Genomic DNA, 57,671 nt, shown 5'->3' on the forward strand with positions numbered 1-57,671 from the left:
ATCATCTAAAAAGGAGGACATATCATCGAAGTGTTGAATTAGAGACATAAAAAAATCCGATACTATTTCTAATATCGGATTGTGAAGCTATGAAAAGATCAGTCAAGTGATCATAAAAATATGCTTAACTGATCTGCATTAGGCAACTTTGCCGGTTTTTTTGTGTCAAATTCAAGGCATGGCTGATTCTCGCCTTACATAAATAATCTGGTATGATTAACAAAGTAGTGTGTTTTTAGTTTTTCATGAGGTAATAATGACCGACAGTGTTGGTTTTCCACTGGCTGATGAAGCTGCAACGGTAAACATGGGTAAGCAACTTGCGGCGTTAATGGAGCAAGGCGCGGTAATTTATTTGCACGGCGACTTAGGAGCCGGCAAAACGACTTTAACGCGTGGTATTGTTCAAGGTTTTGGTCATCAAGGTAAGGTTAAGAGTCCGACGTATACATTAGTAGAGCCTTATCAATTAACGAAAGCAGATGTCTATCACTTTGATTTATATCGTTTAGGTGACCCTGAAGAACTTGAGTATATGGGAATTCGTGACTATTTTTCACCACAGGCAATTTGTGTGGTTGAATGGCCCGAGAAAGGGGGCGAGTTTATCCCTACGCCCGATTTAGATGTCACGTTACGCTATGAAGGTGAGGCACGTGCTATTGAAATAAAGAGTTTAACTGAGCGTGGTCAGTCTATAGTTAGACAATTAAAGAGCGCGCAATAATAAAATAAATAACAATAAAAGGTGTGTTATCAAAAATGGGTCGTTGTACATTTAAACTATTAATTTTTTGGATGCTTTTGATTGTTAGTGACGTTGCGCTGGCACAAAATTCCATTAATAGCGTGCGTGTGTGGCCCTCTCCAGACAGTACTCGGGTTGTGTTTGATTTAAACGACAAACCCGATTACAGCTACTTTATGCTGAAAAATCCATCGCGTTTAGTGATTGATCTCAAAGACACCGATAAGTTAGATACACTGCCAAGTATTCCAAATAAACACCAAATAGTTTCTAAGCTGCGTTATTCGAAACCAAAAGACAGCAAAAGTGTGCGCTTTGTCTTTGAATTAACCCGAGCGACGAAGCCCGTGGTATTTGCATTATTACCTACTGACCCTTATAAGCATCGTTTAGTTGTTGACCTTGTTGATAAAACACCAAAAGCGGAGCCGATAGCGAGTACGAATAGCAGTGTCAAAAAGCGCGAGCTTAATCAAGAACGTGATATTGTGATTGCGATTGATGCAGGGCACGGTGGTGAAGACCCCGGTTCAATAGGGCCATCAGGCACCTATGAAAAAGACATCACGTTGCAAATCGCTAAACGCTTGGAGCGAATGATTGATGCTGAGCGCGGGATGATTTCACGTATGATCCGCCGCAGTGATTATTTTGTAAACCTGAATACGCGTACCAATATTGCACGCGAGAAAAAAGCAGACTTTTTTGTGTCTATTCATGCTGACGCCTTCACCAGTCCGCAACCGAATGGAGCCTCTGTGTGGGTGTTGTCGCTGCGCCGTGCAAACTCAGAAATTGGTAAATGGATTGAGGATAAAGAAAAGCATTCGGAGCTTTTAGGCGGTGCAGCTGGGGTGTTAAAAGACACCGCTAGTGAAAAGTATTTAGCGCAAGCATTGCTTGATATGTCGATGGACCACTCAATGAAAACGGGTTTTAACGTCGCTGAAGAGGTGGTTAGAGAGCTGAAAAAAGTGGCTAAATTACATAAAAAAGAACCACAAGCAGCGAGCCTTGCAGTGCTTAAATCGCCAGATATTCCTTCTATTTTGGTCGAAACAGGGTTTATCTCGAATCCGCGTGAAGAACGTTTACTAAAAACAGCCAATCACCAAGAGCGATTAGCTAAAGCAATCTTTAAATCAATTAAAAGCTATTATTTACAAAATCCACCTGATGACTCTTTATTTGCTAAATTAAAAGCGCAATACCCAACCAAGCATAAGGTACGCCCGGGTGAATCGCTAAGCATGTTGGCGAGTCGTTATGGCACATCTGTGAGCAAGCTTAAAACGGTAAATAACCTAAAATCGAACACTTTGTTTATCGGGCAAGAGCTTGATATTCCCCAAAGCTAGTCAATTAGCGTGTTAGGAACACTATGAGTATAGAAATATTACCCGCGCGACTGGCTAACCAAATTGCAGCGGGTGAAGTGGTTGAGCGTCCCGCGTCAGTCGTTAAAGAGCTGGTTGAAAATAGTTTGGATGCCGGTGCGACGCGAATCCAAATAGATATTGAACGTGGCGGTCATAAGCTTATTCGAATTCGAGATAATGGCTCGGGTATTAATAAAGACGAGCTCACGTTGGCATTATCTCGCCACGCAACCAGTAAGTTAAAGTCACTCGATGATCTGGAGAATATTTGTTCGCTAGGTTTTCGTGGTGAAGCGTTGGCCTCGATCAGCTCAGTATCACGTTTGACATTGAGCTCGAAGCCAAAAGAGCAAGAGGCTGCATGGCAAGCGTTTGCTGAAGGCCGTGATATGGCGGTGCAAGTCAAGCCAACAGCCCACCCCGATGGCACTACCATTGAGGTGAAAGACTTATTTTTTAACACCCCAGCACGACGTAAATTTTTACGCACCGAAAAAACCGAGTTTTCACATATTGATGAGCTCATTAAGCGAATCGCTTTAAGTCGCTTCGATGTGTCGATTACGTTAACGCATAATGCCAAGGTCGTGCGTCAGTACCGTGCTAAACCAAACCCTGAGGATGCGATTACCCGTGTTGCGCAAGTCGCTGGTAAAGCATTTAGCGAACACGCTTTACATATTCAATCTGGTGAAGCGGGGCTGATGCTGCGAGGTTGGGTTTTACCTGTAGGGTCAAGCAACAGTACGCAGTACACCTATGTAAATAATCGCATGATGCGCGATAAGTTGATTCTGCACGCAATTCGTCAGGCCTTTGAAGAGGTCGCAGGGTCTGAGGAGCTGCCAGGCTTCGTTATTTATATTGATATTGACCCGCGCCAAGTTGACGTTAACGTGCACCCGGCCAAACACGAAGTGCGTTTTCACCAAGGGCGCTTGGTTCATGATTTTATTCTACAAGCGATTAAACAAGTGGTCGTGCCGCTTCAGCATGACGTCGATTTTGAGTCAGGTGCTAATAACACGCACTCTGTTGCAGACACGCCGCTTAATTTCACTCAATCAAGTACGTTGCCAGTGAGTCGCCCTGCTACAAGCTATTCTGAGCAGTATGATTACCCTAAGTCGGCATTACAGCCAGCGCGTCACCCTTCGTATTCATCGTCGGGTGGGGCATCGCGTGCAGGGGGCAGTGCGCCAAGTGAGCCCCGAACTAAAACGACTCATCACGATGTTAATGCGTTTTATCAAGGAATTAGCGAGCAACACGCGGCACATTTTGACCGTGTTAGCCCTGAGCCCAGTGTTGCAGCGGTAACCGACACACAACCCGCATTGACCCAGCTTATCCATGTGCAAGAGGGGCAGTGTGTATTTTGTGAAGATAACCAGTTATTTGCAGCTCACTTTAAGCACGCACTGAGCCTCGACTGGCACACTCAGGTTGAACAAGCAGGAAACCTTGAAGGCAAAGCATTGCTGTTGCCTGTGCGTGTTAATGTGAGTGATGATGACGTCAATGCGCTTAATGCGCAGCAATCTTGGTTTACGTTATTAGGGTTTGACCTCGTTATTGAAAAACATTTTGTGATGGTGAAAAAACTGCCGCCCTGTTTGTATTTATTAGATGTGAGTGATGCAATAGCACGACTTATTAGTGCCTGTCAGAGTGTTGATAGCACATTAGACGGTTGGCTTATTTGGCTTGATAGCCAAATACCGACCCGGTATTTTGCAAGCCAAGTCTTTTTGGAACAAATATCGCGACTAGAAAATAATCCACAAACAATGCAACGTTTGCGTGAAAAAGCAGTTAAAATAGAACTATCTCAGTTTTTAAACGAAGCAAGGTAATCAGGCTTGAATAACTTACCCGTCATTTTTTTAATGGGACCAACAGCTGCAGGGAAAACCGAACTGGCAATTGCATTGTGCGAGCACCTTAACACTGAAATTATCAGTGTTGACTCCGCACTTGTGTATAAAGATATGAATATTGGCACGGCTAAGCCCGATGCTGATGAATTAGCGCGAGCGCCACATCATTTGATTGATATTATTGATCCAGCAGAGAGTTATTCAGTCGCAGATTTTCGTCGCGATGCAATTGAAAAGATTGATCTATTTCATGAGCAAGGTAAAGTACCTGTACTGGTTGGCGGTACAATGATGTATTTTAAATCATTACTTGATGGCTTATCACCGCTACCAGAGGCATCACCCGAAGTACGTGCTGAGCTTGAAAAAGAAGCAAAGCAGTTTGGTTGGCCGCATTTGCACAAAGAGCTTATTAAAATTGATCCTGATGCTGCGAGCAAAATGAGTGAAAATGATTCACAACGCATTAATCGTGCGCTCGAAGTGTATCGTATAACAGGTAAAACAATGACAGAGCTGCAAAAACAAAAGCAGCCTGAGTTACCATATACTTTCCATCAATTTGCGATTGCACCTGATGATCGCAGTGAATTGCATCAGCGAATTGAGAAAAGGTTTAAAATAATGCTCGACCAGGGGTTTGAAAATGAAGTTTCATCCCTATATAAACGTAAGGATTTACACCCCGATCTGCCATCAATTCGTTGCGTAGGTTATAGACAAATGTGGGATTACATTGCAGGCGAAACTGACTATGATGAAATGGTCTTTCGTGGTATTGCAGCCACACGGCAGTTAGCCAAGCGACAGCTAACTTGGTTAAGAGGTTGGCCAAATGTTACTTGGTTAACCACGGGTGATGAAGAAAACTTGCAACGTGTAGTAAGTTCGCTAAGCTAGTAGTAGTTGAAAAAAATTTAGCTTTGTTAAATGAGTTCAGCTACTTAATTATAATAACACCTAGAACGAAGGAAAATAACATGGCAAAAGGCCAGTCGTTACAAGACCCATTTTTGAATGCGTTACGTCGTGAGCGCATTCCAGTATCAATCTTTTTGGTTAATGGCATTAAACTTCAGGGTAAAATCCAGTCATTTGACCAATTTGTTATTTTACTAGAAAACACCGTAAATCAAATGGTGTATAAACACGCTATTTCTACCGTTGTTCCAGCGCGATCTGTTAACTTCCAAGGTGTACAAGGAAGTGATGATGCAGAAGAGCAAGAAGCTGGAAACTTTTAAATTTAGGAGCGTAATGCTTGTTTGACCGTTATGAAGCCGGCGAACAGGCAGTTTTAGTTCATATCGACTTACCTAAAGAGGGGGATCGCGAAGATCTTCACGAATTAGAGTTGTTGGTATCTTCTGCTGGTGTTAGTAGTTTGGCGATTGTGCAAGGCAGTCGTCAAGCACCACATCCGAAACTATTCGTCGGGACCGGAAAAGCAGAAGAAATCGCTGAAACTGTCAAAATCCACAATGCAGATGTCATCATTTTCAATCATCAACTTAGCCCGTCACAGGAGCGCAATTTAGAGCGCGTTTGCCAGTGTCGTGTACTTGATCGTACGAGTTTGATCTTGGATATTTTTGCGCAGCGAGCGCGTACCCACGAAGGTAAACTTCAAGTGGAGTTGGCTCAGCTTCGCCATATTTCTACTCGCTTGATTCGTGGTTGGACCCACCTTGAAAGACAAAAAGGCGGGATTGGTTTACGAGGACCGGGTGAAACTCAACTCGAGACAGATAGACGCTTACTGCGTGCAAGAATTAAGAATATTCGTGCCCGTTTAGATAAAGTCGCTGTTCAGCGTGAGCAGGGGCGACGTGCGCGTACTCGAAATGAAATCCCCACGGTGTCATTAGTTGGGTATACCAATGCGGGTAAGTCGACACTCTTTAACCGTATAACAAATTCTGATGTGTATGCAGCGGATCAGCTGTTTGCAACACTTGATCCAACGTTACGTAAGTTGGACATTGGAGACATTGGCCCCGTTATTTTGGCCGATACGGTGGGCTTTATTCGCCACTTACCACATGATTTAGTGGCTGCCTTTAAAGCAACATTAACAGAAACGCGTGAAGCCGATTTACAGCTTCATGTGATTGATGTGGCAGACCCTCGCCGTAAAGAAAATATAGAGCAGGTGCAATCGGTACTCAAAGAAATTGAGGCAGACGATGTACCACAATTATTGGTTTATAACAAAATTGATGCGCTAGATGACGTTGCGCCACGTATAGATAGAAACGACGAAGGGCAACCTATTCGCGTTTGGCTTTCGGCACGTACGGGGGTCGGTTGTGAGTTGTTGTCTGAGGCAATTAATGAGTTACTTGCCAAAAAAATGTTTGCCGATGAGCTTAAATTACCGCCACAACACGGGCGTATTCGTGCCGCATTATTTAATTTAAATGCTGTGCATGAAGAGCAATTTGATGAGCAAGGCAATTGGCTTTTGTCAGTACGTTTGCCTATGGCGGAATGGAATCGTTTGAAAAAAGAAATGGGGCATGACCTCGATTCTTTTGTAGCGGCGAACTAAAAATCAGCAGCATTTGTCATTTTTAGTATGAGAAATGCTGTATATTTGATAGATTTAACCTAATTCATTTAGATAACAATGGAGTATAGCTATGGCCTGGAATGAACCGGGTAATAATGGCAATGATAAAGATCCGTGGAATAATAAAGGCGGTAAAGATCAAGGCCCACCTGATTTAGACGAGGTACTGCGTAAGTTCTCCGGCAAGTTTGGCGGTTTATTTGGTGGTAACAAACCAGGTAACAACGGCGGCGGACTTGGTGGCGCAGGCATTTCTTTCATTTTAATCATTGCCGTCATCGTATGGGCATTGAGTGGTATTTACACCGTAAAAGAAGCCGAGCGTGGTGTGGTTCTACAGTTTGGTCAATTTGACCGTATTGCTGAACCTGGCTTACGTTGGAAGATGACGTTCATCGAACGTGTTATTCCTGTTGATATTGAAGCTGTTCGTTCATTATCAGCAAAAGGGTTTATGCTCACCGAAGATGAAAACGTAGTTAATGTTGAGTTTGAAGTTCAGTACCGTGTAATTGACCCACATCTTTACAAGTTTAGTGTAACGGATGCTGATCACAGCTTACAACAGGCACTTGATAGTGCACTGCGTTATGTCATTGGTCATGTGAAAATGGACCAAGTACTCACAACAGGTCGTGAGGTAGTTCGTCAACAAACATGGGATGAACTAAACAAAATTATCGAGCCTTATAACCTCGGTATTATCGTCAGCGATGTGAACTTTAAAGACTCTCGTCCGCCGGGCGAAGTGAAAGATGCCTTTGATGATGCGATTGCAGCGCAAGAAGATGAAGAACGTTTTATTCGTGAAGCCGAAGCATATGCCCGTGAAATTGAACCGCGTGCACGTGGTCAAGTCACACGTATGACACAAGAAGCAGAAGCGTATCGCGAACGTATTACCCTTGAAGCACAGGGTGAAGTGGCACGTTTTGAAAAGTTATTACCTGAGTACCAAGCAGCAAAAGAAGTCACGCGTCAGCGTTTATATATTGATGCAATGGAACAAGTGTTAGGTAACAGCTCTAAAGTGTTAGTCGATGTGAAAGGTGGCAATAACATGCTGTATTTACCACTTGATAAAATCATGGAAAAGCAAGGCACAGCAACGCGAGTTGCACTTCCAAGCTCAAGTGATATCAAGGACCTTCGCAATAAGATAAACACATCACGAAACAGCACTGTTAATCCAAGCGGTGATCGTTTCGCTACTGACCGTTTTAATGAGGGGAGATAAACAAGATGAAAAACTTTAGTTTAGTCATACTCGCCCTTGCTCTTGTATTGTCGTTCTCAGCAGTATTTGTTGTGCAAGAAGGCGAAAAGGCAATTGTGCTGTTATTCAGCAAAGTGCAAAAAGACGACAGTGATAACGCGGTGGTGTATGGGCCTGGTTTACACCTTAAAGTCCCATTTTTTAGCCAAGTACGTCGCTTAGACGCACGTATTCAAACGCTAGATGGTGCACCAGACCGCTTTGTAACCAGCGAGAAGAAAGACTTAATTGTTGATTCGTACGTAAAATGGCGTATTAACGATTTTAGCGCTTTCTACTTGCGTGCTCGTGGTGATAAGCAATACGCTGAAACACTCCTAAAGCAAAAAGTTAATAACGGACTGCGTACTAACTTCGGTTCGCGCACTATCAGAGAAATTGTCTCTGGTGAGCGAAGTGAGCTGATGGAAGAAGCATTAGTACAAGCATCAGAAAGTGCGCAAGAGTTAGGTATCGAAGTACTTGATGTGCGTGTTAAGCAAATTAACTTACCACAAGAAGTGAGTAGCTCTATTTTCCAACGTATGCGTGCTGAACGTACTGCAGTGGCAAAAGAGCACCGTTCTGAAGGTCAGGAAAAAGCGGAAACAATTCGTGCAGAAGTCGATCGCCGAGTCACCGTTATGCTTGCTGATGCAGAGCGAAATGCACGTACTGTGCGCGGTGAAGGTGATGCTAATGCCGCAGCTATCTACGCGAACGCATACAGTAAAGATGCTGAATTCTTTAGCTTTGTTCGTAGCTTAGAAGCATACAAAAATACCTTTAAAGATAAGCAAGACGTGATGGTTCTATCACCGGATAGCGATTTCTTTAATTACATGAAAGGTTCTAAAGCACAGTAATTTACTGTCGCTGTTAAAAGCCCCGCCTATTTTGCGGGGCTTTTTTGTTTCTGAGATTGCTTAAAACATAGACTGTCTGTTTTTATAAACCTCTGTTCTGCCTGTAATTGTGCTATTAAATAAGATGATAAAAATTCAGCCGCAGAAAAAATAAGCTAAACGGGGTGATCTTTCACCTCGTTTTCTGGTAAAATCTCGTCCTAATTTTTTCTAAGTGAATTTGCAATGGGTAAAAACGTTGTTGTACTAGGCACCCAATGGGGTGACGAAGGTAAGGGTAAGGTAGTTGACCTCCTTACAGACAAAGCATCTTTAGTAGTTCGTTATCAAGGTGGTCATAACGCAGGCCATACTTTGGTGATCAACGGTGAAAAGACGGTTTTACACCTTATTCCATCGGGTGTATTACGTGACAATGTTAAGTGTGTGATCGGTAATGGTGTTGTTTTATCACCAGAAGCATTAATGAAAGAAATCGGCATGCTAGAAGAGCGTGGCGTACCAGTACGTGAACGCTTATTAATCAGCGAAGCATGTCCGCTAATTTTACCTTTCCACATTGCATTAGATTTAGCCCGTGAAAAAGCACGTGGCGATAAGCCAATCGGTACGACAGGTCGTGGTATCGGTCCAGCTTATGAAGACAAAGTAGCACGTCGTGGTATACGTGTTGGTGACTTATTCAACCCTGAACAGTTTGCTAGTAAGCTTAAAGAAGTATTGGAATACCATAACTTCACGTTAGAGCATTACTACAAAGTAGAGCCAGTGGACTTCCAAAAGACATTTGACGATGCAATGGCAATCGCTGATATCTTAAAAGCAATGGTTGTTGATGTTACTGAGCTTCTTGATCAAACACGTTTAGCGGGCGACAACATCTTATTTGAAGGTGCGCAAGGTACGTTACTTGATATCGACCACGGTACATACCCATACGTAACATCGTCTAACACTACTGCAGGTGGTGTAGCTACCGGTGCGGGCTTTGGTCCATTACACCTTGATTACGTATTAGGTATCATCAAAGCTTACACAACACGTGTAGGTTCAGGTCCATTCCCTACCGAGCTTTACGACGGTCTAGATAAACAAGACCCAGTAGGTAAGCACTTAGGTGAGAAAGGCCATGAGTTTGGTGCAACAACGGGACGTTTACGTCGTACAGGTTGGTTAGATGCAGTGGCTATGCGCCGTGCAGTACAAATCAACAGCATCTCAGGTTTCTGTTTAACTAAACTAGACGTACTAGACGGTTTAGAAACACTGAAAATCTGTACTGGTTACCAGTTAGAAGATGGCACAGTAACGAACGTTACACCATTAGCTGCTGAAGGTTACGAGAAAGTAACACCAGTATACGAAGAGATGCCTGGTTGGTCTGAAAACACAGTTGGTGTTACTTCAGTTGAAGAGTTGCCAAAAGCAGCGATTGACTACATCAAACGTATCGAAGAAATCACTGGCGTGCCAGTTGATATCATCTCAACAGGTCCAGACCGTGTTGAAACAATGGTATTACGCAACCCGTTTGCATAATTCACGATATGTTTAAAAAAGCTGCTTCGGCAGCTTTTTTTGTGCCTAAAATTTATTCTGGAATGAAAATTGTATATTATTTACTAAGACAGATTTTCATTAAGTGATTTTGATGCGTGTTTTATTGCCTTTAACATTCCTCTTTTCAAGCCTAGCCATGGCTGAAGAGCCTATTACAGCAGTCCCTTTGTATACTGAGAGCGAGTTAATTGGCTTAATTAATAAAAATGCACATTTGGCGCGGGTAAAGGCTGATGATTGCCAGCTAGTACAAGATATTGAAGCGCGAGCCAATAAAATGGCGTTGCCATCGTATCAATTCCTGTATGGTGATATGTTAGCGTATGCGGTGTGTGTAGACCGCAATGTTGAGCTGGGTGTTTATTACATGCGCCAAGCCGCACAGCAAGGTTTCGCAGCGGCACTCGAGCAGCTTGGTCGTTACTATGATGTCGGCCAATTAGTACAGAAAGATAAAGCCATGGCGGTCACCTACCTCAGAGAAGCGTCGGCACAGGGAAACCTTAAAGCACAAATTCGCTTGGTTAACCTATTCAATCAAGGCTATGGCAGCCCTCGTGACTATGAAGACGCCTACCGTTGGTTATTTCACTCAATGGTGGCTGACAAAGCACAGCATAAAAAAGTAGAACAGTTACTGGCTAAATTGGCAGAAAAAATGCCCGACAGCGTTGTCGCCCGCGCCCGTCTACCTGAATAAACAAAGGCCAGCAAATGCTGGCCTTATCGTTATTATTAGTCTTCTTTTTTCTCTTTATTTTTACCGTTATTCGGATCTTTTAAAACAGAAAGTTTAGGAGGCTGTAGTGCCACGACTCGTTCACCAACTTGAGGTGTTTTTTCCATGTGGGTGGTGAAAGGGCGAAGACGTATAGGTGAATCATCGTCATCATCTTTTTCACCATTTAGAATAAACAATGGAATTGCTTCACTGTTGACTTCTTGGTACTGCTCCCAGCTAAACTCGTCAGAAATACGCGTTGCACTCACTTTACCCCCTTTCGCGATTAAGCTACTTAAACGAGCATAGGCCCCGTTATCACCAAATAAAATTTGTCGTGATAAGAACGTCGCACTGTCTTTATTCGCTTTAGCGTGGTTGGTTGATGAGCGCAGTGAAAATACATTTTTTTCATCTAATAGATGAGAAAAATACTGTACGCCCAAGGCATTATGATGACGGTTTGGCGACAGTGCCAACACGTTTCTAATTGTGGTTAGGGGTAAGTAACGCTCAGCATGTTCTGATTGCGGGTTACCGTAATAACAGGGTAAACCATCCATGCGTGCCATGCGACAGTTTTCCCACGCGGGGTCAGATAAATGAACAGGAATGTTTTGTTCTTTTAAACCACAGGCGATAGCACGTGCAACATGGTTTGCACCTATGATAAGAATCGTATTAGGTGACGGCTGACGTACTTTTAATAATTTAGCTAAAGGCGTTGCCGTTAAACTCTGTAAAACCACAGTGACGATAATGACTGTGAAGATAAGTGGCACTATTTTTTCTGCATCCGCGATACCGGCTTCGACCATGCTTAGGGCAAACACAGAGCCTACTGCCGCCGCGACAATACCGCGTGGGGCTATCCACGATAAGACGAGACGAGATTTTAAGGGTAAATCACTTTTAAACGTCGAAATTGCGATACACGCAGGGCGCGCCACAAATAAAACAATGGCTAAAAAGATAAACACGTCGCTGTGCAGCATCATTAAGTCGGAAAGCTGTAAACGTGCAGCCAGTAAGATGAACAGGGATGAAATGAGAATCATCGACAGGTCTTCTTTAAATTCAAGCACAGAGTCTATTTCTAAGTCGTCCTGATTAGCAAGCCATATACCAAAGACGGTAACAGCAAGTAGTCCTGATTCATGGCTTAAGTGGTTAGAAACCGTGAAACTAATGAGCACTAAGGCTAGTATGCCAAACTTATGTAATTCGAACGGTAACCACTCTCGGCGAATAAGTAGGGTTGTTAACCAGCCAGCGACGACACCGATTGTTAAACCAACGCCTAAGGTCTTGAATAAAGCAATGATCGTGTGGCTGAGTACTTCGCCCTGACCAACAAGCATGACGGCTTCAAATACAAGCACTGCAAACAAGGCACCAATGGGGTCAATAACAATACCTTCCCAGCGTAATATACGGTCGATATCTTGCGTAGGCCGCATTGAGTTTAATAAAGGGGCAATAACCGTAGGGCCGGTAACCACTAATACTGCCCCCAGAACTGCTGCAACACGCCAGTTTAGTTCTAAAATCCAATAGGCACTGAGGCTTATAATTAAACAGGTGGTGATCATACCGATGGAGCATAGGTTTCGAACAACTTTGCCTATGCCTTTTAACTCTCGAAAATGAAGCGTTAAGGAGCCTTCAAAAAGGATCACTGCAACACTCAATGACACGACAGGGAAAAGCAAGTCGCCGAGTAAGGCATCGGGGTTTAAAATGCCGCTAAATGGGCCAAGTAATAAACCCGTTAGTAGTAAAAATAAAATAGCGGGTACACGAAACGCCCAGGCTATCCATTGTGCTAACACAGAGCACAAGGCGATCCCTGCTATATAAATTGCTGACATAGAATAAAGTATCCTTTAGTTACTACTATTTAAAAACACCAACGAGATAGATAATCGCGTTTGAAAACGATAAACAGTCGTTAACTTTTAAATAAAATTGCTTACCTATTAAAGCCTACTCACCGTCATAGACACAAGCAAACTTGTTGCTTCACATACGATTTTAGTCGTTATTACTACTTTTTGGGCTGCTTTCGACAACAAAATCCTTAAAAGTTGATAAAAAATCATTAAGTGATAAATGCTAGGTCTTAACTGTTTGTTATTTGAGCTCTATTTTTCAAGGTTATGGTAAGTATAAAAGGTATGATTGCTTTTCAGACTTGATCTTACCCCCATGTTTACCGTATTATATTTCGTGTTCAAACAATTTGATATCTAAATGATTGGTAACGAAAACCCTCTCTACTTAGAGCTTAAGCTCTATTTAATCAATTGTTTGGCGAGCTAAGTGTGTATTTTACACTTTGTTTTCTAATTAAATAGAAATGAGCTTGGCCCTATTCAGTGTGTATTTATTACGTGTTGAATAGAATATAAGTTCATTGTCTGGTCAATGTTTAGTTCCCATCGTGGCAGCTAAATCTCGGTCATACAGTCTACACCCTATCTGTTGGTGTACCAGACTGTATAGGCTCTATGTATGTTGTTATTAATAAAAGCCGCACACAGCTTTTTACAGCGATACATAAACAACACTTATCTTTTTATAACAACTTATGGTTTATAACCGTTTGGTCTACTGACTGAATAAAAGTTGTGCTATATCTAATCGCATTACTTGCGTGGCTTAGCTGTGTGCTCAGATAAGTGGTTTGACAGATTAATTATGATCAGTGCGTTTAGCTCGGCTAAACGTGAGTCTTTTAATCAGTGGCATTTTGACACTGAACAGATAGTAAAATGGAAAGTTGAACAGTTATGCAAAAGTTTAAATGGCAACGTATAGTACTAAAAGTTGGTAGCGCCTTAATCGCACCTGATCAAGATGGGTGTCGTTCTCGTTATTTACTGACCATTGCACAGTTCATCGTTCGTTGTCGAGCGCAAGGTATCGAAGTTATTTTAGTATCGTCAGGCTCGGTGGCTGCTGGTTCGCATTTATTCCCAGAGCAAGAGCAACGCTCTGTGACGATGAAAAAAGCAATGGCAGCGGCTGGCCAAACAGAAATGATGGCCATGTGGGATCGCTTTTTTGATTTCCCATCGGCGCAAATTTTATTAACGCATGGTGATTTGCGAGACCGTGAACGCTATACAAGTATTAGAGAAACAGTATTTACTTTACTTGAGCACGGTGTATTGCCCATCATTAATGAAAATGACACGGTAACAACCGACGATTTAAAAGTAGGTGATAACGATAACTTATCAGCCATGGTTGCGGCTGCGGCAGATGCAGATGCCTTGATGATTTTCTCAGATGTCGATGGTTTATATGACAAGAACCCTAATTTACATGAGGACGCTGTCTTATTACCTGAAATCGAAAGCATCGATGAATCAATTTATGCTATGGCTGGGTGTGCAACCAGTGCTGTAGGTACAGGCGGTATGAAAACGAAAATAGAAGCGGCAGAAAAAGCGACTTCACATGGTATTACCACCTATATTCTAAACGGGTTTAAAGAAGAAACATTTAACCGTTTATTAGCAGGTGATAATCCAGGCACTATTTTCACCCCATACGAAAAACCGATGCAAGAAGCGGTGCATTGGATGACTCACACTGCCAATGAGCAAGGTGAAGTTGTGGTTGAAGGTTCAATTAATGAATCATCAAACCGAGAAAATGGGTGTATTCGCAGTGATGAAATTCTTGCGGTACACGGAGAATTTGGCGTAGGCGATACTATTTTAGTACGCAGTGACGATGGTACGCGTCTAGCAAAAGCAACAGCGAATTACAGTAGCTGTTTATTAAGTTTTATAGCTGACAACGAGCAAAGTGAATTTAGCGAGAAAATGCAGGATTCAATTGGCCCCGTTGTTTCAGAGAAAGATATCGCATTATTGGAGAAGTCATGAGTTTAATTACGGATATTTCGAGCCAAGCAGCACACGCTGCTACCCAGCTAGCCTTACTGGATACAGCCACTAAAAATCAGGTTTTAACTGAGATGGCACAGGCACTTCGTGAAAGTAAAGCGTTCATTATCAAAGAAAATGAAAGCGATTTAGCTGCGGCGCGTGATAATAATCTCCCAGGGGCAATGATTGATCGCTTAACGTTAAATGATGAGCGTATCGAAGCCATGGCTGAAGGGATTGAGGTAATTGTTAGCCTTGACGAACCTGTGGGTCAACTACGTGAAATTACTGAGCGCCCGAATGGCATTAAGATCAGTAAAATGCGTGTGCCTTTAGGTGTGGTGTGTATGATTTACGAAGCGCGTCCTAATGTAACAGCGGATGCGGGTGCATTGTGTTTCAAATCAGGTAACGGTGTCATATTACGCGGTGGTAAAGAAGCGCTTAAAAGCTCGCAAGCGATTGCCAGTGTGATGCACGAAGTATTAGAAAAGCATGGCCTGCCAACAGCGTTAATTTCGGTGATTCCAGACCCAGACCGCGGTTTACTCATGGAGCTGATGCAGCAACGTGACACCATTGACTTAATCATTCCACGCGGTGGTGAAGGCCTAATTAACTTTGTAACAGAAAACAGTACGATTCCTGTTATTCAGCATTTTAAAGGCGTATGTCATCTTTATGTAGATAAAGACGCCGACTTAAATGTGGCTATTAATCTATTACTTAACGGTAAAACGCAGCGTACAGGTGTGTGTAATGCACTTGAAGGTTTAGTCGTTCACCAAGATATCGCTGATGAGTTTTTAAACTTATGTGCAGTGGTACTGCGTCAAGAAGGCGTAAAAGTGAATGCAGACGCAAAAGCCGCAGCGTATTTTGACAACGCGACTGTACTGGCCGACGATGAGTTTGGTGAAGAGTACCTCGATTTAGAAATCGCGATTAAAGTTGTTCCTGATTTCGCGGGTGCGATTGACCACATTGCTAAATTCGGTTCTAACCACACAGAAGTGATCTGTACAAAAGACCAAGCTGCTGCGCAGTTATTCCAACGTAGTGTAGATGCTTCAGTGGTTATGGTTAATGCATCGTCTCGTTTTTCTGACGGCTCGCAATTAGGTTTAGGTGCAGAGATTGGTATTGCAACAACCAAGCTGCATGCTTATGGCCCAATGGGCTTAGAGTCACTCACGACAGAAAAATACCTAGTGAACGGCGAAGGTCAAATTCGCGAGTAATTATTTACACAAAATAAAACATGAAAATGCCGGGCTCTGCTCGGCTTTTTTTTATGTGAATAAAATTAAGACGGCAAAAAATAACGGATAAACTAGATAATTTTTTTAGATAAGTTTGATATTAAATTTGGCAGAGTGCCTAAGAAAAGTAGGAAGGTGGTGGAGCTAAGCAGGATCGAACTGCTGACCTCCTGCGTGCAAGGCAGGCGCTCTCCCAGCTGAGCTATAGCCCCACATTCCTAAATACAGGATGCTTAAGTCTTACGTCCTAAGCGGGGTGAACTTTAATTATTTTTACATTCGCGGTCAAGTGTTTTTTAAAAAATGATCGAATTTTTACCCTCCGCTTTTATTTTTGATAGACTAGGTCGCATCTACTGTTCAAGGCTTATCCAATAATGAAAAAAATAGCATCGCTTTTGGTTGTTTTATTAGCTGGTTGCGCAAGCCAAGGGGACGCCCCTCCTTTTGAAATTAATAACAAACAGTTTTATGGAAAAAATGATGAGCAGGGAAATAAAATTTTTGCTTATGTTGTGTCAGTAAAAGCGCAAGGCCGAAAGCCTATTAATTTAGATAAGCCGATGACGCGTCGACAATTTAAAGACTTTGCCGAGCAAGAGTACTTTGAAGAGTCGAGCAACTTAAAATTACTGTTAGAAGATCAAGCTGTTGAATTATTAAATGAAGAACTCAAAGAGCGTTCGTATTGCGACGACAAACATGTAATTGACGAAGTATTATGGCGTGATTTGAGTGTGCAATTACGAGGACGTTGTTTGTAAATGTATGCCGATAAAACCAAGCTGGCAGCGGCACTTGCTCAGCTCGCTATTGAATACGAAGAAATAGAACACCCACCATTACATGGCAGCCTCGATGCTGATACGTTTATGGTTGATAGGCCTGGTACGCGACTGAAAAACTTATTTCTGCGTGATAACGAAGGTAAACGTCATTTTTTGGTGATAACAGCCCACGACAAACAGCTTGATTTAAAAGCGATTGCAAAGCAGCAAGGACTTTCGCGGATAGGTTTTGCCTCAGATGAGCGGCTTGCACGTTATTTAAAAGTGCCGCCTGGCTGTGTGTCTATGCTGGCACTTTTAAACGACAAACAAAATAATGTCACGTTGTGGCTTGATCAAGAAATCTGGTTTAATGCGCTTTTTCATTGCCATCCGTTTGAGAACACCGCGACTTGGTTAATGAAAAAAGACGACTTAGAACGCTTCTTTGCCAGTACAGGGCATCAGCCTCGAGTCGTATTCCTTCCTGCTAAATAAACCAACGCGAGCCCTATTAAACATACCAGCAGCAGTACTGCCATAAAGGCAACTTGACCATGTTGCTGGTATATCAGCCCCGGTAACAGTGAACCAAGTGCACCACCACTGTAATAAAACGATACATAGCCCCCATTCGTCACACTGGCAGGGGCGGTACTAATTTTATTAACCAATGGTGCAGCACTTGAATGAATCACAAACATAGCGCCACAAAAACCTGTAAATGCGATGACAAATAACAGCAGCTGTTGACTCATCAACAGCAACATTGTGAGGCTATAAAATAAAAATACCCCAGTGAGCAAGCGCCAAGGAGATGAAGACTTTCTCAGTAGCCAAGGGGTGGCTATTGACGCAAGCGCACCGACTAAGTAGCCAGTATAAACAAGTCCGATTTCGCGCGTGTTAGTAATGGCAAAGCTATCTTGCAGAATAAAGGGCAAATAATTTAACAGCGCTGCAAAGCAAAAGAACATACAAAAAACCGCCCCATAGAGCTTCAAAACTAATGGGCTTTTTAATTGCTTTAAATATAAAAGGGGCGATTGCGGGGTATGAATTGCGGTTGTCTTTTGGGGTTTAGGGATAGCGAAGGCAAGACAGACTAAGCCAATCGCTATCACATAGTAAAAGCTTTGCCAGCTTAAAAAATCAGTAAATAAGGCTGCTAACATACGACCAAAATAACCACCAACAATCGTACTACCAATATATAAGGTCATATTACGCTGTAGTAGGTCGGCTTGGTAAGTGACACCAATATAACTGGTCATCGCGGTGAGTGCGGCTGGCAGCGTAATACCTTGAATAAAACGTATCAAAAGTAACACGTTAAAGCTCGGCGCAAAGGTAAAAATAACGCAGCTAATAGCCAGTATAACCATAGCGATTTTTAAAATAACCAGCGGGTTACGCTTTGCTAAAAATAACCCATACACTAATGGAGCGATTGCTAGCGGGAGCATTGTGGCTGTCATTAAACTGCCGGCGGCGGCTGGCGACACAGAAAAATGGCGAGCAAATAATCCAAGTAGGGGCTGGGGTGCGTATAAAACAAAGAAAATAAATACAGAGCAAAGTAACAAATGTCGCAGCTGCATTTTTAGCTCCGTGAAGAAAAAGTATTAGCTTATAGAGTGCGAGTAATTTTACAAGTATCATAATGATTAAAGTAAGAAATATTGCGTCAAATCAAAGTGTCATGATTTCATCGCGTGTTAATCTGCGTGTAATAATATAAATAGCAAAGATTCAAATGGGTTCAGTACTGTTATTTGTTTGCATAGCTGATTAAAATAGCCCTTATACGCATTTTAATTATTGGAATTTAGTGATGGGTTCATTACAAGATCAGCTACTTAAAGCTGGGCTCACTACCTCGCACCAAGCGAAAGTAGCTAAAACTGAAAAACGTAAGCAGCAAAAGAAAAAAAAGAAAGGGGCTACCAGTAACCCAAGTGATTTGCAAAAGCACATTGAGCAAACCAAGCTCGAGCAGCAGAAAAAAGCAGATGAACTAAATAAAGCGCGTTTGGAAGAGCAAAAACAACGTGAGCAAGTTGCTCGCGTTAAGCAAATTTTAGAGCATAATAATCAGGATGAGATCCGTGGTGATCGCACCTTTAACTTCACTTATGAAAATAAAGTGAAAGAGCTCGACGTAAATGAAAAAACACAAAAAGCGTTAGCGGGTGGTCGCTTAGCGATTTGTGTTTTAGAAGGCCAATTTTTTGTTCTGGAAGATGAACCAGCTCGAAAAGTCGCTGAAGTTAGCGAAGAATATATAGTGTTCCATGTCGAACCTGAAGATAAGCAAAAGGATGAAGATGATCCCTATGCTGATTTTGAAGTGCCTGATGATTTAATATGGTAACCCGCATAACTGCATAGCATTTAGGTTGCTGTAACAATTTTTCGGGGGCAATTTGGGTGCAATATTGTTAAATCATGGTCTACACTAAAGAAAATGTTTTCTAACCCGTTAAAAAGAGAAGATACAAATGAGCAAGATAACTAAAATTCTATGTGGGGCTGGCCTTGCAATGGCTGCAAGCCTATCTTTCAATACAATGGCTGCTGATGGCGCAACGCTATACACAGCAAAACTTTGCCAAACGTGCCACGGTGCAGAAGGTAAAGCACCCATTATGCCGCTATACCCTAAGCTAAATGGCCAAAATAAAGAATACTTACTTGCACAAATGAAAGACATTAAGTCTGGTGCACGTAATAACGGTATGGCTTCTGCGATGAAAGCAATGGTTGCGAACGTATCTGAAGAAGAAATGGCAGCAATTGCAGATTATTTATCACAAGTTAAATAATCCGCTACATTTAATAAAAAAGGCCACATCAATTGATGTGGCCTTTTTGTATCAGCTATTGATCATCGGTTAATAGTAATTTAGACTTCTATACATCTATTTATGCTTGTCGCATATACAAGGTTTTCCATGTTTGACTTACCAAAACTCGATTTAAAAAATAAAGTATCTGAACAAGAATGGCAGCTTCGCGTAGATTTGGCTGCATGCTATCGTTTGGTCGAGCATTTTCGTTGGGGTGATTTAATTTATACCCATTTATCTGCACGCTTACCGGGCACAAATCAGTATTTGGTCAATGCATTTGGTTTAAGCTTTGATGAAGTAACCGCGTCAAACTTAGTGAAGGTTGATTTAGAAGGGAATATTCTCGACGATACACCGTTTAAAATTAACCCTGCAGGTTTCACTATTCACAGTGCTATTCACGAAGTGCGCGATGATGCGCATTGTGTTATCCACCTTCATACCAAAGAGACTATTGCGGTAGCAACGCAAGAAAAAGGTTTACAACCGTTAAGCCAATACTCGATGTTTTCATTGCCGTCACTGTCATACCATGGCTATGAAGGCTTAGCCGTGAACAAGGATGAAAAAAAACGCTTACAAGATGATTTAGGCACTACAAATCATATGCTTTTAGTAAATCATGGCGGTTTAACGGTGGGCCCAACGGTGGGGGATGCATTTATGCGCTTCTATGATTTACAGCGCGCCTGTGAAATTCAATTGGCGATTCAAGCCAGTGGTCAAACAGCTATTCCGGTGCCTCAACCTATTATCGATAATATTTATAATCAAGCGAATGTCGTGCATAGCGGCAGTACTGGAGGCCAATTAGCGTGGCCTGCGATGCTGCGTAAGGCTTATCGCCTTGATCCTAGTTTTGCTCAGTAAGGAGTAACCATGAAAGTTAATCGCGTCGAAGTGTTCGATATTCATTGTCCAGACAGACCTGCTTGGACACCTGTGTTTGTGCGTATTCATACAGATGAAGGTATTAGTGGCGTTGGTGAAGCCGGGCTTGCTTATGACTTAGGTCACAGTGCAGCCGCTGCGATGATCAAAGAAATGGCTGACGCTTTTTTAATAGGCCATGATCCGTTTCAAACTGAAAAGCTATGGTCACGAATGCTACGCGAGAGCTTTTGGGGGTTAGGCGGAGGACCTGTTGTCTACGCTGCGATGAGTGCGATTGATACTGCACTGTGGGACATCAAAGGAAAAGCATTAGGTTTACCTGTTTATCAATTGCTAGGGGGTAAAGTTAACGACAAACTTCGTACTTACGCATCGCAATTACAGTTTGACTGGGACAGCGAGTTTAAAGCACTTATTCACCCAGAAGAATATGCAGAAGCGGCATTAAAAGCGATTGCTGAAGGCTACGATGCAGTGAAAGTTGACCCTATCCAATACGATAAGCACGGCAATACTTATTATGACCGCACTAATATTATTTCTCGTGGTGAAATGAAGTTATACCGCGCGCGTATGCAGGCTATTCGTGAAGCGGTGGGTGATGAAGTTGATATTATTTTTGAATGTCATAGTTTGCCAGGGGCAACATCTGCAATTCAAATTGGTGAAATCGCCGAAGAATTCGATTGCATGTATTATGAAGAGCCAGTGAACTACCTAAACCATTCATTGCATGCCAAAGTCGCTGATAAAGTTGCAGTGCCCATAGCCGGTGGCGAGCGCTTGTATAATCGTTGGGGTGTACGTCCTTATCTTGAAGATCAAAGCATTGATGTGCTTCAGCCAGATCTTGGTTTATGTGGCGGTTTCACCGAGACGAAAAAGGTCTGTGATTACGCTGATATTTTTGATGTGCGTATTCAAGCGCATGTATGTGGCGGTCCAGTTGCAACAGCGGCATCGTTGCATTTAGAAACAGCTATTCCTAACTTCTTAATTCATGAACATCACACTTACGCGATTAAAAAGTGGAATCGTGAGTTATGTATTCAAGACCCACAACCTAAAAATGGCTTTTTCCAAGTATCCGAAGAACCCGGCATTGGTATTGAGTTAAACGATGATGTTGTGATGCGTTCGCAACGTGTCGAAATAAAATAAATAGATTCAGCAATAAAAAAGCCCGTAAGGGCTTTTTTTATAGGTGTTTAGGTATATGTGAGGCTTAGTTAACCGCTTTACACTTTACCAGCGGCAGTGGCTCTGTTGCTTTGCTGTCTAAATGACGAACAAAGCACATTTTATCTTTAATGAGTAATTCAAAGCGATCGGGCATAGAAAGCTGCTTTCCCATGATTGGATTGCCTTGCGCATCTGTGATGCCCATGCTGTCAGTAACGAGGATACTGCTATTGATAAAGGCATCATCGGCGACTGCAATAGGCTGACTGTGCATTAATCTGGCAATACCTTGTGCAATCAAGGTGCTTTGCGGTGTTGTTAACACCGCATGTTGTAGCTTAGGAGTCGGCTCTTGGCTTTGTGCACTACACCCAAGCAAAGTCACAAAGTATATTGCTGTGGCTACTTTAAAGTTCATACACGCCTCTAATACTCAAGTATTTTGTTTTGCTCAATAAGCGTTGTTGCTCGGTTGTCCTGTACTTTTGGTGTATCAGTGAACAGCGCTGGTGCAAAACCCTGTTTGCTGGTCATTGAGCTTGCTACAGGGCATGTTCCAGTCGCTCTGTATGCCAGTGCAGTACTAAGTAATGCTTCATTTTCGTCGCCAAGCTGATGGCTAAAATCATCGGCGACTGCACAACCTGGGACTCGCACGGGTTGAAACTCACTGCCAGTGCTGTTTTGGGGGGCAAAGCCATCGGCATATTCACCAAAGCCTTTATTGTTAACTCCTGTAAATTGAATGCTGAAGTAGGTCGTATCACAGTTATCGGTTGGGTAAAAACCATAGGGTTTACCACAGGTATTTTCCCCTATTTGAATGACCTCAATATTGGCCCCTCTTAAGCCATTAATTACGGCTTCACTGGCTGAACATGTACTGCCTGTTGTTAACACAAAAACACGTTTTAGGTCTAAACTAGGCAATGGTGTGCCAGGGTTGATTGCTGGGTTTTCTGCAAATCCGACAAATTCATCGGTAAACGGCACGGGCTCCAAACGCTCCCCAGTGATTGGGTTAAAGGTTGGGTGTTGATCGTTAAAGATAGTCTTTTCGAAAATTTTGCCGTCAGTATTTTCGGCACCTGCAATCATATAAGCAACTTGACTTGCCATCTGTAGGAAACCGCCGGGGTTGTATCGCATGTCGATAATCAGGTCTTTCACATTACGTGCTGCTAATGTATTAAAAGCATCAAATAAGGGCTTTTCTGCAATCGCATTGTGGCGATTAAATTGGAAGTAACCGACTTCTCCATTTGCGAATGTTTTAATATTGCCTACAGCTTGTCCCGTAATAGTTTGGGCTGTCATGGTGACTTCGCGGGTTTCACTGGTGTTGATATCTTTAAACACAAAGGTCGTTACTTTCCCGGATTCAGACGGAAAAAGACCCGCATTGAGTACGTCGACTTCAGCTTGGGTGCTGGCATTTACAAAGTCTACACCATCCACTTCTAACACTTCAAAACCACGCGCTAGGTTTTGTGTTGCCGCGGGTGAGTTGGGTTCGGTATAAGTTATAATGGCTTGACGTGGGGCGCTGGCACTTATTAAACGTATTTTAAAGCCATAGCCAAAGGTTTGTCCCGACTGGCTTTGTGCTCGCCATTCATCGGTGGGTAAACTGGAATGAAAGTTGTCTTTTTTAGCCCCTGACTCCGTGGTGTTTTCGGTTTTTAGTAACGCAAAATAATTGAGAACCCCATCAGTGAGGGCTGGATCACGGTCTATTATTTCATCGTACCAAAGGTATGTTTCATGGCTCCATGAACGCAGCCAGTGCTTTTCATTGAGTGCCTGACATTGTTGATCAAACTTACTCGATGGCTCAAACACACCTTGTGTCCACGTAATGGTGGCTGGGTCTAGATTGCCTGAATCGGAGTTGTCACTCCCACTGCCGCCACACCCAACAAGACTAAATACGCACGCACCTAAAATGGCCGCTTCTTTTGAAAAAATAAACATAACCACTAACCTAAACCGCTTTTATTTAACTAAATATAGCTAGTTTTTAATCAATTTGATAGATTTCGTGGGCGTTTTTGTAGCTTAGACGATGCCATACGCTGTGCTGGTTACACAATGAAAAGTAATGCTGCCAGCATGTCTCGTAGTGTGTCTTTATTTGGCAAACAGGAAAATTACTGGCAAACATAATACGCTGCTCGCCAAAGTATTGCAGCAGTGTATCAAGCAGCCATTGGTGCTTACTTGCAGCCAGTTTGCTGAACTCTAAGCCTGAGAACTTAATCGCAATATTATCACAGCGGCTTAATTTAATAACCGCGTTTAGCCATTGTTGTTCATCGCATATAAAGCCTAAATGGTTAATTACGACTCGTAATGAGGGAAGGGCATGGCAGTATTTTATGAGCTGCTCGGTAATGTGTAGGTTTTCAATTTCAAACTGTGCTTCAAATCGCAAGTTTTGCGCAGCAAGATAGGCTAAGTTTTCAAGGCAATTAGGTGCGAGTAAACGAGTCGCATCTTTACCTTCAGTAATATCGCGAATACCCACAAGGTGTGAATGTGTTAATGCCGAAAGCGCCAGACTAAATTCGCTCAAGGTAGCGTCTATTCGACTATAACTAATGGCTTTGTATTTGTAGCCGTTTAAATGCTGTGCTAGCCAGTTGAGCTCTTTAACAGGGTCATTATTATCGTACCCTGCCTCAATATGAACAAGTGCTTCTAATTGAAATGGGCATGCTGATTTTAGTTGCGCCATGCTAATAGGAGCTTTGATCTTATCGAGGTGAGGCCACGCAGGTGGTTTCTCGCCTTGCAACCAAGTGTATTGACCCTCAGTGAGGTTAAAAAAATGCACATGGGGGTCAATAATCTTGTCGCTCATTGCGTGGTATACCCACCATCAATACTGTGTAGGCTACCAGTGATAAAGCTTGCCTCAGGGCTAACTAAAAAATTAACCAATGCAGCCACTTCCTCTGGTTGACCTAAGCGCCCTAATGGCTGTAATGCAGCTTCTTCTGCGACGACGGCAGTTTTATCGGCGCCGCTTCGCTTGCAGTAAGCGTCAATTGCATTATGAAATAAAGGTGTTTCAATGGTGCCTGGGCAAATAGCGTTAGCGCGAATGTTAAATGCGGCATAATCCAGAGCGGTTGTTTTTGCCATTGAAGCAAGTGCATGCTTTGTTAAGTTGTAAGCAAAAGAATTGGGCTTACCAATAAGCGCTTGATCAGAGGCAATTAAAACAATACTACCTTGCCGTTTTGCTTTCATGCTGGGTAAAACTGCTTGAATTGCCGCATACGCGCCTTTTACGTTGAGCGCAAAAAGAGCATCAAACGTTGCCTCGTCAGTATCTTCAATGGTGGCACTTAAATGACGACCAGCATTAGAAATAAGCGCATCGATACGGCCTGTTTCTTGTGCTATATCAGCAATAACCGCTTTTACCTGCTCAACATTACTGACATCACAGTAGCGGTAGTGACCTTCTGATGGTGTAATATCAAGGTTATACACGATGTATGCTTCGCGCGCTAAGCGCTCAACAATGGCCTTACCAATCCCTTTACTGCCACCTGTGACAATTGCAACGTTTGTCATTATTTACCCTTAGTGGCTATGACCACAACCGCCTTCACCATGTACGTGACCGTGCGCTAATTCTTCACGTGTCGCTTCACGGACGTTGAGTACTTCAACGTCAAAAGTCAGTGTTTTACCTGCAAATGGGTGGTTTAAGTCACAATCTGCATTGAAACGACCTACTTTTACAATCGTCACTTGATGACGGCCTTGGTTTGAGTGAACAATCGCAGTCATACCCGGTTTCCATACTTTAGTATTGCCTTGTAAGTGCTTAAGTGGAATACGCTGAATAAGGTCATCAACACGCTCACCATAAGACTCGCTTGGCTCAAGTGTTACACTAAAGCTATCGCCAGCGCTTTTACCTTCAAGGGCTTTTTCAAGACCCGGTAGCATGCCTTCTGTACCATGGATATATGAAAGTGGCTCGCCATCTTTGCTTGATTCAATTTGCTCGCCTGCTTCACTTAATGTGTAGTGGAACTCAACGGCAGTGTCTTTGCTGATTTGCATGTTTTTTCTCTTGTAAACTTAGAATATAAACACTGATTTTACGCTAACCACAATGACACAGCAATCAAGGCTTTTTCAAAGAGCTTTCAATACCCGACAGCATAGCCTCGCTGGCTGATGTTTGAGGGGCTGGTGGCTTTGCTTGAGGAATATGCAAAGTTAGTATGGTGCCTGGTTTTAGTAGGCTAGATGCGCTGAGTTTATTCCAAATAGCCACGTCTTTATGAGGGACATCAAAAAGCTGACTAATGCTCCAAATAGAATCCCCCGGCTTTACTTGATAATCGACAGCAACAGTTGAAACAACGTCTTCTTGTTGCTCTAAATACGGGCTGATATTGTAATCAACTATTAACGATCCAGGCATCGTTTGAGGTTTACTTAGGCGCAATTGCTCACCCACTTTAATGAGATTCGAGGTTTTATTATTGAGCATTTTTAATTGGCTTATAGGCATATTAAAACGTCTTGCGATGCGATAAAGCGTATCGTCCTTTTGAACGGTGTACTCGCCAATAAAGTTGTTACGAAATAGTTTACTCTGTAATAAAGTACGCTGCTCTATTGGTAATATCAGCGTGTGGGGGCCATTAGGAGAGCTTTGATTCTTTAAATAGCCAGGGTTTAGTTTATGTAATTGGCTACGCCCAATCCCAGATAAACTCGCAATTACCGAAAAATCAAATTGCTGGCCGACATTAAACTCCGTTGTGAGCGGTTTATTAGCGAGTTTTGGGCGTTTTAGGCCTTTTTCAGGGTGTCTGATTAAGTGGCTGAGTGCTAATAATTTAGGGATATACTCAGCAGTTTCTTTTGGTAATGACAGCGACCAATAATCGGTTTTCTTACCGAGTTTTTTATTCTTCTCGATGGCTTTCTTAACACGCCCTTCACCACTGTTATAGGCCGCGATTGCGTGTAACCAATCGCCATCAAAGCGTTTGTGCAAATAACTGAGGTACGCTAAGGCAGCATCGGTTGAGGCGAGAATATCTTGGCGGCCGTCGTACCATTGGTCGCTCTGCACGCCAAAGTGATAGGCAGTTGCCCCGACTAACTGCCATATCCCCACAGCTTGCTCTGATGATTGAATAGTGGGTCTAAAGTCACTCTCTACAAAGGGGAGTAATGCAAGTTCCATCGGTAAATTCTGTTTTTCGACACGTTTGACGATATGGTAAAGATACGGTGCAGCGCGTCGGTTCACTTTTTCAAGGTAGGCTGGTTGCTTTAAGTACCACTTTATCCGGGCTGTCGTATGCTTATTGGTTTGAAATACCAACGATAGATTATTTGCAATGTGTTGCCACAAATCAGTCGCTCGCGGTTTAGCGAGTGGCGTATCTTTATAAGGTTGAAGTTTTACAGGTTCAGCAGTCTTATCGGCTGTAGCAACAGGTTGCTCAGTCGGCTGTGTTTGTAAGCTTAAATCAGGCTTGAAATGGCTAAAAATCTCTGGCCGAGCCTGTTGCTCTTGTTGTGTATCTTGCTGAGTTGTTTGGCATCCTTGTAGGCCAATAAAAAAACTCAGCAATAGTAAATATTTCAAACGCATTAAAGCCATGTAATAAAATCCCTTTACTATTTTAGCGCTATTTTGACGATTTGGCCTGCTTAAGTCCAGCTTCTAGAAACATGACAAAAGCGCGTTGACCGACTTCATCAAGGTGATAGTCTTGTTTTATTTGCTCAGGAAACAGGGGAATTAACTCACCAATAGGCTTTTCGGGCTGTGCATTTGCAAGTGTCAAAATAGCAGATAAAAATGTTTTCGGCTGATTAAGTTCTGCAGGAGTTAGTTGTGCACCATGACCCGGTAAAATTGTTGTGATAGCACTATTTTGTTGAATCTCAGTTAACGCTGCGAGCCAATTATCTATTTGCCCATGCCCTGGGTAAGGTAACCAATCGGTTATATCTCCACCAAGTAATACCCGGCCATGATCGGCTGTTAATACTAAGTCGCCATGCGTGTGTGCTTGATACGGCATAACAGTAATCGGGTAATCACCAAGGTCGAGATGCGTTTCTTTAGCAATACGGATTGCGGGGGGATTGAGTGTTAATTCGCGCCAACGAAACAGGCGTTTTTTAGCAAGTGATAGTTTTTCTCGCCAAACGGCTTGTTGTTCTTGTGGTTGGCTTGCTAAACGTTGATAACTTAGTTCTATGCTTTTTTCATAGCCATCAAGTTTATCGTTTAAGGCTTTTTGATAGTGGGTGAATTCATTCGCTAGTTGCTGATGAACAATCAATTTTGCATCAGGGAACGTGGCTTGTAACACTGCAAGACCCAGCAAGTGGTCATCATGATAATGACTCGCAACCAAGTAGCATAAAGGTGTTTTTAAGCGCTTTTTCAAACGCTGTGCGAGTTGCTCAACCGCGGCAAAATCACCGCTGGCATCAAACATAAGTGCACACGTTTTACCTTCAATAAGGATCTGATTTGAATCGTAAAAGCGCAGCGATGCCTGTTGTTGTAAAAATTGAATCTCAGGGCTGATAGTCTGCCATGTAACCTTGGCTTTAGATGAGAAACTTGCTGTTAGTAGCGCTAAAAAAGCCCACATTGATAAAGCATATATGCGCATTCTAATTTGCTCGGTTATTATTCAGGTTGAGCATTGTAAACAAAAAAAGCGCAAGATGCGCTTTTTATATAACCAATACTACTCACGGCGTATTAAGTCGAGTGAGTTTGGTCTAAGTACTGGCTAAGTTTATCGATTAAAGAGTCATGCTGTTGCTCTTGTTTTGCTTGTTGCGATTGTGCTTCGAGCAATTCATGGCTTAAGTGCAGCGCAGCCATTAATAACGCTTTTTGTTCATTACGAACAGAAGAGCGTTGTTTCATTTGGTCCACTAAGTCATTCAAATGTTGTGCAGCAGCAACTAGGGCGTTCTCTTGACCCGGTGGGCAAGAGAACTCATGTTCTTTACCTAGTAGCTCTACGGTGACCCGCTGACTTTGTGGGCTGCTCATTAGCTAGCCTGATGTACGCTTTGTAATTTCTCAAGCAGGCCAGTTAATGTGCTGCTTGCTTCTTTTTGTTTTTCTTCGCTATCGAGTACTTCAAGTTGAAGCGTTTCGTTCTCGTCTATTAATTTTGCAGTTTGATCTTTTAAGCTTTTCACTTCGCTTTCAAGTTCGCTGTTTCGGTGGATTAATTTGTCGATCAGTTGTTCGAGTTGGGAAAGGGTTTCGTTATTCATAAATGCGCTCATAAAACTGTGATTATTGTCATGCAAATGTAAAGGAAAGTGTGTTGATATGCCAGCATTTACGCCTGTTTTAGCGTATTTTTATTTAAAATTAAGGTGTAATTCAGCGTAGCTGCATTTTTATTCATTTATGGTTCACTCTGCGCTTAGATTTTAGGATTATTCACTATTTATCATGTACAATATCTTCATCTATTTTTCATGCAGCACTGCATTTAGCGATTTATAAATATGCTTAGTTACCGACACTCTTTTCATGCAGGCAATCCTGCTGATGTGCTTAAACATCTGGTTTTAGCTGAAGTTCTTAAATACCAAACAATTAAAGATAAGCCACTCGATTATATTGATACCCATTCGGGGGCGGGCTTTTTTGAACTAGCGGGCAGTGATGCACAAAAAACACAAGAGTATTTAGATGGCATAGCAAAGCTTTGGCAGCACCAGAGTGAGCATGCACCGTTAACTGAATATATTGAGCTGATTAAATCGTTTAACCAGAATGGCGAATTAGATTTCTATCCTGGCTCGCCAAAAATTGCTGAACACTTTTTGCGTCGCCAAGATAATGGCTGGTTTTTTGAGTTACATCCTCGCGACTTAGCATTACTTAAGCAGAATATGATAGGTAAACGCTCTATCCGTGTGCGTGGCGAAAATGGTTTTCAAGGGTTAGTTGGTCTGCTGCCACCGCCATCGCGTCGTGCATGTGTGCTGATTGACCCTCCATACGAAATTAAAGATGACTATGACACGGTGGTAAAAACCCTCGTTAAAGCGCACAAACGCTTTGCAACGGGTACGTACATGATTTGGTATCCGGTCGTTGATCGTGAGCGCATAGATAAAATGGAAGCAGGTTTAATCGCATCTGGCATGCGTAATATTCAATTGTTTGAGTTAGCCACCGAAGCAGATACTGAGGTACATGGTATGACGGCCTCAGGCATGATAGTGATCAACCCACCATGGAAACTAAAACAGACGATGGACGCGATTTTACCTGAGCTTGTTTCTGTATTAAGTGACAGTAGTGGCTTTTATCGCAGTGAGCAATTAGTTGAAGAGTAATGCTGCAACAATGTGCCTATTTAATAAAGGGTATAAATAAAAAACGCCCCGCAATTGCGGGGCGTTTTCGTGTTAACTGTCTTTAATTCATATAGGTTGCTGCAAATGTAGCAAGGGGTTCGCTGCTGCCATCTAATAGCGTAAGCTGCTCACCATTAATTGAAAATTGCGCTGTCGCAGTGAGTAGAGCAGACATTGCAGCTTCAATATCCATTTGCTCGATACACATCTTCTTAGTGCTGGCTAATGGGTTGAAGGTGAGTGATTGATTATTCACGTCATAGCTGCCTGAAAAGCTATTACAGCCAAGGAAACCATGCGTTGAGCCATCTTCTTTAAATTGAATGAAAGGCTCTTTTGTTTTTACTTTAACGGGTTCACCGTTAATCGTGACTGCTTTCCAATATGTATTAGTTAACGTTACATCGGGCTTTTTCGCCGACACTTTAGATACCGTCACTTTATACACATCATTCTGAGCACCTTCAGCAAACGGGTTGTTGTGAGTGGTGCTAATGTATAACAGCTTGCCTTGGTTTTCGATTCGAGCGCCGACGCTATAACGATGGCGATCAGCAATTTTACTTTCATCATACTCAAGTGCGACGTTATAAGGAGGCGCCCCTTTTAACGCAACTTCTTGTTCGCTGATCACGTCTGCTTTTGCATCCATTTTTGATACATCGGCTAACTGCACTTTCAATACAGAGCCCGGTGGCAGCATGCTACGGTCTAAATAAGTAATTTGCGTATTGAGCGTTTTCATTGTTGATTGCTCTGCTTGAGGCGCGTCAGAGTCTTCGCCACAACCGGTAAGAACTAAGCTGCTTCCTAAGATCATTACGCTGCAAAGTGAAGCACGTTTTAAAGATGAAAAGGTATCCGAAGCCATGATATTTTCCTTGCGTTTTTAGTGTTATACACTGAGATTATTGTATTAGCATAAAGTTCGCTGACTTAATCATAGCTTAATTGAGTCAAAGTGGGCGCAAGGCCCATTTTTAATAAGAAATTATTTTTTCACGTATTTTGTTAGAATAACGATACGTTGCCCATCGACACGTCCTTCAATGTGTTCAGGGTTACTGGTTAAACCAATATTTCTTACGGCTGTGCCGCGCTTAGCAACGAGGCTGCTCCCTTTTACATCGAGATCTTTGATTAGCGTTACTGTATCGCCCGCTTGCAGCACAACGCCATTACTGTCGATATGTTTAATGTCATCATCTTCAGCAAGGGCTGTTTGCGCCCACTTTAGCGTGTCTTCTTCAAGGTAAATCATGTCTAGAGCATCTTGTGCCCAGCCATTATCTGCCGCTAAACGTTTTAACATACGATACGCCACCACTTGAACGGCAGGCGTTTGACTCCACATGCTGTCATTTAGGCAATGCCAGTGAGTTGCAGTTAATTCTGCGTTATTTTCGATTTGGTCTTTGCAAGTCTGACAGACATAGATACATTTATCAGAGTGAGCTTCCGTGACAGGAGGGACTTCGTATACAGATAAATTCTCTGTTGCGGCGCACAGTTCACATTGGTTATTACTGCGTTCGATAAGGGCTTGTTCAATGCTCATAGGAGGCTCTTTTAAGTTAACAAGAAAAACAGCGCGCAGTATAGCAAATGTAGCCCCAAAGCGGAATATCCCTAATTATTGTGGGGGTATGTTTTTTGTGTATTTATTGATGATGGTATCAATCGTGCCATTATTTTTAAGTTGCTCAATAGCTGCATTTATATTCTTGAGGAGCGACTGATGTTCTGCTCGGATACGAATTTTCAAATTACCTTGTGAATGAAGGGCGCCAAGCTGCGTATTGATATTGAACCAGTTTGACCAGTATATCGCAGAGAGCTTATCAATAATTGCCACCTCTATTCTGTTGAGTTGTAATGCTTTAACCAGCTCTTTTTCGGAGTGAAAATCAACGCGCGTGAAGCGCTCATCATCATAATAGTAATAGCCAAGTACCGTGCCGACAGGGTGCTTTTTTATTGCCTCTAAATCTTGCCATTTGTTGATATTTTTACTCAAGCTAACAAGGTATTCTTCGACGGTAAATAAATTATCTGAATAGCGGAACATGTCATTTTCTCGCTCTTTCTCACTGAGCCATTCAGGACTGATTACATCAAAATCGATGTGGCCTAAATGAAGATACTTAACCGTGCGTTTGGCTGGCAATTCAATGTGTTGTGCATCAATGTTGGACAGACTTAGCACATGTTGGATGATTTCTGGCAGGATACCGGGCGAGTTTTCGTCATCAATATAGTATGGGTAATAGCTTCCAGAGGCCGTAATATTATACTTTAACGCAGGGGGCGATGCCGCATGCGCAGAGCTAAAAATAGCACCGTATAAAATTATGAAAAATAACGAAAAAATTAAGTGCAATGGACTATGTTTAAAGTTATTCATAAATTTAGTTTGGTCGGGTTTTTCTTTTTTAGCAAGGAAAACATCTTTCACTATACTTATAACAATTGTAATGTGGCTTTAGTTACATTTAGTGAGAAGTAATATGTCAGAGTTAAATATGGAAGGTAAAAAAAGTCAAAACGTGACTCAGTATATAGCCAGGCAGCCAATATTTAATGCTGATAGAAGTGTGTATGCGTATGAATTGTTATACAGAGAATCGAGCGATAATGTTTTTCCGATAGGAACCAGTGATGGCCAAGCCACCGGGCGACTCTTTTTTAATGCATTGATGTTAATGGGACTTGAAAAGCTTACAGGGTTTCAACCTGCGTTTATTAATTTATCGACCGATGCCATTCTTGATGATTTTCCGCGACTGCTCCAACCAAGCAGTGCAGTACTCGAAATAGTTGAGCGAACGACAAGTATCCCAAAAGTTGTAACACGTGTTAAACAGCTCAAAAAAGAGGGCTATTTTTTTGCCCTTGATGACTATGATGGCACTGAAAAATGGCAAGACATACTTCCTTTGATGGACTTCATCAAGTTAGAGGTTGAGCATCCTATTATTAAAACCAATATGATGATCAAAAAGCTAAAACGCAGTTATCCAGATGCAATCATAATCGTTGAACGCATCGAAAATTATGATGACTTTAAACAGTTAAAAGACGCGGGTTGTGATTTATTTCAAGGCTTCTTTTTTGCAAAGCCAGAAGTGCTTAGCTTTGGTAATGTTGAACCGTCGAAAATGGCAGTACTTGATTTACTAAGCTGTACAGCAAGGCCTGATATTGACTTTGATGCGGTGCAGCAACGCGTTGGTCGAGACCTTGGTTTAACAGCGCGTATTTTAAGATTGGTAAATGCACGCTCACCTAATTCACAACAAACGATAAAATCAATCTCACAAGCGGTTATTTACTTAGGTGAAGATGCGATTCGTCAGTTTGTCCGTGTTTTAGCATTAAGTGAATTGGGGAATGATAAACCACAAGAATTAACCAAGCTTGCGCTTACACGTGCAAAGTTTATTGCGCTGATGCTTGAACCCGGTGGTAAAGAGCTATCAGAGCAAGGTTATTTAGTCGGATTGCTGTCTGTGCTTGATGCCATTCTCGATATGGAATTAGATAGAGTTACAAAAGAGTTTTCACTCGGCGCAGAACTTTCCAGTGCATTGTTAAGCTTTAATGGTATGCAAGGTATTAGCCTGCGACTTGTTAAAGCAATCGAAGAAGAACAATGGCAAGACGTGCGGTCATTTTTAACCATGATTCGGCCAGCTTCACACATGGACGTTGTATTTAAAGCAATGTACAGCGCACGTGCTTACGCAGATGAAGTATTGACGACCTTGTCATCAATTGCAGACTAATGGTATTGAGTTGGTTATTATGTTCGCTCTGTTAGTGGATAAGGTTTTTATACCATGCGTTCAATATTTCCAATTGTGACGATTATTTTTGCCCTCGCTTTACTTGTCCCAGGGGTTACTCAGCCCGTTCTCACGTTAGAAGGTAAAATAGATAAATCTAAGTTAGCTAAAACAGGCATTGAAATGTTAGCAGATGAAGGTGACAGAAATACGCGCAGCGTATTGATGATGGCCTCCAGTATGTTAGGTCTTGATAAGCTTGAAGGCGAAATAGACGCGTACAAAAAAACGCGCAGTATTTGGGGCACTGTGAACGAGCTTGCTAACAATAAAAACTACTTAGTAGCGGTACTCGTTGCGGTGTTTTCGATTGTTATCCCGGCAATAAAATTATTGATGCAGTTACTGTATTGTTTTCTTCCCGTGAATAAATTTAAGCAGTTACTCGGTCAGCTTATTCAGCAACTCAGCAAATGGAGTATGGTTGATGTGTTTGTCATTGCATTAATCGTTGCTTATTTAGCAGGCAATGCCGATGGTCAAATGGGGGAGTTGATAAAAATGCACGCAGAGTTGGGGGTGGGTTTTTGGTATTTTACTGGCTACTGTTTATTTGCAATAGCCGCTAGTAGCAGTATAAAAATAGAGAAACCCTTGTAGTTGGCGTAATTTTCAGGCTACAATTTACACGATTAATATTTAAGGTATGTTGATGACGCGACTTTCAAGCTATATGTTAATAGCCATGATGCTGCTCACATTTGTGAGTCAGTCAGTTGCGTCTGTGTCAATGGTCTGCGACATGCCGCATGCTTCAATGGCTATGAATCATCATGCCGATATGGACAATGATAACGACATGTCTGACATGGACTGTTGTCATGAAGATACCATGGACAGTGCCGACTGTGCGTGTCCATTTAATGCGTGTACTGCGCATTCACTCCTTCCTCTTAATAACCCAGTGATGAATGCTAACAAACAATCTGAAAAAGTACGTTTGTTTGATGTTAGCCAACGCAGCTACCCTATAAGTTCTTTATATCGCCCACCTATTACTGCTTAAGCAGGATAGGTCTGTCAAAAATTCAGCTAAGCGCTGCTTTACAACCCATTCTGCCCCTAACTCTATTGTTTTTTAACTTTCTAGAATTTTAGTGGAGCATGTGATGACTCACAGCAAATTTTTAAAGGCATTTTGCCTTGGTGTATTAGTAACGACTTCCAGTATGGTTCAGTCTAATCCATTGACACTGAATGGCGTGGTTGAATACGCACTGACGCATGAGCCTTGGCTACAAGCAAACAAATATCAGCAAGAGGCAATTGAAGCGCAAAGTATTGCCGCAGGCACCTTGCCAGACCCTGTTCTGACGGTAGGGCTAATGAATTTACCGACGGATGGTTTTGCCTTTGACCAAGAGGGTATGACGCAATTCAAAGTGGGTTTATCACAACAGTTTAGCCGCGGTGATAGCTTGGCATTACAGCAGCAAGCGTTAAGGCAATCGGCCGAGCAATACCCATGGCAACGTGCTGACCGACAAGCGCAAGTAAAGGCTATTGTTACTGAAGCATGGTTAAATGCCTACCGAGCTCAGCAAAGTATCCAATTAATTAACCGAGATAAAGCGCTATTCAACCAATTGATTGATATCACAGAAGCAAGCTATGCAAATTCTTTAGGGACTACGCGCCAGCAAGATATCATTCGTGCTCAGTTAGAGCTTACACGCTTAGAAGATAAATTGGTGATGCTTGAGCAGCAATTCGATAGTGCGAAAAAGCGCTTAGCACAGTGGTTGCCAATTGACATGCTAAGTGGTCCTGTCAGCAGTGATAATGGTGATGTGGCGACTTTAATGCCATACCAAAATATGCAACCAACAGGCGTGACCGAAGTGCTTATGGGGCATCCTGCTGTTGTGGCTATTGAGCATGCCTTACGTGCAAAAAGCACACAAATCGAAGTGGCAAAAGAAGCCTATAAGCCACAGTTTGGTATGAATGTTGGCTATGGTTATCGTGATGATACGCCGATGGGAAGTTCGCGCGCCGATTTATTCTCGATAGGGGTCAGTGTTGATTTACCATTATTTACAGATAACCGCCAAGATCAGCAAGTCAATGCGGCTATTGCAAATGCTGAAGCAGTTAAAACCACAAAGCTAATCACGTTACAAAAACTGCAAGGTCAATACTTTAAAGAGCTTAGCCAGTTAAGTCGCCTAGCCCAACGTCGAGCGCTTTATGTCGAGCAGCTTTTACCACAAATGGCAGAGCAAGCCGAAGCCACATTAAATGCATATACCAATGATGATGGGGACTTTTCAGAAGTCATGCGTGCTCGCATCAGTGAGCTAAATGCAAAAATAGATGCCCTAAATATCGATATCGACACACAAATTACGCTGGCACGTTTAAATTATTACGCAGCAGCAAAAGACAGCCAAATTAATGCAGCACACAGCCAAGGAGCACATCATGAATAATACCGTTAAATTAGGAGTGGCTTTGGCAGTGGGTGCCGCTTTGGCAACCGTAGTAAATCAGCTTTCTACTGCTGATCATTCCGCTATGCCAAGTGCAGAAAAGAAACCTCTGTATTGGGTTGCTCCCATGGATAGCAACTACCGACGTGATGAGCCAGGATTGTCGCCAATGGGCATGGAGTTAGTCCCTGTATATGAAGAAAACAGCGCCGAAGACAGCCCCGGAACAGTTAGAATATCACCTGCCGTTGTCAACAATTTAGGTGTTAGAACCGCACCGGTACGTTTTAAGTCACTGCAAACTACCGTTGATACCGTGGGCTACGTGCAATACGACCAAGATCAATTAGTGCATATTCATCCACGTGTTGAAGGCTGGATTGAAACGCTGTTCGTGAAAGCTGCGGGTGATCAAGTAAAGCAAGGTGAACCCCTCTATACCTTGTATTCTCCACAGTTGGTGAATGCGCAAGAAGAGTTATTACTTGCCCTAAAGCGAAATAATAGTGTGCTTATTCGTGCTGCCAAAGCGCGTTTGGCCTCATTAAATGTATCGAATGATTTTATTGAGCGCTTAGAGCAAAGTCAGAAGGTCAGACAAAACATCACCTTTTATGCCAAGCAAAGTGGTGTACTGGATGAGCTAAACATTCGAGAAGGCTTTTATGTGAAGCCCGGCACAACCATGATGAGTATTGCTCACCTTGAAGAAGTATGGGTTGAAGCTGAAGTGTTCGAGCGCCAAGCTGGGCTTATCAGTAAAGGTTTGCCTGTAACAATGACCTTAGATTATTTACCGGGCCGTCAATGGCAAGGCAAGGTTGATTATATTTATCCTACCCTCGATGAGAAAAACCGGACATTACGTGTGCGCCTCCGGTTTGTGAATGATGAGGGCTTATTAAAACCGAATATGTTTGCTGAGGTTAGTATTACGACTAAGCCAACAGAGCCACAGATAGTGATAGCGAAAGAGGCGGTGATCCGCACAGGTAGCCAAGACCGAGTGGTGGTTGATTTAGGTGAAGGGCGCTTTAAGTCCGTCGCTGTGACCATTGGGCGCAGTGATAATCACGACATTGAAATTTTATCAGGCTTACTAAAAGACGATAACGTAGTGACATCAGCGCAATTCTTGATTGACTCCGAATCAAGCAAAAGCTCTGACTTTATGCGTATGCAAGAGCCTGATAGCGAGAGTGCCATGGTCAATGGGGTGATCAACAGTATTGATCGCAAAGCCAGAACCGCGGTGATCAGCCGTGAAGCAATTCCAAAATGGGGCCGTGAGGCGGCAACCGTGGAGTTTCATTTTTCGCCGCGTATCGATTTATCACACCTACAGCCTAATGACGAAGTACATTTCACGTTTAAGCTGGTAGAGGGTGAATTTATGATTTTTGACATCATGACCTTAAGCCATCTAATGCAAGGAGAGATGAAATGATTGCAGCAGTCATTCGCTGGTCAGTCGGTAATCGTTTCTTTGTATTACTGCTGTCCGTCATGCTGGCAGGCTTTGGCATTTTTTCTTTGAAGAATACGCCAGTTGATGCGCTACCTGATTTATCTGACATACAGGTCATCGTTAAAACATCCTACCCCGGGCAAGCGCCACAAGTCGTGCAAGACCAAGTAACGTTTCCAATGACCACCGCTATGCTCTCGGTACCAGGGGCACAAACGGTCAGAGGCTTTTCATTTTTTGGCGATTCGTATGTTTACGTCATATTTAATGAAGACACCGATTTATACTGGGCACGCAGTCGGGTGCAAGAGTATTTAAGTCAAGTGAGTGCTCGCTTACCCGAGTCGGCTCGACCAGAGCTTGGTCCCGATGCAACAGGGGTCGGTTGGATTTACCTTTATGCATTAGTTGATAAAACAGGAAAGCACGATATTAGTCAGCTACGTAGCTTACAAGATTGGTTTTTAAAGTTTGAATTGCAAACTGTACCAGGGGTGTCAGAAGTTGCATCGGTCGGTGGCATGGTTAAGCAATACCAAGTCAATGTAGACCCCGATAAACTGCGTGCTTATGGCATTCCCCTGAGCCTGATTCAAACAGCAATTAAGCAAGGTAACCAAGAGCGAGGTGCCTCTGTTGTTGAAATGGCCGAAGCGGAATACATGGTATCAAGCACCGGTTATATTAAAAGTGTGGCTGATTTAGAGGCTATCCCGTTGGGGACTAATGCCAACGGCACACCGCTGCAGCTTCGCGATGTTGCCGATATAAAATTAGGGCCGCAAATGCGCCGCGGTATTGCTGAGCTTAATGGTGAAGGCGAAGTGGCTGGGGGCGTTGTTGTGATGCGCTTTGGTGAAAATGCACAAGCCACAATTAAACAGGTTAAAGAAAAGCTAGACTCTTTGAAAAAAGGCTTACCCGAGGGCGTTGAAATTGTGCCTGTCTATGACCGCTCTAACTTAATCACCAAAGCGCTGGATAATTTGACCTCAAAACTGATTGAAGAATTGATCGTTGTAGCCTTGGTGTGTGTGGTGTTCTTGTTTCACATTCGGTCATCAATTGTGGCAATTATTACTTTACCAATGGGCATATTAACCGCATTTGTGGTTATGTATTGGCAAGGTATTAATGCCAATATCATGTCACTTGGGGGAATTGCGATTGCGATTGGCGCGATGACGGATGGCGCGATTGTTATGATCGAAAACATGCACAAGCACATGGAAAAAACCCCACTTACTGACGAAAACCGTTGGCAAGTGGTGATGGACTCGGCTTCAGAAGTGGGCCCTGCATTATTCTTTAGTTTATTAATTATTACTGTCAGCTTTATGCCGGTGTTTATTCTTGAAGCACAAGAAGGGCGTATGTTCTCTCCGCTTGCTTACACCAAGACCTATGCCATGGCAGCCTCCGCTGGTTTAGCAATAACCTTAGTGCCGGTGTTAATGGGTTACTTTATTCGCGGAAAAGTTATTTCTGAGCAAAAGAACCCAGTCAACCGTTTACTTGTGGCAAGTTATAAACCGTTATTAAATGCGGTTCTTAAAGCCCCAAAAACCACGCTAGTGATGGCTATCATTTTGGCTGTAGTCGGTTTTTATCCGGTTAATAAGATTGGCAGTGAGTTTATTCCTCCGCTTGATGAGGGGGATTTAATGTATATGCCCACAACCTATCCGGGTATTTCAATCGGTAAGGCCCGAGAACTCTTACAACAGACCGATAAACTCATAGCCAGTGTGCCAGAAGTCGAGAGTGTCTTTGGTAAAGTGGGGCGGGCTGAAACAGCCACTGATCCCGCGCCACTCACCATGATTGAAACCTTTATTCAGCTTAAGCCTAAATCACAATGGCGTGAGGGAATGACAACCGAAAAGCTTAAAAAAGAGCTTGATAGCTTAGTGAAGTTCCCCGGCTTAACGAATGCGTGGGTTATGCCGATTAAAACGCGTATCGATATGCTTGCCACCGGTATTAAAACGCCAGTGGGTATTAAAGTGGCGGGCCCTAAGCTGAGTGAAATACAGAAAATTGGTGAGCAAATTGAAGTGATATTAAAAGACTTACCGGGTACTGCGTCTGTGTATTCAGAGCGAGTAGCGGGTGGGCGCTATATTAAAGTGGATATCAATCGCGACAAGGCTGCGCGTTATGGTCTTAACATTGCCGATGTACAACAGGTTGTGGCGACTGCAATTGGTGGTATGAATGTAACCGAAACGGTTGAAGGACAAGAGCGATACCCGGTTAATTTACGTTATCCACAAGATTACCGTGATTCGCCAGAAGAGCTCAAGCTGCTGCCTATTGTCACTGCAAGTGGGCAGCGAATTGCACTGGCTGATGTGGCTGATGTCTTTATCGAAGACGGTCCTCCGGGGATAAAGAGCGAAAATGCGCGAATCAATGGCTGGAGTTTAATTGATATTGAAGGCAGTGATATCGGCAGCTATGTTGAGCGTGCCCAAAAGGCACTGCATGAGCAGCTAGAGTTGCCTGCTGGCTACTCAATTACGTGGGCAGGTCAATACGAGTACATGGAGCGCGCTAAAGCTAAATTGAGTTATGTGCTACCGCTAACGCTCGCTATCATTGTGGTGCTGTTATACCTTAACTTTAGAAGCTTTATTGAAGTGGCGATGATCATGCTAACACTTCCTCTGGCGATGATTGGTGGTATTTGGCTGATGTATATCGAAGGTTTCAACTTCTCTGTTGCTGTCGGGGTTGGTTTTATTGCGCTTGCAGGGGTTGCCGTAGAAATAGGGGTGATCATGCTGGTGTATCTTAACCAAGCTTATCTCGAGGCTAAACAGCAAGCAGAGCACTTTGGTGTCGTTGAACTTCGCCAAGCAATCATCAATGGTGCAGGATTAAGGGTTAGACCTGTGATGATGACCGTAGCCACTATTATAATTGGTTTGTTACCGGTGCTTTACGGTACTGGCACCGGCAGTGAGGTAATGAGCCGAATTGCTGCGCCTATGGTCGGTGGGATGTTCAGTGCCGTGGTACTGACCTTACTGGTGCTACCTGCTTTGTATTTTATCTGGCGTAAACGAGACCTATAAATTTTACAGCCAGTGTGTAACTTGTACGCTCTTTTTGCGTACAGGTTACACATAACACAGTTTATTTATTGATTTAAAAGAGTTTTTAATCTGGATTGATTTATGCATTTATTTATTAAATTGACTTTAATAAGGAATGCACATGCAAGTTAAAACAATACAACAGGTTTATGATTGGACCGTTTTATTTCACACCCAAATGGCGGCCAACTTCCATAGTGTAAAAGACTTATTGGATGAACATAATCAAATGCTGGTGGAGTATTATCTCAACTATGAGAAAAAGCTCGCCGAAGATTTGGTTGGCTTTAAAGCCATTACCGAAATAAACACCCTTGATACTTACTGCTATGAATATTTTGCAGACAACCCTGAACTGATCACATTCAGTGACATCAGCACTGATCAGCAAATAGACGAAACAGCCATTCAAGTTTACCTATCAACTCAACATAAAAAGGTGATCGATTTATACGAGTACCTTGTTTCGCGAGCAGAAACCCAAGACACGATTGAAAAGCTTGAGCGCTTACTCGAACTTGAGCATCAAGGCTTAAAGCAAATGATGCAAAGTGCTAATCGTCATAGGGATATGTAATACCATTAATCCGCAATAATACTTAATCATTTTGGGTGATTAAACCAGTTGCTACCTGCGTTAAAAATGTCTGATTTACGACTGCATGGATGCAGAGCAATGCAATGCAAGAGCAATGGCCGAGAACAACTAAATAACGACATTTTAGCCTTGTTATCAACGCGGTTTTATTGCCTCAAAATAGACCACTAATTAAGCAGAGCGGTATCATTAATGAAAATCGAGCAAAAAGCCGACTTTTTTAAGGTATTTTTGTTCTTGCTGTAAATCGGCCAAAAGCAAAGTATGTTCCTTCAGCCACGTGTCGTTGAATTTTAAGAACATGCTATTTTGCTTGGCCGTTACCGTTAACGACACGCCTTGATCTGGTGTGCGTTTTTGATTTAAAAGCACGGCAAGACGCAAAATCACGATCAGCTGTAAAATTTGATGGTGTTGCACTGTGTGTAAAGTGGGAAATTGGTCTAAACGAATCTTTTTACGGTAAAAGCGGATCATACAGCTGAGTAGCGTTTGCTGTTGCTGTGTAAAGCCCGGAAGCTGACTATTTGCCACAATATAAGCACTGTGTTTATGTAAACCAGATGAGTTTATGCCCAGCCCTATTTCATGTAACTGTGCCGCCCAATTAAGTAAATTTAAAAAATCGGGATGGCTGAGCTGCCAAGGTGTTTTAACGTGTTCAAAAAACCATTCAGCGGTGCTAGATACGCGGTTTGCGTGTTCTTTGTCGATGGTATTGCGATCGCTTAAATTATGAATGGTATTGGTGCGAATATCTTTGTGTGCGAGTTTTTGCTGCATTTCATGCAAGAGCCCTTCACGCAGTGAAAAGTCACTGTATTGCATCGCATCGATGTCGAAAAGCGTAAAGAGTGCAATTAAAATCGCGAGCCCACCACAAATACTCTCTTGTCGCTCAGGTGTTAAACCTTCAATGTGTAAATTTTGAATCTGTTTAGCGGCAATAAATTGCGTTTTAAGCTCATGCAGTCTTTCAAGAGTAATCAGCTCTTGCTCTGCGTCATTTGCATTAATCATTGCCAAAATTGATTTTATTGTACCCGATGTCCCCACGACAGATTGCCAACCTGTGTTGATGTAGTTCGCAAAGATAACTTCAAGCTCTTGCTCTGCGCGTATTTGTGCTTTCGCGAAGCGTTTGGCATTAATTTGTCCATCAGCAAAAAACTGCTTTGTATAGCTGACACACCCCATGTTTCGGCTTGAAAGTAAGCGATGCTTAAAGTGTTTACCGATAATTAATTCGGTGCTTCCACCGCCGATATCAATGACTAAGCGATTATTATCATGATGAATGTAATGTGCGACGCCTTGGTATATCAAGCGCGCTTCTTCTTGTCCTGAAATGACCTCAATCGGGTATGGAAAAACGTCACTGGCTTGGGTTAAAAACGAGTGAATGTTTTTGGCACGTCTTAGTGTATACGTGGCGGCAACTTTAACGTTCTCAAGTGGAAAGTCCTGTAATGTGGCTGCAAACTGCTTAAGGATAGCTAAAGCGCGTTCGATTGCCGCTTGGCTCAAATGATTTTTATCATCTAAGCCATCTGCTAAATAAACCCGCTGCTTTTCTTTATGGAGTATTTGCAAAGAGCCATCGACTTCTCTTGCGACCACTAAATGAAAACTGTTTGAGCCTAAATCTACTGCAGCAATTGAAGGATAATCATTCATTATTATAGTTACTTTCCCATTTCTTTAAGTGATCGTAGATGGCAATTTGCGAGCGAATTTTCTTGCGATTACCTCGGCGAACATAGTGATTTTTCTGCTCACTGTCGATCAAACGTGCTTTAGTTCGGTCTTTAAACTGTAGCTCAAGAATATCAATAATGAGTTGCTTAAGTTTTGCATCAAAAATAGGAACGGCCACTTCGACACGATGGTCTAAATTTCGGGTCATCCAATCGGCAGAGGAAATATAGACTTTTTCATCACCATTGTTATGGAACACCATCACTCTGGGATGTTCTAAAAATCGGTCAACAATGCTTATGATACGAATATTGTCATGCGCACTGGTGGTTGTAGGGACTAATGAGCACATACCGCGAACGATAATACGTATTTTAACACCGCGTCTTGCAGCAAAATAAAGGTGATCGACAAGCTGCTTATCAACTAAATTATTCACTTTTAAGGTAATACGGCCCTGTTTTCCACGCTCTACGAGGGCGATTTCATCATCAATGAGCGCCATAATTGTTTCGCGCGCATTGACAGGCGAAATCATTAAATGTTCAAAATGAAAAGGTCGGTAGCTACTTTCAATAAATTTGAACACGCTGTCACACTCTTCTGTGATCCCCTCGTGTTTGGTGAATAAGCTAAAGTCGGTATAAATTTTTGCGGTTTTTTCATGGAAATTCCCCGTCCCAATGTGAGCATACTTCACGACGGTGTTTTTTTCTTTACGGTGAATAACGCACAATTTACTGTGCACTTTTAATGCGGGAATACCAAAAATAACTTTAACCCCAGCATTACTCAGCGTTTTCGCCCACTCAATATTATTTTGCTCGTCAAAGCGCGCCTTTAACTCAACCATAACTGTGACATGCTTGCCATTTTTTGCAGCATTAATCAGCGTTGACACTAAGCGCGATTGGCTCGCAACGCGATATATATTTACTTTAATTTGCGTAACATCAGGGTCAAACGCAGCTTGGCGGACAAACTCTAATAAATGATTAAAGGTGTGATAGGGGTAGTAGAGTAAAATATCGTGTGCTGAAATCGCGTCAAACACACTTGAAAACTGATTAAATGCAGCACTTTTTAACGCCAGCAATGGTTTATTTTCTAAGTATTGGCGACCCACATTCGGAAAGGCGATAAAGTCTCTAAAATTGCGATAGCGTCCTGCAGGAATAAGCGCATCATGTTGGCTTATATTGAGGCGTTTTTTCATGACACTGAGCATGTCATCGGGCATGCTTTCATCATAAACAAGGCGTACAGGCTCTGCATAAATCCGCTGTTTTAGCCCCTTCGACATTTTATCGAGCAACCCTTCTTCAAGTTCATCATCTAGATTGTACTCAGCATCACGGGTTAATTTAATTGCATAGCACTGAATATCATCAAAACTAAAAAAGCTGCTAAACACATCGCGAATAAAATAAGCGATGATGTCATCCAGCATCACAATGGTTTTATGGCGACGGGTTTTCTCTGGCGGCAAAATAATAAAACGCGGCACTCGGTCGGTAGGGACTTCAAGCATTGCGTAATGGCTTTTTTGCGTACTCATTTCGACAAAAAAGTAGGTCATTGTGTCGTTAATTTGATCGGAGTAGTCTTTTTTCTCTGTGATCAAAATAGGCAAAATATGTTGCAATACACTGTCGTGAAAGAATTTTTCTAGCCAGTTTAAATGAAATTCGCTTAACTTTTCGGGTAATTCAACATGAATATTGTGCTCATTTAAGTCGGCTAAAATATCCTTATGAATTTGATTAAATTTCTTACCCAGTTGCAGTACTTTTTTTTGTATTTGCTGTAACAGTATTTCGTCTTCTTCAAAATTCGCATCAGGCAGTTTGTTAAGTAGAATACGACGCTTAACATCGGCGACACGCACACGGAAAAATTCGTCCATGTTGTTTGAATAAATCCCTAAAAAGCGCATTCGTTCGATGATTGGGTTCGACTTGTCTTTTGCTTCTTGCAGTACGCGCTCATTAAAAGACAGCCAACTAAGCTCTTTGGCAAAGTAAGTGACGGCGTGTGAAGAGGAGTGACTTGCGTTCATCTGTTTTTCCAACGTTTCTGGCTAGTTAGAATATAGAGGATGCAGATGACGGTTATGTGACATACGTGTCACTAATGTGACACGTCGTTAGGTATCAAGGGTTATTTGTGCCCTTATAGTCGTTGATTAAGCATCTTCTATATCAACAATAAGATCGGTGGTAATCGATTCAAGCGCACTGATGACTTCGTCTTTGTTCATCCCCACTGGTAGCGCAACGGTGGCCACCGCGCTAAAAATAGGCACTCCCCAATTTGGCGCACTCTGTTGTTTTGAATTGAGATGCGTAATGTTAGCGCCTTTGTGGCGAATGACACTGGCAAGCTCTTGCACGATGCCTGGTCTATCGTTACCGGTGATCACAAAATTAATTTCTTCAGAAGGCACGTCAGGTAAGGTATCAGTGCCGCGCTCAATCCTTACCTCTAAATGCGGTAAGCTGTGCAGCGCATCTTGCAATTCTTGCAAGTGTTCTTCAGGAACTGCGGCTTCAATAATGCCCGCAAAATGACCCGCTAAATGACTTAAGTTACTGGTTAACCAATTGCCATGATGGCTTAAAATCGTGGCTGAAATGTCTTCGACGAGGCCCGGTTTATCGGGACCTAAAATAGTAATTACTAACTGCTTCATATTTAATTCTCTATAAAAAGCCTCTGAAAAATGCAAAAAAGGAAGGAGGCGTTGGGTTAAGATGATTCTTATTATTGAAAAAAATAAGTCACATTGAGTATTAATGCTGATTTAACGTTTGTCCAATTTTTTCCATAGAGTAATAAAAAATTAGCGATAACAAATTGTTAGCTTAATTCCTTTGGCATTCTTAGAGTATTGTTTTTGGTAGTATTTTGGTCATGTTTTAGGGATAAACCCCGTATCTAAAATACCTGTTTTATTACACTGAAATATGACGTTTGTAACAATACTGTCATCTTGGTGAAATATAATGCGCCCAACGTTAAGATTTAAGGGTGTTTTGATGACTTCCAATCCGAATAAACCGACCTTTCATACGGATAGAAGCCGTCTATTTAAAGATCGGTTTGCCAAGTGGGGTATTTCCGCAGGTGGTGTAATGGTGCTTGTCGCGCTGTTACTAATTTTCTTTTACCTTCTTTATGTTGTTCAACCTATTTTTGAATCAGCAAAAGTAGAGACACGTAACAGTGTCAAACTACAAAATGCGTCAGAAATTGTTGGGCTCGGTATTGAAGAACAAACCGAAGTTGCCTTTTTACTAGGCGAAAAAGGCACGGTTGATTTTTACAATGTTGAAAAACAACACTTCGGTAAAAAAATCACCACTCTTAACACTGAACTCCCCAGTGATGTAAGCAGTTTTGCAAGCTCTGCTCCTTTTCAAGGGCAATACGCTTATGGCCTTGAAAACGGGTCTGTTATGGTTGTGGTACCGAAGTTTTTGGTCACATTCCCTAACAATGAGCGTCAATTAACGCCTCGTTTAGATTACCCTCTGGGTAAAGTGGCGTTAGAAGTTGATGAGCAAGGCGCTGCCATTAAGAAGTTTGCATTTAGCCATTACGAAGATAAAACCGCGGTGGTTGCGTTAACTGCGGATAAACGTGTTTTATTTAGCAGCTTTTTAGCTGAAGAGAACATGTTCACTGGCGAAGTTGAATGGAGCGTTGAGCGCACAGAGCTTGATATTGATGGCCGTGTTGATGAGTTATTAATGTCGCCAGATACGACGCGCACCTTTATTCGCTCAGCTAACCAAATTTATGTTTACGATACGCGCTATCCGTCTGAGGTAGAGCTTATTCAAGTACTTGCTGCAAACGAAGAAAACGCAAACCTTGTTTCTACGCAATTACTTGCTGGTGCAAACTCATTGATGCTTGCCAATGATAATGGCGAAGTTTCGCAGTGGTTTGAGGTGAATACCGACGAAGGCCGTGAGTTTCAAAAAATTCGCGCGTTTGAAACCAGTAAACAATCAAAGTTAAGTATTTTCACTGAATTCTATCGCCGCACTTTCTTTACTGCGGGTGCCAATGGCGAACTAGGCATTTACTACACCACCAGTGAAGCAAAGCTGTGGCAAGGTAAAGTCAGTGACGGCCCAATTGATAATTTCGCAATTGCGCCGCGTTCAAATGCTGCACTTATTCTTGCTGATGATGCATTGAAAGTGATTGAAATCCATAATGAGCACCCAGAAGTAACGTGGTCTGCATTATGGCAAGAGGTTTGGTACGAAGGTTACCCTGAACCTGCATACATTTGGCAGTCAACTTCAGCGAGTGATGATTTTGAGTCTAAATTTTCGTTAGTGCCAATTTCATTCGGTACCATTAAAGCCGCACTATACGCGATGTTATTTGCGGTACCAATTGCCTTATCTGCGGCTATCTACACCGCATACTTCATGTCGAGTGAGCTGCGTAAAGTCGTAAAGCCAACCGTTGAAATCATGGAAGCGTTACCGACCGTTATTTTGGGTTTCTTAGCTGGTCTTTGGTTAGCGCCGTTAATTGAAGAGCATTTACCAGCGATTGTGGGCTTACTGCTGTTACTACCGATTGGTATCTTACTGACTGCATTTGGTTGGAATAAGCTGCCAGCTTCTATTCGTCACCGTGTGCCTGAAGGTTCGCACTCAATCTTATTGATTCCGGTTGTGCTGTTTATTGGTTGGTTGTCATTTGCGATGAGTGGCACAATTGAATCATGGGTATTCGATGGTAATGTTCGTCAGTACCTCACCAATGAATTAGGCATGACATTCGACCAACGTAACTCGCTCGTTGTCGGTATTGCGATGGGCTTTGCGGTTATCCCCACTATTTTCTCGATTGCAGAAGATGCGGTGTTCAGTGTTCCTAAACATTTATCGAATGGTTCACTGGCACTCGGTGCAACACAATGGCAAACACTGGTACGTGTGGTTCTTCTTACTGCAAGCCCAGGTATTTTCTCAGCAGTGATGATGGGTCTTGGCCGTGCAGTGGGTGAAACAATGATTGTACTTATGGCAACAGGTAACACGCCTATTATGGACTGGAGTATTTTCCAAGGTATGCGAACACTTGCAGCGAATATCGCGGTTGAAATGCCAGAGTCAGAAGTAGGCAGCTCGCATTATCGCATTCTATTCTTAGCAGCGTTTGTACTATTCATATTCACATTTATTTTCAACACAGTGGCTGAGTTTGTTCGTCAGCAACTGCGTGATAAATACAGTTCAATGTAGGTGGAGAGACACGACATGGTAAAGCAGTGGTTTAAGTCTGGTTCTCCTTGGATTTGGATGACCGGTGGTGCGGTGAGCATCAGTTTAATCTCAGTTCTTGGTTTGTTAGCCATGATAGCTTGGAAAGGTTTAAGCTTTTTCTGGCCATCAGAAGTTATTCAACTTGAGTTACAAGGCTCAGTTGCAAAACAAACTGTGATTGGTGAAGTTTATGATCGTGAGCTCGTTGCAAAGTCACGTATTGAGGCAACAGGCGTTGATTTATCTCATTACGACAAAGAGCAGTTAGAACGTTTATTAATTAAAACCGGTAACCGTGAATACGTTGATTTAGATTTCCGTTGGGTATTAGAAACCGATATCAAATCACGCACAGCGCCGGCTGAACTTGCCGTATTTGAGCGCAGTAAAAATGGTAATTTTTACGGCTATGTTGACCAAGTTATTAAAGACGGCGAAGTTATCACAGAGAACAAAATAGACGTACTCTATGATCTTGTTGAGCGTGCTGTTGAGTTAAATGACCAAGCACTTGATCTGCAAAATGGCGACATTGGTCACATTAATTACGAACTTGAGCGCTTACGTTTAAAAGAAAAAGCGTATCAGCTTGATAATGAACTTACCGATGAACGTGTTGCAGAGCTGGCCGCTGCCCGTGCTGAGCTACGTGAAGAATACTCGGTACTTGAAAAACAACTTTTTGCGCTACGCAAAGAAGCAAAGCGTGACCAAGTTACCGTAAAAGATATGCGCGGTGAGGTTGTTACATTACCACTTTATCAAGTGCTTGATGTGTGGTTCCCAAATGACATGGGGTTCTTTGCTAAGTTAGGTCATTACTTTGTACAGCTAGGTAAGTTTGTGTCAGACGATCCGCGCGAAGCAAACACCGAAGGGGGTGTATTCCCTGCGATTTTCGGTACCGTGTTCATGGTATTACTGATGGCCGTTATTGTGACGCCATTTGGTGTGGTTGCGGCAATTTATTTGCACGAATATGCAGCCAAAAATGCTGTCACGAAGATGATTCGCATCGCCGTTATCAACCTTGCGGGTGTACCGTCTATTGTTTACGGTGTATTTGGTCTGGGTTTCTTCGTTTACATGTTGGGTGGCAGTATTGACCAATTATTTTACCCTGAATCATCGCCAAGCCCCGTTTTTGGTACGCCAGGTGTGATATGGTCGGCATTGACCCTTGCGATTTTAACCTTACCTGTGGTTATCGTTTCAACAGAAGAAGGTTTATCACGTATTCCAAGTACTGTTCGCCACGGTTCATTAGCACTGGGTGCGACAAAAGCTGAAACCTTATGGCGTATTATTATTCCAATGGCCAGCCCAGCGATTATGACTGGATTAATTTTAGCGGTTGCACGTGCCGCGGGCGAGGTTGCGCCACTTATGTTAGTGGGTGTGGTTAAAATGGCGCCTACATTGCCACTAGACGGCAACTTCCCATACGTACATTTAGATAGAAAATTTATGCACTTAGGTTTCCACATTTATGATGTTGGTTTCCAAAGCCCGAACGTAGAAGCGGCGCGTCCGCTGGTATATGCCACGGCATTCTTACTGGTTTCAGTAATTATCGCCCTGAATATCACCGCGATTGGTATTCGTAACCATTTACGCGAAAAGTTTAGAGCTCTAGAGCATTAATACAGAATTTTTATAGGTAGACAGAGATGATTACAGTTGCACCACACGTAAACCAAGCGAAAAGCGCGGCAAAACTAGACTTAGAGAATCTAACCGCAGAGCAAACTGCGTTAGAGATTAAAGATTTAGATCTATACTACGGTGATAAACAAGCGCTTAGCGGCGTGAATATGAAGATTCCCAAAGGTCAGGTAACAGCGTTTATCGGCCCATCGGGGTGTGGTAAATCGACGCTGCTTCGTTGTATTAACCGGATGAATGATTTAGTTGATAGCTGTCGTATCACCGGTGAAATTTTACTACATGGTCATAACATCTACGATAAAAGTGTCGATGTTGCCGCACTGCGTCGTAATGTTGGTATGGTATTCCAACGTCCGAATCCATTTCCAAAATCAATCTACGAAAATGTTGTTTATGGCCTACGCTTACAAGGAATTAAAGAAAAGCGTAAATTAGACGAAGTCGTTGAGCAATCTTTACGTGGTGCTGCATTGTGGGATGAAGTAAAAGATCGTCTTCACGATAGTGCATTTGGCCTATCAGGTGGTCAGCAGCAACGTCTTGTGATTGCGCGATCAATTGCGATTGAGCCAGAAGTGCTCTTGTTAGATGAGCCAACATCGGCACTTGATCCAATTTCTACATTAGTTATTGAAGAGCTCATTAACGACTTAAAGAATAAGTTTACCGTGGTTATTGTTACTCATAACATGCAACAAGCCGCGCGTGTATCAGACCAAACAGCGTTTATGTACATGGGCGAATTGATAGAGTATTCAGATACCAACACCTTATTTACGACACCAAGTAAAAAGAAAACAGAAGATTACATCACTGGCCGCTACGGCTAGTCGAATAAAACACTTGGTAACGTAAACGAATTTTATAGAGGTAGACAATGGAACATAATATTAATAAGCATATTTCAGGTCGCTTTAATGAAGAGCTTGAAAATGTTCGTAACCATGTACTTAGCATGGGTGGCTTAGTTGAGCAGCAGTTAAATAGTGCGCTTGATGCGGTTAGTAAAGGTGATGCAGAATTGGCGCAAAAAGTCCGTGAAAACGACTACAAAGTAAACGCCATGGAAGTCAATATTGACGAAGAATGCACACGCATTATTGCACGTCGTCAGCCTGCTGCCAGTGATTTACGTTTAGTTATTGCGATTGCGAAAACAATCGCCGACTTAGAGCGCATTGGTGACGAAGCAGAGCGCATTGCAAAAGTGGCGCTTGATTCATTTACCAAAGACCAACAAGATCTTCTTGTTAATATTGAAAATATGGGTCGCCAAGTGTCGAAGATGCTTCATGATGTTCTTGATGCATTTGCCCGTATGGATGTGCAATGTGCCTTCGAAGTTCACAAAGAAGATGCAAAAGTTGACCGTGAATATGAAGCAATTACGCGTCAAATTATGACATATATGATGGAAGATCCACGCTCAATCCCTAAAATTATGGATTTAGTGTGGTCAGTTCGTTCACTTGAGCGTATTGGCGACCGTTGTCAGAATATCGCAGAATACATTATCTATTTTGTGAACGGTAAAGATATTCGTCATACATCTCAAGAAGATATCGAAAAGTCGCTGTAAATTTTTAAGCACTTTTCATTTTTAAACCGAGCGGCTTTAGGCCGCTTTGTCTATTATTGGTGATGTCAGGCAGAAAAAGCGTTCAAAATCGTACACAATGCTGTAAAATTCGAACCTGCCAAAGCATACTAATTTTATAAAGGGTCAGTTATGCCTACAAATGCATTTTTAGGGGTTTTTGCTAAATCTCCTATTAAGCCTATGGAAGATCACATTAAGAAAGTACATCAAGCAAGCAAAGCCTTGATCCCTTTCTTTAATCACGTTTTTAAAGAAGAATGGAAAGAAGCGGAGGAAATCCGTCTAAACATTCGTAATTTAGAACGTGAAGCGGATGACATGAAACGTAACATTCGCCTTCAACTACCGCGCGGCTTATTTATGCCAGTTGAGCGTACCGATTTGTTAGAGCTTGTTACCCAACAAGACAAAATTGCTAATAAAGCAAAAGACATTGCAGGTCGTGTAATTGGTCGAGAAATGACGATTCCGGTAGAAATTCAAGAAGATTTTCTTGCTTATGTAACACGTTGTGTTGATGCGACAAAACAAGCATCAAAAGCAATTAACGAGTTAGATGAGCTACTTGAAACGGGCTTCAAAGGTCGCGAAGTGACTTTAGTAGAAAAAATGCTCGTTGAATTGGATGCAATCGAACAAGACACGGATGACATGCAAATCAAAATACGCCGTCAATTGCGCGCCGTTGAAAATGAACTAAACCCAATTGATGTGATGTTCTTGTACAAGATCATTGAGTGGGTCGGCGATCTAGCTGATATTGCAGAGCGCGTAGGTTCTCGTCTTGAGCTGATGTTAGCTCGTTAATTTAAAATCAGTTCAAATACGAAAAATTAAAGGTTTCACACAATGGATATCATTGCAAATTACGGCACTTTTTTAGTTTTAATTGCCGCAGCAGTCGGTTTCTTCATGGCTTATGGTATTGGTGCAAATGACGTTGCCAATGCGATGGGTACATCAGTAGGTTCAAAAGCACTTACTATCAAACAAGCAATAATTATTGCGATGGTGTTTGAATTCGCAGGTGCTTACCTTGCCGGTGGTGAGGTTACATCAACTATTCGTAAAGGAATTATCGACGCCACGCCATTTATTGATATACCTGAGCTTATGATCTTAGGCATGATTGCCGCGTTATTTGCTGCAGGTAGCTGGCTATTAATCGCCTCTTTCCTTGGCTGGCCGGTATCGACTACTCACTCAATTATCGGTGCGATTATTGGTTTTGCTTTAGTGGCTGTTGGCAGCGAAGCAATCCAATGGAATAAAGTACTGGGCATTGTGGGGAGTTGGATTGTAACACCTGCAATTTCGGGCTTTATTGCTTACCTTATCTTTATGAGTGCACAAAAGCTTATTTTTGATACCGATGCTCCACTTAAAAACGCTAAGCGCTTTGTCCCTGTGTATATGGGTCTAGCGGGCTTCATTATGTCTTTAGTTACGATTAAGAAAGGCTTGAAGCACATTGGTATTAACCTAGGCGCTGTTGAGGGTTACGCACTTTCTATCGCGATCGCTGTCGTGGTTGGTATTATTGGTAAGTTTGCTATTTCACGCTTAAAAATTGATCCTAAAGCTGACAAGAAAATGCAATTTAATAACGTTGAAAAAGTGTTCGCGGTATTAATGGTATTAACAGCTTGTTGTATGGCATTCGCCCATGGTTCGAACGATGTTGCAAACGCGATTGGTCCACTAGCTGCTGTTGTAAACATTGTTGAGCACAACGGTGAAATTGCTAAGAAAGCCGCTATCGCATGGTGGATTCTACCACTGGGTGGTTTGGGTATTGTTGCTGGCCTTGCTATTTTAGGTAAGAAAGTAATCAAAACAATCGGTGAAGGTATTACTCACTTAACGCCTAGCCGTGGTTTCGCTGCTGAGCTAGCTGCTGCATCAACGGTTGTTATTGCATCAGGCACGGGTTTACCAATCTCTACAACACAAACGCTTGTAGGTGCTGTATTAGGTGTTGGTATGGCGCGTGGTATCGCAGCGCTTAACATGGGTGTTGTAAGAAACATTGTAGTTTCTTGGGTAATTACATTGCCAGTTGGCGCAGCCCTTGCTATTGTTATTTTCTACGTACTGAGAACAGCCTTCGGCGTTTAAAAAGTACTAACAGACTTTTAGCTTGAAAAGATCTCAATGCCCTAGGTATTGGGGTCTTTTTATTTGCAGGTAGTAAAAAAGAGTATGAATAACTTACCCAGTATTAAACAACTACAATATTTACTCGCCGTTCATCAGCACCAACACTTTGGTCGTGCCGCAAGTGCCTGCTTTATTGGTCAGTCCACGTTAAGCAGTGCGATTCAAAATTTAGAAGAAACCTTAGGTTGTCAGCTTATCGAGCGTGAAAATCGCAGCTTAATGTTTACTGCCATTGGGGAAGAGGTCGTAGAGAAAGCACGTAAAATAATAGACGATACGCTAAGTTTGAAAGAACTCACCAAAAGCTTTTTAACCCCGTTAAGTGGTAAGTTAACCTTAGGCGTGATCCCTACCATCGCCAGCTTTATCGCGGCGCCGTTGTATCACTTTTGCAAGCAAACATTTACCGAGCTTGAGTTAGTACTTGTTGAAGATACCAGTGAAAAGTTACTGGATAAGCTTGAACACGGGCAAATTGATATCGCGTTGCTTGCGTTGCCGTTCGATACCGAAAAGTTTCACACCCAAGTGCTCGCTAAAGACCACTTTAGCTTAGTTCACCATAAAGATTATATGCCAGCGAAAGGTGTCGAAGACTTTAACTTGTTGCCCGATGCCAGTGTGTTTTTGCTAGAGCGAGAGCACTGTATGACAGGCCATGCCTTAAGTGCTTGTCATTTAAATCGCTCAAGTTGCATTAACCCGTTTGAAGCGGCCAGCTTACATACGTTACTGAGCATGGTTGAGCATCAACTGGGCGTTACTTTTTTACCGCAAATGGCGATTAACGCGGGCATTCTAGAGAAAAAAGACATGGTGGCAACGCCATCACAAAGCGACGCATACCGAGATATTGGTATTGTGTGGCGTAAAACCACCGGGCGAATCCGCGATTTTAGGCTGTTTAGTCAACAGTTAGAGCTGTTTCTTGCCAAGCAATGCAGCTTACATACCCAATCAGCAGAATAAATTGCAGCCCCAAATAAAAATTTGGGGTTTTTTATTATTAAAGCAAACTATTTTTTTCCTTCCCTCGACTAACTTTATACATTACCCCTTTTTACGATAGATAAATAACATGACGAGGCTACCGTGTTTTTTCAATCACTCGACACATTAATTGCCAAGGCGCAACAAGGCAATAAACGGGCATGGTTGAAATTAGTGAAGCAATATGAAACGCAGGTCTATAACTATTGTTTGCGAATGTTGAGTCACCCTGATGATGCAATGGACTTAATGCAAGAAGTGTTTATTTCTGTGTATAAGAGTTTGCCTAGCTTTCGAGGAGATTGCAGCTTTAATACTTGGCTTTACCAAATCGTGCATAGACGAAGTGTTGAGTATTATCGTCGCCGTAAGCACCACCAAAGCCTAGATGCTTTACCCGAAGAAGCCTGTGAGCGTAGTGAAATAGAAGCGAATCAACAGCAATCTCAACAGCATAATGAGCTTAAAAGTATGATGAACAATTTGCCGTGGGAGCAGCGTTTGGTTGTAGAGTTAAAGTTTTTTCAGCATTGCACATTTGAGGAAATTGCAGAGCAGTTAGGTATTTCAACTAATACTGCTAAATCAAGATTATACAGTGCGTTAGGTAAGTTAAAAGTGCATTTGGAGGCAGTAGATGGCTAATTTAGAGTCGTTATTTACAGCATGGCTAGAAGGTGAAAGCTTAACGGAAGAGCAAATTAGGTTGCTCGAAAGTAATCCTGACTATGCCTTGATGATGGAAAATGCGACAAAGTGGCAGCAGCATAGTCTTAACTATCAACAGTTACCAGTACCTGACTGGGATCGTGGTTCTTGTATGCCACAAACGCAAAAGCAGGCTGTGTATTTTGGTTCTGGTTTATGGGCGATGGCTGCGTCTATCGCATTGTGTGCCTGGTTATTAATAACCAGCCCAGAACAAACAGACTCACAGTTGCTTGAGCAAGTGGCTAAGCAAACTCGTTTATTAGAGTCACAACAAAAACAAATAGATCAATTGCAAAACATGCTAACAGCACAAAATGACATACAGCAACAGCATATGTATCAGCTAGCGAAAGAAGCGATTAAAACGGGTCGTGTAGAGCGACAAGAAGATATTGCCAGTGTGCTTGCTTATATCAAAACGCAGCGCGCCCAAGACCAAGCATACTTGCGTATGCAATTAAATGATTTAGCAGAGCAAGTGGATGGCCGACCTATGCCAACCGTTGCCAACAACGTGGAGTATTAAAATGCCAAAGAACATGATAGCCAGTGCGGTGTTATTGCTATGTGGTGTAGCAACAGTGAACCCTGTGTTTGCACAAAGTAGTGATGAGTTAGATAAAATTCAACGTGAAGTGGGAATTATGGAAAAAATTCTTACGGCTGCTTTAAAGCAAGATACGGATAACAAAGTGAGCAACGTGTCAGCAAGTTATTTACAGCACCAAGGTGTGGTGTTTAGTTTTGACGTGCGGGGGTCGCGATGGTCAACTATTTTTGCATCGGTGCCTGATGCTCCTTTGCCACCTATGCCAGATATTAATTTTGATGAAATAAGCGACATTGAGATTCTTGGTGACCATGTGCAGGTGATAAGCGACGCTGTGGTCGTTAAAACGCAAGAAGCGTATCAGCACGCGATGGAAATGATGCGTGAAAGTGCAGAGCAAGTCCGTGAAGTGGCTGAGCAAGAGCGTGATATTAGCCGTGAAATTCGTGATCTTGAACGCGAAAAACGTGATATTGAATTTGAGCGTCGTCATGATAAGGAAGCTGAAAATCAAGCACTTGAGCAACGTAAAAAAGAGTTACAAGCCTCTATTAAAGAGCTTGAAAAAGAGCAACAAACGCTGTCATTGAAGCAGCAAAGGTTACGCAAACAACTTGCAGAGAAAAAGCAAGCGCGCGCAAAAGAGCAGCAGCAGAAAATGATGGCTCTAACAAACAGTGTGAATAACAGTATTGCATTATCGTTGTGTGATTATGGCAGTGGTTTACGAAGCTTACCCGACAATGAGCACGTCAGTGTTGTTATTAGTGGACTCGATCAGAGCAAAAAGGATCACATTAAAGTGTTTAAAAAAGCAGATATTAAACAGTGTGTAGTGGGGAATATTAAATCGTCGCAACTACTCGAACGTGCATCAAGCTATGTGTTTTAAATGATTGATTTCCCAACCAAAAAAGCAGCCTATAAGGGCTGCTTTTCATCCATTGAAAAAGGCTTTAAGCTGGGTAAAAACAATAAGTAAACCCAAACAACCAGATTAAAATAAGGCACTAAGCCCAACCCTGTAAATACTTTTACCGGGTACCCTTTGTAGGTCGCATTACGGTAACATTGATATGCTATCCCTAGATTAACGATCAGTAACAATACGATTAGTTGTGTCATCACTTTTCTCCTAAATACCGCTAATACAAAAACGTATAGATGTTAAGTCATTTTCAGTATGTATAATGTAAAAGGTAATGTCATGTTTTTTTTAGATTATCACTATAAATGCGCGACATTATCTCTTGGCGTGAATTAATTATAGATGAGTATTCTCAGGATGGTAGATAAAAAGTTAATAAAATTGTTTA

General features: G+C 42.4%; 54 protein-coding genes and 1 tRNA gene. 36 read left to right on the forward strand and 19 right to left on the reverse strand.

Going from position 1 to position 57,671, the window contains the following annotated elements; translation table 11 throughout:
* The first annotated feature begins 256 nt into the window (after positions 1–256).
* From tsaE to JIG41_RS00720, 10 genes are all read left to right on the forward strand, one after another.
* On the forward strand, positions 257–727 hold the full coding sequence (tsaE, locus tag JIG41_RS00675; protein WP_036973356.1) for a tRNA (adenosine(37)-N6)-threonylcarbamoyltransferase complex ATPase subunit type 1 TsaE: 471 nt from the start codon (positions 257–259) through the stop codon (positions 725–727).
* Between the two features lie 35 nt (positions 728–762).
* Positions 763–2,106 carry an N-acetylmuramoyl-L-alanine amidase gene (locus JIG41_RS00680; RefSeq protein ID WP_065979395.1) on the forward strand — a complete coding sequence of 448 codons (1,344 nt, stop codon included), beginning with the start codon at positions 763–765 and terminating at the stop codon, positions 2,104–2,106.
* A 23-nt stretch (positions 2,107–2,129) separates the two neighbouring features.
* The gene (gene mutL / locus JIG41_RS00685; RefSeq protein WP_199524111.1) at positions 2,130–3,983 is read left to right on the forward strand and encodes a DNA mismatch repair endonuclease MutL; all 1,854 of its coding nucleotides are present in this window, start codon (positions 2,130–2,132) and stop codon (positions 3,981–3,983) included.
* 6 nt (positions 3,984–3,989) lie between these two features.
* Positions 3,990–4,907, forward strand: coding sequence for a tRNA (adenosine(37)-N6)-dimethylallyltransferase MiaA (miaA, locus tag JIG41_RS00690; RefSeq protein ID WP_074989208.1), 918 nt, complete (start codon positions 3,990–3,992; stop codon positions 4,905–4,907).
* Positions 4,908–4,987: 80 nt separating this feature from the next.
* Positions 4,988–5,251: an RNA chaperone Hfq gene (gene hfq, locus JIG41_RS00695; protein WP_036973352.1), complete on the forward strand. Its 264-nt coding sequence runs from the start codon at positions 4,988–4,990 to the stop codon at positions 5,249–5,251.
* A 17-nt stretch (positions 5,252–5,268) separates the two neighbouring features.
* Positions 5,269–6,558, forward strand: a complete 1,290-nt coding sequence (hflX, locus tag JIG41_RS00700) for a ribosome rescue GTPase HflX (RefSeq protein ID WP_036973351.1) — start codon at positions 5,269–5,271, stop codon at positions 6,556–6,558.
* Positions 6,559–6,649: 91 nt separating this feature from the next.
* Positions 6,650–7,816: an FtsH protease activity modulator HflK gene (gene hflK, locus JIG41_RS00705; protein ID WP_036973350.1), complete on the forward strand. Its 1,167-nt coding sequence runs from the start codon at positions 6,650–6,652 to the stop codon at positions 7,814–7,816.
* 5 nt (positions 7,817–7,821) lie between these two features.
* Positions 7,822–8,700, forward strand: a complete 879-nt coding sequence (gene hflC / locus JIG41_RS00710) for a protease modulator HflC (RefSeq protein ID WP_036973349.1) — start codon at positions 7,822–7,824, stop codon at positions 8,698–8,700.
* A gap of 225 nt (positions 8,701–8,925) precedes the next feature.
* Positions 8,926–10,239 carry an adenylosuccinate synthase gene (locus tag JIG41_RS00715; protein WP_036973348.1) on the forward strand — a complete coding sequence of 438 codons (1,314 nt, stop codon included), beginning with the start codon at positions 8,926–8,928 and terminating at the stop codon, positions 10,237–10,239.
* A gap of 112 nt (positions 10,240–10,351) precedes the next feature.
* Positions 10,352–10,960 (forward strand): tetratricopeptide repeat protein, encoded by a 609-nt coding sequence (locus tag JIG41_RS00720; protein WP_036973347.1) that lies wholly within the window; start codon positions 10,352–10,354, stop codon positions 10,958–10,960.
* A gap of 35 nt (positions 10,961–10,995) precedes the next feature.
* Here JIG41_RS00720 and JIG41_RS00725 read toward each other — a convergent pair whose 3' ends face one another.
* Positions 10,996–12,852 carry a sodium:proton antiporter gene (locus tag JIG41_RS00725; RefSeq protein WP_036973346.1) on the reverse strand — a complete coding sequence of 619 codons (1,857 nt, stop codon included), beginning with the start codon at positions 12,850–12,852 and terminating at the stop codon, positions 10,996–10,998.
* 921 nt (positions 12,853–13,773) lie between these two features.
* On the opposite strand from JIG41_RS00725, the gene proB reads away from it, so the two are divergent.
* Both proB and JIG41_RS00735 read left to right on the forward strand, forming a co-directional pair.
* Positions 13,774–14,880 carry a glutamate 5-kinase gene (proB, locus tag JIG41_RS00730; RefSeq protein WP_036973345.1) on the forward strand — a complete coding sequence of 369 codons (1,107 nt, stop codon included), beginning with the start codon at positions 13,774–13,776 and terminating at the stop codon, positions 14,878–14,880.
* Positions 14,877–16,124, forward strand: a complete 1,248-nt coding sequence (locus JIG41_RS00735) for a glutamate-5-semialdehyde dehydrogenase (protein WP_199524112.1) — start codon at positions 14,877–14,879, stop codon at positions 16,122–16,124. The genes proB and JIG41_RS00735 overlap by 4 nt, the downstream gene beginning before the upstream one ends.
* 157 nt (positions 16,125–16,281) lie before the next feature.
* On the opposite strand, the gene JIG41_RS00740 is transcribed toward JIG41_RS00735, so the two are convergent.
* Positions 16,282–16,357 (reverse strand) — tRNA-Ala (locus JIG41_RS00740).
* 165 nt (positions 16,358–16,522) lie between these two features.
* Here JIG41_RS00740 and JIG41_RS00745 point away from each other — a divergent pair.
* Entirely contained in the window at positions 16,523–16,909 is a 387-nt protein-coding gene (locus JIG41_RS00745; RefSeq protein ID WP_036973343.1) for a hypothetical protein, read from the forward strand.
* Positions 16,910–17,410, forward strand: coding sequence for a prolyl-tRNA synthetase associated domain-containing protein (locus tag JIG41_RS00750; protein ID WP_036973342.1), 501 nt, complete (start codon positions 16,910–16,912; stop codon positions 17,408–17,410).
* Here the strand turns inward: JIG41_RS00750 and JIG41_RS00755 are convergent.
* Complete coding sequence (locus tag JIG41_RS00755; RefSeq protein ID WP_036973341.1) at positions 17,377–18,513, reverse strand: MFS transporter; 1,137 nt, start codon at positions 18,511–18,513, stop codon at positions 17,377–17,379. The genes JIG41_RS00750 and JIG41_RS00755 overlap by 34 nt on opposite strands.
* 233 nt (positions 18,514–18,746) lie before the next feature.
* Here JIG41_RS00755 and JIG41_RS00760 point away from each other — a divergent pair, with 233 nt between their 5' ends.
* From JIG41_RS00760 to JIG41_RS00775, 4 genes are all read left to right on the forward strand, one after another.
* Positions 18,747–19,286, forward strand: coding sequence for a DUF2058 domain-containing protein (locus tag JIG41_RS00760; RefSeq protein WP_036973340.1), 540 nt, complete (start codon positions 18,747–18,749; stop codon positions 19,284–19,286).
* A 127-nt stretch (positions 19,287–19,413) separates the two neighbouring features.
* Entirely contained in the window at positions 19,414–19,737 is a 324-nt protein-coding gene (locus tag JIG41_RS00765; RefSeq protein ID WP_036973339.1) for a c-type cytochrome, read from the forward strand.
* Between the two features lie 129 nt (positions 19,738–19,866).
* Positions 19,867–20,634, forward strand: coding sequence for a class II aldolase/adducin family protein (locus tag JIG41_RS00770; RefSeq protein ID WP_036973338.1), 768 nt, complete (start codon positions 19,867–19,869; stop codon positions 20,632–20,634).
* A gap of 9 nt (positions 20,635–20,643) precedes the next feature.
* Positions 20,644–21,819 carry a mandelate racemase/muconate lactonizing enzyme family protein gene (locus JIG41_RS00775; RefSeq protein ID WP_036973337.1) on the forward strand — a complete coding sequence of 392 codons (1,176 nt, stop codon included), beginning with the start codon at positions 20,644–20,646 and terminating at the stop codon, positions 21,817–21,819.
* Between the two features lie 64 nt (positions 21,820–21,883).
* On the opposite strand, the gene JIG41_RS00780 is transcribed toward JIG41_RS00775, so the two are convergent.
* The 9 genes from JIG41_RS00780 to zapB all read right to left on the reverse strand — a co-directional run bounded on the left by JIG41_RS00780 (position 21,884) and on the right by zapB (position 29,139).
* Positions 21,884–22,258: a hypothetical protein gene (locus tag JIG41_RS00780; protein WP_036973335.1), complete on the reverse strand. Its 375-nt coding sequence runs from the start codon at positions 22,256–22,258 to the stop codon at positions 21,884–21,886.
* Between the two features lie 8 nt (positions 22,259–22,266).
* Entirely contained in the window at positions 22,267–23,814 is a 1,548-nt protein-coding gene (locus JIG41_RS00785) for a S41 family peptidase (RefSeq protein WP_036973334.1), read from the reverse strand.
* A gap of 46 nt (positions 23,815–23,860) precedes the next feature.
* Positions 23,861–24,703, reverse strand: coding sequence for an amidohydrolase (locus tag JIG41_RS00790; RefSeq protein WP_199524113.1), 843 nt, complete (start codon positions 24,701–24,703; stop codon positions 23,861–23,863).
* A complete protein-coding gene (locus tag JIG41_RS00795; protein WP_182395744.1) occupies positions 24,700–25,425 on the reverse strand; it encodes an SDR family NAD(P)-dependent oxidoreductase in 726 nt (241 codons plus the stop codon). Before JIG41_RS00795 ends, JIG41_RS00790 begins: the two co-directional genes overlap by 4 nt.
* A gap of 9 nt (positions 25,426–25,434) precedes the next feature.
* Positions 25,435–25,923, reverse strand: a complete 489-nt coding sequence (locus JIG41_RS00800; RefSeq protein ID WP_036973331.1) for a peptidylprolyl isomerase — start codon at positions 25,921–25,923, stop codon at positions 25,435–25,437.
* 64 nt (positions 25,924–25,987) lie between these two features.
* On the reverse strand, positions 25,988–27,487 hold the full coding sequence (locus JIG41_RS00805; protein ID WP_176714558.1) for a transglycosylase SLT domain-containing protein: 1,500 nt from the start codon (positions 27,485–27,487) through the stop codon (positions 25,988–25,990).
* A 28-nt stretch (positions 27,488–27,515) separates the two neighbouring features.
* Positions 27,516–28,517: an MBL fold metallo-hydrolase gene (locus JIG41_RS00810; protein ID WP_199524114.1), complete on the reverse strand. Its 1,002-nt coding sequence runs from the start codon at positions 28,515–28,517 to the stop codon at positions 27,516–27,518.
* A gap of 92 nt (positions 28,518–28,609) precedes the next feature.
* Positions 28,610–28,909, reverse strand: coding sequence for a cell division protein ZapA (locus JIG41_RS00815; RefSeq protein ID WP_065979385.1), 300 nt, complete (start codon positions 28,907–28,909; stop codon positions 28,610–28,612).
* Positions 28,909–29,139 (reverse strand): cell division protein ZapB, encoded by a 231-nt coding sequence (gene zapB / locus JIG41_RS00820; RefSeq protein ID WP_036973328.1) that lies wholly within the window; start codon positions 29,137–29,139, stop codon positions 28,909–28,911. The genes JIG41_RS00815 and zapB overlap by 1 nt, the downstream gene beginning before the upstream one ends.
* A 240-nt stretch (positions 29,140–29,379) precedes the next feature.
* Between zapB and JIG41_RS00825 the strand changes: the two genes are divergently transcribed.
* Positions 29,380–30,219, forward strand: a complete 840-nt coding sequence (locus tag JIG41_RS00825; protein ID WP_036973327.1) for a 23S rRNA (adenine(2030)-N(6))-methyltransferase RlmJ — start codon at positions 29,380–29,382, stop codon at positions 30,217–30,219.
* A gap of 82 nt (positions 30,220–30,301) precedes the next feature.
* Here JIG41_RS00825 and JIG41_RS00830 read toward each other — a convergent pair whose 3' ends face one another.
* From JIG41_RS00830 to JIG41_RS00840, 3 genes are all read right to left on the reverse strand, one after another.
* A complete protein-coding gene (locus JIG41_RS00830; RefSeq protein ID WP_199524115.1) occupies positions 30,302–31,111 on the reverse strand; it encodes an META domain-containing protein in 810 nt (269 codons plus the stop codon).
* Positions 31,112–31,231: 120 nt separating this feature from the next.
* Entirely contained in the window at positions 31,232–31,798 is a 567-nt protein-coding gene (locus JIG41_RS00835; RefSeq protein WP_036973325.1) for an alkylphosphonate utilization protein, read from the reverse strand.
* A gap of 75 nt (positions 31,799–31,873) precedes the next feature.
* Positions 31,874–32,644, reverse strand: a complete 771-nt coding sequence (locus JIG41_RS00840; protein WP_065979580.1) for an ABC transporter substrate-binding protein — start codon at positions 32,642–32,644, stop codon at positions 31,874–31,876.
* A gap of 103 nt (positions 32,645–32,747) precedes the next feature.
* On the opposite strand from JIG41_RS00840, the gene JIG41_RS00845 reads away from it, so the two are divergent.
* The 7 genes from JIG41_RS00845 (at position 32,748) to JIG41_RS00875 (ending at position 41,663) form a co-directional block, all read left to right on the forward strand.
* On the forward strand, positions 32,748–34,025 hold the full coding sequence (locus JIG41_RS00845) for an EAL and HDOD domain-containing protein (RefSeq protein ID WP_065979574.1): 1,278 nt from the start codon (positions 32,748–32,750) through the stop codon (positions 34,023–34,025).
* Positions 34,026–34,079: 54 nt separating this feature from the next.
* A complete protein-coding gene (locus JIG41_RS00850; RefSeq protein ID WP_036973324.1) occupies positions 34,080–34,685 on the forward strand; it encodes a paraquat-inducible protein A in 606 nt (201 codons plus the stop codon).
* 52 nt (positions 34,686–34,737) lie between these two features.
* Positions 34,738–35,091, forward strand: coding sequence for a hypothetical protein (locus JIG41_RS00855; RefSeq protein ID WP_199524116.1), 354 nt, complete (start codon positions 34,738–34,740; stop codon positions 35,089–35,091).
* Positions 35,092–35,194: 103 nt separating this feature from the next.
* Positions 35,195–36,517, forward strand: a complete 1,323-nt coding sequence (locus JIG41_RS00860; RefSeq protein ID WP_199524117.1) for a TolC family protein — start codon at positions 35,195–35,197, stop codon at positions 36,515–36,517.
* Positions 36,510–37,964: an efflux RND transporter periplasmic adaptor subunit gene (locus JIG41_RS00865; RefSeq protein WP_199524118.1), complete on the forward strand. Its 1,455-nt coding sequence runs from the start codon at positions 36,510–36,512 to the stop codon at positions 37,962–37,964. The genes JIG41_RS00860 and JIG41_RS00865 overlap by 8 nt, the downstream gene beginning before the upstream one ends.
* A complete protein-coding gene (locus tag JIG41_RS00870) occupies positions 37,961–41,065 on the forward strand; it encodes an efflux RND transporter permease subunit (protein ID WP_199524119.1) in 3,105 nt (1,034 codons plus the stop codon). Before JIG41_RS00865 ends, JIG41_RS00870 begins: the two co-directional genes overlap by 4 nt.
* 142 nt (positions 41,066–41,207) lie before the next feature.
* Positions 41,208–41,663, forward strand: coding sequence for a hypothetical protein (locus JIG41_RS00875; RefSeq protein ID WP_036973319.1), 456 nt, complete (start codon positions 41,208–41,210; stop codon positions 41,661–41,663).
* 210 nt (positions 41,664–41,873) lie between these two features.
* Here the strand turns inward: JIG41_RS00875 and ppx are convergent, their stop codons facing one another.
* The 3 genes from ppx to JIG41_RS00890 all read right to left on the reverse strand — a co-directional run bounded on the left by ppx (position 41,874) and on the right by JIG41_RS00890 (position 46,074).
* Positions 41,874–43,361, reverse strand: coding sequence for an exopolyphosphatase (gene ppx, locus JIG41_RS00880; protein WP_075594512.1), 1,488 nt, complete (start codon positions 43,359–43,361; stop codon positions 41,874–41,876).
* Positions 43,354–45,441: a polyphosphate kinase 1 gene (ppk1, locus tag JIG41_RS00885; protein WP_199524120.1), complete on the reverse strand. Its 2,088-nt coding sequence runs from the start codon at positions 45,439–45,441 to the stop codon at positions 43,354–43,356. The genes ppx and ppk1 overlap by 8 nt, the downstream gene beginning before the upstream one ends.
* A 126-nt stretch (positions 45,442–45,567) precedes the next feature.
* A complete protein-coding gene (locus tag JIG41_RS00890; RefSeq protein WP_036973316.1) occupies positions 45,568–46,074 on the reverse strand; it encodes a glycine cleavage system protein R in 507 nt (168 codons plus the stop codon).
* A gap of 346 nt (positions 46,075–46,420) precedes the next feature.
* Here JIG41_RS00890 and JIG41_RS00895 point away from each other — a divergent pair, with 346 nt between their 5' ends.
* The 10 genes from JIG41_RS00895 to JIG41_RS00940 all read left to right on the forward strand — a co-directional run bounded on the left by JIG41_RS00895 (position 46,421) and on the right by JIG41_RS00940 (position 57,247).
* Positions 46,421–48,655, forward strand: a complete 2,235-nt coding sequence (locus JIG41_RS00895) for an ABC transporter permease subunit (RefSeq protein WP_065979566.1) — start codon at positions 46,421–46,423, stop codon at positions 48,653–48,655.
* Positions 48,656–48,670: 15 nt separating this feature from the next.
* Positions 48,671–50,320, forward strand: a complete 1,650-nt coding sequence (pstA, locus tag JIG41_RS00900) for a phosphate ABC transporter permease PstA (protein ID WP_036973315.1) — start codon at positions 48,671–48,673, stop codon at positions 50,318–50,320.
* 26 nt (positions 50,321–50,346) lie between these two features.
* On the forward strand, positions 50,347–51,174 hold the full coding sequence (gene pstB, locus JIG41_RS00905; RefSeq protein ID WP_036973314.1) for a phosphate ABC transporter ATP-binding protein PstB: 828 nt from the start codon (positions 50,347–50,349) through the stop codon (positions 51,172–51,174).
* A 47-nt stretch (positions 51,175–51,221) separates the two neighbouring features.
* A complete protein-coding gene (gene phoU, locus JIG41_RS00910; protein ID WP_199524121.1) occupies positions 51,222–51,923 on the forward strand; it encodes a phosphate signaling complex protein PhoU in 702 nt (233 codons plus the stop codon).
* A gap of 150 nt (positions 51,924–52,073) precedes the next feature.
* Positions 52,074–52,751, forward strand: a complete 678-nt coding sequence (locus tag JIG41_RS00915) for a TIGR00153 family protein (protein ID WP_036973312.1) — start codon at positions 52,074–52,076, stop codon at positions 52,749–52,751.
* Positions 52,752–52,793: 42 nt separating this feature from the next.
* Positions 52,794–54,062: an inorganic phosphate transporter gene (locus tag JIG41_RS00920; RefSeq protein WP_036973311.1), complete on the forward strand. Its 1,269-nt coding sequence runs from the start codon at positions 52,794–52,796 to the stop codon at positions 54,060–54,062.
* Positions 54,063–54,146: 84 nt separating this feature from the next.
* Positions 54,147–55,073, forward strand: coding sequence for a hydrogen peroxide-inducible genes activator (locus JIG41_RS00925; RefSeq protein WP_036973310.1), 927 nt, complete (start codon positions 54,147–54,149; stop codon positions 55,071–55,073).
* A 123-nt stretch (positions 55,074–55,196) separates the two neighbouring features.
* Positions 55,197–55,739 (forward strand): RNA polymerase sigma factor, encoded by a 543-nt coding sequence (locus JIG41_RS00930; protein ID WP_075594509.1) that lies wholly within the window; start codon positions 55,197–55,199, stop codon positions 55,737–55,739.
* Positions 55,732–56,331, forward strand: a complete 600-nt coding sequence (locus JIG41_RS00935; protein ID WP_199524122.1) for a hypothetical protein — start codon at positions 55,732–55,734, stop codon at positions 56,329–56,331. The genes JIG41_RS00930 and JIG41_RS00935 overlap by 8 nt, the downstream gene beginning before the upstream one ends.
* A gap of 1 nt (position 56,332) precedes the next feature.
* A complete protein-coding gene (locus JIG41_RS00940; protein WP_036973307.1) occupies positions 56,333–57,247 on the forward strand; it encodes a hypothetical protein in 915 nt (304 codons plus the stop codon).
* A 29-nt stretch (positions 57,248–57,276) separates the two neighbouring features.
* Here JIG41_RS00940 and JIG41_RS00945 read toward each other — a convergent pair whose 3' ends face one another.
* Positions 57,277–57,480: a hypothetical protein gene (locus JIG41_RS00945; RefSeq protein WP_036973306.1), complete on the reverse strand. Its 204-nt coding sequence runs from the start codon at positions 57,478–57,480 to the stop codon at positions 57,277–57,279.
* Between the last annotated feature and the right edge of the window lie 191 nt (positions 57,481–57,671).

This window comes from Pseudoalteromonas sp. bablab_jr011, from assembly GCF_016464045.1.
GTDB lineage: Bacteria > Pseudomonadota > Gammaproteobacteria > Enterobacterales > Alteromonadaceae > Pseudoalteromonas > Pseudoalteromonas lipolytica.

Bases quoted from the DNA above. Each gene is read 5' to 3' on its own strand.
- JIG41_RS00940 (WP_036973307.1), top strand. From the start codon at position 56,333: ATGCCAAAGAACATGATAGCCAGTGCGGTGTTATTGCTATGTGGTGTA.
- JIG41_RS00770 (WP_036973338.1), top strand. From the start codon at position 19,867: ATGTTTGACTTACCAAAACTCGATTTAAAAAATAAAGTATCTGAACAA.
- hfq (WP_036973352.1), top strand. From the start codon at position 4,988: ATGGCAAAAGGCCAGTCGTTACAAGACCCATTTTTGAATGCGTTACGT.
- JIG41_RS00785 (WP_036973334.1), bottom strand. From the start codon at position 23,814: ATGTTTATTTTTTCAAAAGAAGCGGCCATTTTAGGTGCGTGCGTATTT.
- JIG41_RS00830 (WP_199524115.1), bottom strand. From the start codon at position 31,111: ATGGCTTCGGATACCTTTTCATCTTTAAAACGTGCTTCACTTTGCAGC.
- hflK (WP_036973350.1), top strand. From the start codon at position 6,650: ATGGCCTGGAATGAACCGGGTAATAATGGCAATGATAAAGATCCGTGG.
- JIG41_RS00800 (WP_036973331.1), bottom strand. From the start codon at position 25,923: ATGCAAATCAGCAAAGACACTGCCGTTGAGTTCCACTACACATTAAGT.
- JIG41_RS00775 (WP_036973337.1), top strand. From the start codon at position 20,644: ATGAAAGTTAATCGCGTCGAAGTGTTCGATATTCATTGTCCAGACAGA.
- JIG41_RS00890 (WP_036973316.1), bottom strand. From the start codon at position 46,074: ATGAAGCAGTTAGTAATTACTATTTTAGGTCCCGATAAACCGGGCCTC.
- JIG41_RS00935 (WP_199524122.1), top strand. From the start codon at position 55,732: ATGGCTAATTTAGAGTCGTTATTTACAGCATGGCTAGAAGGTGAAAGC.
- JIG41_RS00825 (WP_036973327.1), top strand. From the start codon at position 29,380: ATGCTTAGTTACCGACACTCTTTTCATGCAGGCAATCCTGCTGATGTG.
- JIG41_RS00765 (WP_036973339.1), top strand. From the start codon at position 19,414: ATGAGCAAGATAACTAAAATTCTATGTGGGGCTGGCCTTGCAATGGCT.
- proB (WP_036973345.1), top strand. From the start codon at position 13,774: ATGCAAAAGTTTAAATGGCAACGTATAGTACTAAAAGTTGGTAGCGCC.
- JIG41_RS00680 (WP_065979395.1), top strand. From the start codon at position 763: ATGGGTCGTTGTACATTTAAACTATTAATTTTTTGGATGCTTTTGATT.
- JIG41_RS00745 (WP_036973343.1), top strand. From the start codon at position 16,523: ATGAAAAAAATAGCATCGCTTTTGGTTGTTTTATTAGCTGGTTGCGCA.
- hflC (WP_036973349.1), top strand. From the start codon at position 7,822: ATGAAAAACTTTAGTTTAGTCATACTCGCCCTTGCTCTTGTATTGTCG.
- JIG41_RS00860 (WP_199524117.1), top strand. From the start codon at position 35,195: ATGACTCACAGCAAATTTTTAAAGGCATTTTGCCTTGGTGTATTAGTA.
- JIG41_RS00870 (WP_199524119.1), top strand. From the start codon at position 37,961: ATGATTGCAGCAGTCATTCGCTGGTCAGTCGGTAATCGTTTCTTTGTA.
- JIG41_RS00795 (WP_182395744.1), bottom strand. From the start codon at position 25,425: ATGACAAACGTTGCAATTGTCACAGGTGGCAGTAAAGGGATTGGTAAG.
- JIG41_RS00720 (WP_036973347.1), top strand. From the start codon at position 10,352: ATGCGTGTTTTATTGCCTTTAACATTCCTCTTTTCAAGCCTAGCCATG.
- JIG41_RS00865 (WP_199524118.1), top strand. From the start codon at position 36,510: ATGAATAATACCGTTAAATTAGGAGTGGCTTTGGCAGTGGGTGCCGCT.
- ppk1 (WP_199524120.1), bottom strand. From the start codon at position 45,441: ATGAACGCAAGTCACTCCTCTTCACACGCCGTCACTTACTTTGCCAAA.
- ppx (WP_075594512.1), bottom strand. From the start codon at position 43,361: ATGAATGATTATCCTTCAATTGCTGCAGTAGATTTAGGCTCAAACAGT.
- phoU (WP_199524121.1), top strand. From the start codon at position 51,222: ATGGAACATAATATTAATAAGCATATTTCAGGTCGCTTTAATGAAGAG.
- JIG41_RS00835 (WP_036973325.1), bottom strand. From the start codon at position 31,798: ATGAGCATTGAACAAGCCCTTATCGAACGCAGTAATAACCAATGTGAA.
- tsaE (WP_036973356.1), top strand. From the start codon at position 257: ATGACCGACAGTGTTGGTTTTCCACTGGCTGATGAAGCTGCAACGGTA.
- JIG41_RS00875 (WP_036973319.1), top strand. From the start codon at position 41,208: ATGCAAGTTAAAACAATACAACAGGTTTATGATTGGACCGTTTTATTT.
- JIG41_RS00945 (WP_036973306.1), bottom strand. From the start codon at position 57,480: ATGACACAACTAATCGTATTGTTACTGATCGTTAATCTAGGGATAGCA.
- JIG41_RS00920 (WP_036973311.1), top strand. From the start codon at position 52,794: ATGGATATCATTGCAAATTACGGCACTTTTTTAGTTTTAATTGCCGCA.
- JIG41_RS00855 (WP_199524116.1), top strand. From the start codon at position 34,738: ATGACGCGACTTTCAAGCTATATGTTAATAGCCATGATGCTGCTCACA.
- JIG41_RS00755 (WP_036973341.1), bottom strand. From the start codon at position 18,513: ATGCAGCTGCGACATTTGTTACTTTGCTCTGTATTTATTTTCTTTGTT.
- JIG41_RS00845 (WP_065979574.1), top strand. From the start codon at position 32,748: ATGTCAGAGTTAAATATGGAAGGTAAAAAAAGTCAAAACGTGACTCAG.
- JIG41_RS00750 (WP_036973342.1), top strand. From the start codon at position 16,910: ATGTATGCCGATAAAACCAAGCTGGCAGCGGCACTTGCTCAGCTCGCT.
- JIG41_RS00715 (WP_036973348.1), top strand. From the start codon at position 8,926: ATGGGTAAAAACGTTGTTGTACTAGGCACCCAATGGGGTGACGAAGGT.
- JIG41_RS00805 (WP_176714558.1), bottom strand. From the start codon at position 27,487: ATGGCTTTAATGCGTTTGAAATATTTACTATTGCTGAGTTTTTTTATT.
- zapB (WP_036973328.1), bottom strand. From the start codon at position 29,139: ATGAATAACGAAACCCTTTCCCAACTCGAACAACTGATCGACAAATTA.
- JIG41_RS00735 (WP_199524112.1), top strand. From the start codon at position 14,877: ATGAGTTTAATTACGGATATTTCGAGCCAAGCAGCACACGCTGCTACC.
- JIG41_RS00725 (WP_036973346.1), bottom strand. From the start codon at position 12,852: ATGTCAGCAATTTATATAGCAGGGATCGCCTTGTGCTCTGTGTTAGCA.
- JIG41_RS00810 (WP_199524114.1), bottom strand. From the start codon at position 28,517: ATGCGCATATATGCTTTATCAATGTGGGCTTTTTTAGCGCTACTAACA.
- JIG41_RS00815 (WP_065979385.1), bottom strand. From the start codon at position 28,909: ATGAGCAGCCCACAAAGTCAGCGGGTCACCGTAGAGCTACTAGGTAAA.
- mutL (WP_199524111.1), top strand. From the start codon at position 2,130: ATGAGTATAGAAATATTACCCGCGCGACTGGCTAACCAAATTGCAGCG.
- JIG41_RS00925 (WP_036973310.1), top strand. From the start codon at position 54,147: ATGAATAACTTACCCAGTATTAAACAACTACAATATTTACTCGCCGTT.
- JIG41_RS00780 (WP_036973335.1), bottom strand. From the start codon at position 22,258: ATGAACTTTAAAGTAGCCACAGCAATATACTTTGTGACTTTGCTTGGG.
- pstA (WP_036973315.1), top strand. From the start codon at position 48,671: ATGGTAAAGCAGTGGTTTAAGTCTGGTTCTCCTTGGATTTGGATGACC.
- JIG41_RS00915 (WP_036973312.1), top strand. From the start codon at position 52,074: ATGCCTACAAATGCATTTTTAGGGGTTTTTGCTAAATCTCCTATTAAG.
- pstB (WP_036973314.1), top strand. From the start codon at position 50,347: ATGATTACAGTTGCACCACACGTAAACCAAGCGAAAAGCGCGGCAAAA.
- JIG41_RS00850 (WP_036973324.1), top strand. From the start codon at position 34,080: ATGCGTTCAATATTTCCAATTGTGACGATTATTTTTGCCCTCGCTTTA.
- JIG41_RS00840 (WP_065979580.1), bottom strand. From the start codon at position 32,644: ATGAATAACTTTAAACATAGTCCATTGCACTTAATTTTTTCGTTATTT.
- JIG41_RS00895 (WP_065979566.1), top strand. From the start codon at position 46,421: ATGACTTCCAATCCGAATAAACCGACCTTTCATACGGATAGAAGCCGT.
- JIG41_RS00790 (WP_199524113.1), bottom strand. From the start codon at position 24,703: ATGAGCGACAAGATTATTGACCCCCATGTGCATTTTTTTAACCTCACT.
- JIG41_RS00760 (WP_036973340.1), top strand. From the start codon at position 18,747: ATGGGTTCATTACAAGATCAGCTACTTAAAGCTGGGCTCACTACCTCG.